General features: G+C 47.5%; 42 protein-coding genes (1 of these 42 running past the window's edge). 33 read left to right on the top strand and 9 right to left on the bottom strand.

Annotation, left to right across the window (positions count from 1 at the left end; genetic code table 11):
* The 4 genes from AB1I67_RS00210 to AB1I67_RS00195 form a co-directional block, all read right to left on the bottom strand.
* Positions 1–1596 carry the 5' portion of an ABC transporter ATP-binding protein gene (locus AB1I67_RS00210; RefSeq protein WP_367027806.1) on the bottom strand. Its footprint begins 192 nt before the window's first position, so the window shows 1596 of its 1788 coding nt (coding positions 1–1596); it begins with the start codon at positions 1594–1596; its stop codon lies off the left edge, out of view.
* Positions 1589–3409 carry an ABC transporter ATP-binding protein gene (locus AB1I67_RS00205; protein WP_367027805.1) on the bottom strand — a complete coding sequence of 607 codons (1821 nt, stop codon included), beginning with the start codon at positions 3407–3409 and terminating at the stop codon, positions 1589–1591. Before AB1I67_RS00205 ends, AB1I67_RS00210 begins: the two co-directional genes overlap by 8 nt.
* A 251-nt stretch (positions 3410–3660) precedes the next feature.
* The gene (locus AB1I67_RS00200) at positions 3661–4518 is read right to left on the bottom strand and encodes a hypothetical protein (RefSeq protein WP_367027804.1); all 858 of its coding nucleotides are present in this window, start codon (positions 4516–4518) and stop codon (positions 3661–3663) included.
* A 252-nt stretch (positions 4519–4770) separates the two neighbouring features.
* Positions 4771–5235 carry a hypothetical protein gene (locus AB1I67_RS00195; RefSeq protein WP_367027803.1) on the bottom strand — a complete coding sequence of 155 codons (465 nt, stop codon included), beginning with the start codon at positions 5233–5235 and terminating at the stop codon, positions 4771–4773.
* Between the two features lie 205 nt (positions 5236–5440).
* Between AB1I67_RS00195 and AB1I67_RS00190 the strand changes: the two genes are divergently transcribed.
* The 24 genes from AB1I67_RS00190 to AB1I67_RS00075 all read left to right on the top strand — a co-directional run bounded on the left by AB1I67_RS00190 (position 5441) and on the right by AB1I67_RS00075 (position 38819).
* A complete protein-coding gene (locus AB1I67_RS00190; protein WP_367027802.1) occupies positions 5441–9298 on the top strand; it encodes a DNA-directed RNA polymerase subunit beta in 3858 nt (1285 codons plus the stop codon).
* An 18-nt stretch (positions 9299–9316) separates the two neighbouring features.
* The gene (rpoC, locus tag AB1I67_RS00185) at positions 9317–12982 is read left to right on the top strand and encodes a DNA-directed RNA polymerase subunit beta' (protein WP_367027801.1); all 3666 of its coding nucleotides are present in this window, start codon (positions 9317–9319) and stop codon (positions 12980–12982) included.
* Positions 12983–13129: 147 nt separating this feature from the next.
* Positions 13130–15883, top strand: a complete 2754-nt coding sequence (locus tag AB1I67_RS00180; protein ID WP_367027800.1) for a response regulator — start codon at positions 13130–13132, stop codon at positions 15881–15883.
* Between the two features lie 158 nt (positions 15884–16041).
* Complete coding sequence (locus AB1I67_RS00175; RefSeq protein WP_367027799.1) at positions 16042–17433, top strand: polysaccharide deacetylase family protein; 1392 nt, start codon at positions 16042–16044, stop codon at positions 17431–17433.
* Between the two features lie 490 nt (positions 17434–17923).
* Entirely contained in the window at positions 17924–18652 is a 729-nt protein-coding gene (locus AB1I67_RS00170; RefSeq protein WP_367027798.1) for a CpsB/CapC family capsule biosynthesis tyrosine phosphatase, read from the top strand.
* A gap of 34 nt (positions 18653–18686) precedes the next feature.
* Complete coding sequence (locus tag AB1I67_RS00165) at positions 18687–19505, top strand: Wzz/FepE/Etk N-terminal domain-containing protein (RefSeq protein WP_367027797.1); 819 nt, start codon at positions 18687–18689, stop codon at positions 19503–19505.
* 3 nt (positions 19506–19508) lie between these two features.
* Positions 19509–20297 (top strand): CpsD/CapB family tyrosine-protein kinase, encoded by a 789-nt coding sequence (locus tag AB1I67_RS00160; RefSeq protein WP_367027796.1) that lies wholly within the window; start codon positions 19509–19511, stop codon positions 20295–20297.
* An 8-nt stretch (positions 20298–20305) separates the two neighbouring features.
* On the top strand, positions 20306–20833 hold the full coding sequence (locus tag AB1I67_RS00155; RefSeq protein WP_367027795.1) for a hypothetical protein: 528 nt from the start codon (positions 20306–20308) through the stop codon (positions 20831–20833).
* Positions 20830–21375: an LCP family protein gene (locus AB1I67_RS00150; RefSeq protein WP_367027794.1), complete on the top strand. Its 546-nt coding sequence runs from the start codon at positions 20830–20832 to the stop codon at positions 21373–21375. The genes AB1I67_RS00155 and AB1I67_RS00150 overlap by 4 nt, the downstream gene beginning before the upstream one ends.
* Positions 21376–21461: 86 nt before the next feature.
* Positions 21462–22070: a hypothetical protein gene (locus AB1I67_RS00145; RefSeq protein WP_367027793.1), complete on the top strand. Its 609-nt coding sequence runs from the start codon at positions 21462–21464 to the stop codon at positions 22068–22070.
* A 140-nt stretch (positions 22071–22210) separates the two neighbouring features.
* Positions 22211–23650: a sugar transferase gene (locus AB1I67_RS00140; protein WP_367027792.1), complete on the top strand. Its 1440-nt coding sequence runs from the start codon at positions 22211–22213 to the stop codon at positions 23648–23650.
* Between the two features lie 27 nt (positions 23651–23677).
* A complete protein-coding gene (gene cps2T / locus AB1I67_RS00135) occupies positions 23678–24841 on the top strand; it encodes a beta 1-4 rhamnosyltransferase Cps2T (protein WP_367027791.1) in 1164 nt (387 codons plus the stop codon).
* 121 nt (positions 24842–24962) lie between these two features.
* Positions 24963–25799 carry a LicD family protein gene (locus AB1I67_RS00130; RefSeq protein WP_367027790.1) on the top strand — a complete coding sequence of 279 codons (837 nt, stop codon included), beginning with the start codon at positions 24963–24965 and terminating at the stop codon, positions 25797–25799.
* A 73-nt stretch (positions 25800–25872) separates the two neighbouring features.
* Positions 25873–26301 (top strand): adenylyltransferase/cytidyltransferase family protein, encoded by a 429-nt coding sequence (locus AB1I67_RS00125; RefSeq protein ID WP_367027789.1) that lies wholly within the window; start codon positions 25873–25875, stop codon positions 26299–26301.
* Between the two features lie 44 nt (positions 26302–26345).
* Entirely contained in the window at positions 26346–27332 is a 987-nt protein-coding gene (locus tag AB1I67_RS00120; RefSeq protein ID WP_367027788.1) for a hypothetical protein, read from the top strand.
* 43 nt (positions 27333–27375) lie between these two features.
* The gene (locus tag AB1I67_RS00115; protein ID WP_367027787.1) at positions 27376–28722 is read left to right on the top strand and encodes an O-antigen polymerase; all 1347 of its coding nucleotides are present in this window, start codon (positions 27376–27378) and stop codon (positions 28720–28722) included.
* 33 nt (positions 28723–28755) lie between these two features.
* Positions 28756–30753, top strand: coding sequence for an HAD family hydrolase (locus AB1I67_RS00110; protein WP_367027786.1), 1998 nt, complete (start codon positions 28756–28758; stop codon positions 30751–30753).
* Positions 30750–32162 (top strand): flippase, encoded by a 1413-nt coding sequence (locus tag AB1I67_RS00105; protein ID WP_367027785.1) that lies wholly within the window; start codon positions 30750–30752, stop codon positions 32160–32162. The genes AB1I67_RS00110 and AB1I67_RS00105 overlap by 4 nt, the downstream gene beginning before the upstream one ends.
* Positions 32163–32207: 45 nt before the next feature.
* Positions 32208–32765, top strand: coding sequence for a VanZ family protein (locus tag AB1I67_RS00100; RefSeq protein WP_367027784.1), 558 nt, complete (start codon positions 32208–32210; stop codon positions 32763–32765).
* Between the two features lie 228 nt (positions 32766–32993).
* Positions 32994–33995, top strand: coding sequence for a hypothetical protein (locus tag AB1I67_RS00095; protein ID WP_367027783.1), 1002 nt, complete (start codon positions 32994–32996; stop codon positions 33993–33995).
* A 700-nt stretch (positions 33996–34695) separates the two neighbouring features.
* Positions 34696–36576, top strand: a complete 1881-nt coding sequence (locus AB1I67_RS00090; RefSeq protein ID WP_367027782.1) for a LuxR C-terminal-related transcriptional regulator — start codon at positions 34696–34698, stop codon at positions 36574–36576.
* A 112-nt stretch (positions 36577–36688) separates the two neighbouring features.
* Positions 36689–36916: a Nif11-like leader peptide family natural product precursor gene (locus AB1I67_RS00085; protein WP_367027781.1), complete on the top strand. Its 228-nt coding sequence runs from the start codon at positions 36689–36691 to the stop codon at positions 36914–36916.
* Positions 36917–36969: 53 nt separating this feature from the next.
* The gene (locus tag AB1I67_RS00080) at positions 36970–37578 is read left to right on the top strand and encodes a GNAT family protein (protein ID WP_367027780.1); all 609 of its coding nucleotides are present in this window, start codon (positions 36970–36972) and stop codon (positions 37576–37578) included.
* The gene (locus tag AB1I67_RS00075) at positions 37575–38819 is read left to right on the top strand and encodes a radical SAM protein (protein ID WP_367027779.1); all 1245 of its coding nucleotides are present in this window, start codon (positions 37575–37577) and stop codon (positions 38817–38819) included. The genes AB1I67_RS00080 and AB1I67_RS00075 overlap by 4 nt, the downstream gene beginning before the upstream one ends.
* Before the next feature lie 136 nt (positions 38820–38955).
* Here the strand turns inward: AB1I67_RS00075 and AB1I67_RS00070 are convergent, their stop codons facing one another.
* Positions 38956–40644, bottom strand: coding sequence for an AAA family ATPase (locus AB1I67_RS00070; RefSeq protein ID WP_367027778.1), 1689 nt, complete (start codon positions 40642–40644; stop codon positions 38956–38958).
* Between the two features lie 239 nt (positions 40645–40883).
* Here AB1I67_RS00070 and AB1I67_RS00065 point away from each other — a divergent pair, with 239 nt between their 5' ends.
* The 9 genes from AB1I67_RS00065 (at position 40884) to AB1I67_RS00025 (ending at position 54979) form a co-directional block, all read left to right on the top strand.
* Positions 40884–42917: a glycoside hydrolase family 2 TIM barrel-domain containing protein gene (locus AB1I67_RS00065; protein WP_367027777.1), complete on the top strand. Its 2034-nt coding sequence runs from the start codon at positions 40884–40886 to the stop codon at positions 42915–42917.
* A gap of 28 nt (positions 42918–42945) precedes the next feature.
* Positions 42946–45963: a glycoside hydrolase family 3 C-terminal domain-containing protein gene (locus AB1I67_RS00060; protein ID WP_367027776.1), complete on the top strand. Its 3018-nt coding sequence runs from the start codon at positions 42946–42948 to the stop codon at positions 45961–45963.
* A gap of 125 nt (positions 45964–46088) precedes the next feature.
* On the top strand, positions 46089–47711 hold the full coding sequence (locus tag AB1I67_RS00055; protein ID WP_367027775.1) for an MFS transporter: 1623 nt from the start codon (positions 46089–46091) through the stop codon (positions 47709–47711).
* Between the two features lie 266 nt (positions 47712–47977).
* Positions 47978–49075, top strand: a complete 1098-nt coding sequence (locus tag AB1I67_RS00050) for an ROK family transcriptional regulator (protein WP_367027774.1) — start codon at positions 47978–47980, stop codon at positions 49073–49075.
* A 19-nt stretch (positions 49076–49094) separates the two neighbouring features.
* Complete coding sequence (locus AB1I67_RS00045) at positions 49095–50033, top strand: BadF/BadG/BcrA/BcrD ATPase family protein (protein ID WP_367027773.1); 939 nt, start codon at positions 49095–49097, stop codon at positions 50031–50033.
* A 28-nt stretch (positions 50034–50061) separates the two neighbouring features.
* On the top strand, positions 50062–51276 hold the full coding sequence (locus tag AB1I67_RS00040) for a substrate-binding domain-containing protein (RefSeq protein WP_367027772.1): 1215 nt from the start codon (positions 50062–50064) through the stop codon (positions 51274–51276).
* Positions 51277–51318: 42 nt separating this feature from the next.
* A complete protein-coding gene (locus AB1I67_RS00035; RefSeq protein WP_367027771.1) occupies positions 51319–52257 on the top strand; it encodes an ABC transporter permease in 939 nt (312 codons plus the stop codon).
* A 23-nt stretch (positions 52258–52280) separates the two neighbouring features.
* A complete protein-coding gene (locus tag AB1I67_RS00030; RefSeq protein WP_367027770.1) occupies positions 52281–53477 on the top strand; it encodes an alanine racemase in 1197 nt (398 codons plus the stop codon).
* The gene (locus AB1I67_RS00025; protein WP_367027769.1) at positions 53471–54979 is read left to right on the top strand and encodes a sugar ABC transporter ATP-binding protein; all 1509 of its coding nucleotides are present in this window, start codon (positions 53471–53473) and stop codon (positions 54977–54979) included. Before AB1I67_RS00030 ends, AB1I67_RS00025 begins: the two co-directional genes overlap by 7 nt.
* Positions 54980–55012: 33 nt before the next feature.
* Here AB1I67_RS00025 and AB1I67_RS00020 read toward each other — a convergent pair whose 3' ends face one another.
* From AB1I67_RS00020 to AB1I67_RS00005, 4 genes are all read right to left on the bottom strand, one after another.
* The gene (locus AB1I67_RS00020; protein WP_367027768.1) at positions 55013–55609 is read right to left on the bottom strand and encodes an accessory gene regulator B family protein; all 597 of its coding nucleotides are present in this window, start codon (positions 55607–55609) and stop codon (positions 55013–55015) included.
* A gap of 1 nt (position 55610) precedes the next feature.
* The gene (locus AB1I67_RS00015; protein WP_367027767.1) at positions 55611–55778 is read right to left on the bottom strand and encodes a cyclic lactone autoinducer peptide; all 168 of its coding nucleotides are present in this window, start codon (positions 55776–55778) and stop codon (positions 55611–55613) included.
* Positions 55779–55884: 106 nt separating this feature from the next.
* The gene (locus tag AB1I67_RS00010) at positions 55885–57186 is read right to left on the bottom strand and encodes a GHKL domain-containing protein (protein WP_367027766.1); all 1302 of its coding nucleotides are present in this window, start codon (positions 57184–57186) and stop codon (positions 55885–55887) included.
* Positions 57183–57524 (bottom strand): helix-turn-helix transcriptional regulator, encoded by a 342-nt coding sequence (locus AB1I67_RS00005; RefSeq protein ID WP_367027765.1) that lies wholly within the window; start codon positions 57522–57524, stop codon positions 57183–57185. Before AB1I67_RS00005 ends, AB1I67_RS00010 begins: the two co-directional genes overlap by 4 nt.
* Between the last annotated feature and the right edge of the window lie 147 nt (positions 57525–57671).

Genomic DNA, 57671 nt, shown 5'->3' with positions numbered 1-57671 from the left:
GGCGTTCTGGAGCATTTTTTCCAGGCGGGTGTCCACAGAAGAGGTAGCCTCGTCCAGGATCATGATACGCGGGTTTTTGAGGATTGCCCTGGCGATGGTTAAAAGCTGTTTCTCACCCTGGGAAATATTGCTGCCTTCCTCGTTGATCTCCATATTATAACCCTGGGGGAGCGTGCGGATAAAGTGGTGGACGCCGGCCATTCTGGCAGCGTCGATCACCTCATCCTTTCTGGCGGACAGATTCCCGTACCGGATGTTATCGAAGATCGTGCCTGAGAACAGCCAGGTGTCCTGCAGCACCATGCCGAACATGGACCGCAGCTCCTCCCGGTTTAAGTCCCGGATGTCCACTCCGTCGATGAGGATACGGCCGCCGCTCACGTCATAGAACCGTAAAAGCAGGTTGATGAGAGTGGTTTTCCCTGCGCCGGTAGCTCCTACGATCGCAACCATCTGCCCGCTTTTTACTGTGATGTTGAAATCCCGGATGACGGGGGCGCTGTCATAAGCAAAGCTGACGTGCTCAAAGGTGACCTCGCCCCTGGCTGGTCCGGGAAGCCGTTTGTGTGCAGGAACCTCTATTTCTTCCGGTTCATCTAAAAACTCCACGATGCGTTTCATGCCTGCAAATGCTGCCTGGATCTGGGAGGAGAGCTGGGAGACCTGGGTCAGCGGATCATTGACCTGCCAGATATATCGGATAAAGGCCTGTAAGTTGCCCACAGTCAGGGAACCGGCAAGGATCAGAAAACAGCCGGTCACTGCAGCAACGCCGATACTTAAGTATGCAGTCAGTGAGATCAGCGGGCTCATCATGGAAGACAGGAACTGGGCCTTAAATGCATGTTTCTGAAGTTTTCCGTTGATCTCCTCGAACCGGGCCTCCGCCTGCTCCTGCTGTCCAAACAGCAGGATCTCATTGTAACCGGTGTAAAGCTCCGTGATGGTACCGTTCATATCACCAAGGGCGTCCTGCTGCGCCTTGAACTGTCCCTGGCTGATGCGCACCACGCCCCGGCTGATCAGGATACTGAACGGGATGATCAGGAATGCCACCAGCGCCATCCATGGATTGATGGAGACCATCATGGACATGGCAAGGATCAGTGTCAATACTCCGGTCACCACCTGGGTAAAGCTCTGCTGCAGGGCATTGGACACAGCCTCCACATCATTGGTCACCCGGCTCAGCACATCACCGAAGGTCTCGTTGTCAAAATACCGGACTGGAAGGCGGCGTATCTTGTCCTGTACTGCGCCCCGGAGATCATGCATGGAGCTTTGGATTGAGTTGGTCAGGCAGAAAGACCCTATAATCTGGGTAAAGGTTTTTGCCAGGTAGATCGCAAGCAGTACAAGCAGGATATTGCGGATCACATCGAAGTGGATGTGTGCCCCTGCCACCCCGGAAGCCATATCCGCAAGATCGGCTGCCAGCCGGCTGGTGATCATGCCCTCGATCCTGGGAGCGGTGGTGATGGCTGCCACACTTGCCACAGACATCAGGATGGCGGTTACGAACGGAACCTGGTAGGGGGATAGAAAAGGTCTCAGCCTGCCGAGAAGCTTTATGATATCTTTTATATTTTTACGCATGAGCCAATTCCTCCTCGCTGAGCTGTGAAAGAGCGATCTCGTGGTAGATCTGACAACGGTCGAGCAGCTCTTTATGTGTCCCGCTCCCCACAATGCTCCCTTCATTTAATACAATGATCTGATCTGCATCCATAATGCTGGAAATGCGCTGCGCCACGATCATGACAATGGCGTTTGCGGTCTCTTTTTTCAGCATTTTTCTGAGCCGGGCATCCGTCTTAAAGTCCAGAGCGGAAAAGGAATCGTCAAACACATAGACGTCTGGCCTTCGGACCAGCGCCCGGGCGATCGAAAGACGCTGTCTTTGACCGCCGGAAACATTGGTGGCATTTTCCGTGATGCGCTCGTCAAAGCCTCCTTTTTCCATGATGAAATCATAGGCCTGGGCAGTTTTTGCCGCCTGGACCAGCTCTTCGTCTGTGGCGTCCGGTTTCCCGTAGCGCAGGTTTTCTGCAATGGTGCCGGAAAACAGCATGGCTTTCTGTGGAATGAAACCGATGGCATTCCGCAGGCTTTTTAAGTCATATTCCCGGATATCCCTGCCATTGATCAGCACCTGTCCGCTGCTGACGTCATAAGACCTGGGGATCAGGTTGATGAGCGTGCTCTTCCCGGAACCGGTGCTGCCGATGAATGCAATGGTTTCCCCGCGTTTTACGGAGAAGGATACATTCTTAAGCACGGCCTCCTCGCCGTCCGGATAGGCAAAGTCCACGTGGTCGAAAGCAATCTCTTCAATGTGATCCATAGAACTGTAATCCGCAGAATGGTGATCCGCAGGGCTGTGATCCGCAGAATTGTGGTCTGCAGGACAGTGTTTTGCAGCAGTATATCCTGTGAGCCGGATTCCACGCTCAGGGTTTTTTACATCCGGGTCGGCGTCAAAGATCTTCTGGATGCGCCCGGCGCTGACGGCGGCTTTCGGGTACATCATGAAGACCAGGCAGAACAGCATGATGGAGAACATCATATGGAACATATAATCCATAAATGCCACCAGTTCCCCGATCTGGAGGGTTCCCCGGCTCAACATAATGCTGGCGATCCAGTAGATGCCCATCCCGGCAAAGTTCATCACAAGAAAGAAGATGGGCTGAGTCACGCTCATGAGCTTAAACAGCTTTTTTGAGTATCCCATATAGCTTACGTTGGCACCGTCAAACCGCATTTTCTCATAGTTGTCGTTGGTGAAAGCACGGATCACCCGGATCCCGGTCAGATTCTCCTTGGAGATCCGGTTGATGTCCTCCAAGGACGCCTGCTGCTTCTCGCTTAAAGGTTCTGAGATCCTGGTCACCACGATCACACCGATCACGATCAGGGGCACTGTGGACAGAATGACTGCGGACAGGCTCAAGGAGGCGCGCAGCACTAAAAAAATACTTCCAGCCATCATCACAGGCGTCATAAGCGCAGTCCGGAGCAGAACGTTCATGAACATCTGGATCTGAAATGCGTCGTTGCCCGTCCGGGTGATCAGGGACGAAATACCAAAATCATGGAATTCGCTGTGGGAGAATTCCTGGGTCTTCCGGAAGATATCGTTGCGGATATCCCGGGTCACGGAGGTGGAAAGATAGGCGCAGCAGTAGCCAAGGAGGATAGTGCCCGCCACCCCTGTAAGGGAGATCACGACAATCAGGATTCCCATTTTCCAGATATAGTCTGTGTTCCCACGGTTCACTCCGTTGTCGATCATCAGCGCCACGATGGTCGGAATCCCCAGCTCCACGAGAGCGAAGCCCAGCACCGAGAAGGCGTTGAGCAAAAACATCTTTTTATAGTTTTTCAGATAATGAATGATCAATTTCATAAGTAAATAAATTCCTCCGATCAAACGCATTTTAAATCCATTGCGTTCATATTATAAACGTGTTTCACCAGCATACCTGTAATATAACCATATAGTCAAGTGAAATTTCGGAAATTAGCGATATTTTTATGATATAAAGTGTCAGTTCAGGTGGCGATTTTTACATCGAATGAACAATTTTGATATGAAAAACGACCGGAGCAATATTGCAGCTCCGGCCATTCGCCTGATTTACGTAAGTACACCAGGTATCATACGTCATTTATATGATATAGGGTAAACATTTCTTTTCGAAACTCCAGATCCTGCTGCAGCCGTGCAATTTCCTCTGAACGTCCATCTGCTATCATGGCGTTGACCAGCTTCAGCATGGACTCCTGGCCTTCTCCAAACCGCACTTCCAGTGCGTCCTCCACATTAAATTCCGTAAACAGCATATTCACCGCCTCCGTTCCATGCTCTCTCAGGAATTCTGCCATGATCCCTTCCTGTTCGCAGTCCTTCATTGCCTGGATGATCGCCTCGTCGCGGCTCTTTCCGCTGTCTATGTAATCCCTGATCTTCTGGATAAAGAAGGAATACTCATAAAGCGGCCTGCACCGTTCCAAAATCGGGTGATTCACCGGCAGATTGATGTTTATGATTCTTACTTTTAATTCTAACATAGGCGAGTCTGTTTTTTCAAGGTATGCATCAGAAAGTTTCAGGATTTTTTCAGCAGGGAAATTATCAGTCCCGTTATAGAAAACAAAGAATTCCGGAGTCGGTATGGGGATCTGCCCGGTCCGGTACAGCGCTCTTGGCTCGATCAGCTTTTCCATGGTCCGCCCATAGTAGATGGCATCCCGGAGCGGCATATTTGCATTAAGGGTTGACTGATGCTCGCTGATCACCAGTACCTTGTTATTTACCGTGAACGCCATGTCATTCTTGCGGGCCATGAAGAGCACGCCGTTTAAGGTTTGGAAAATAATATCTTCCGCTGAAACCGCCTTCTGGTCATCCAGGGCGGCGTAGAGCTTTGCCGCATTCGCCGGGTCGCTGAAAAATGCAGTAAACGCGCTGGATTTTACCTCCCGGTTTGTTGCTGGTGTGGTTGCATTGGTCATAAAGATACCTCCTCAGTATAGAATGGATCGATTGAGAAATGTTTTGCAGAACCTGCAAGAAATTGGATTAACCGGATCTCACTCGAAATGTTCTTTTATACTAGCAGATATTTTTTGCAATGTCCATTGGTTTCTAAAATTTCTCGCAATAAATTTCCGGCAATAAAAAGACGGATTGCAGACCTTTAAAATCCAAAGTCCGGCAATCCGTCTACTGTCCGCATGCATGGCATCGGGAACAGAGTTTACTTTCTATTTCTCTTTTTTCTCTTTCTTGTCCTTCTTAAATCTTGCAAAGAACCCCTTTTTCTTCGGAGCCTGCGGTACTGCGCCGCCGCGGATACTCTTGATCTCGCTGATATAGATGCCGCTGACCACAACCTTTGCCTCGGTCTTCACCGGAAGAGCTGCGAAAACGCGCTCATCTGCCATCAGGGTCATCACCTTGGGGCCGACTTTCGCCTTTACTACGGGGACCTTTGCCCAACGCATGTACTTGGGGGTCTGCTCATATACGATCTTCGGCAGGCCGGCCTCCTTGATCTTCATCTTTTTCTTGTCGATCACCAGCATGGAAACGGTCTGCTTGGATGCTTCCAGGAGCTGCTGCTGCTCTACCTGACGCTTCTCAAGCTTTCTTCCCAGGAAATAGAGAACCGCCAACCCTGCCGCTACAATAACCAAAATCACCAGCAATACGTTTAAAAAAGTCTGCATGGGGAATACCTCCATTAAGTTCTTTTATGTAACAGGACAAACCTGCGCAAATAGTATAGCATTTTTTGTGCAAAATTGCAAGATAAAAAAACTTGACACCTTGACAGCGCTATGATATTATGGAGTGTGCACTATTGTGGCATCATGGGGTTTTTGCGCCCTAAAAATGCCAGAAAATCGATTAGAAAACAGGGGTGAAACGTCAATGGAGAAAAGCAGAATGCGCCCGGTATCAGCTGGGAAAAGCGTTAGAATGAGCTACTCGAGACAGAAAGAAGTTCTTGAGATGCCAAACCTGATTGAGATTCAAAAAGACTCCTATCAGTGGTTCCTCGATGAGGGATTGAAAGAAGTATTTGAAGATATCTCCCCAATCTCTGACTTTGCAGGTCATTTAAGCCTGGAGTTCGTGGATTTTACATTATGTAAGGATGAAGTCAAATATACCATCGAAGAATGCAAAGAACGTGACGCTACTTACGCAGCACCTTTAAAGGTAAAGGTAAGGCTTTACAATAAGGATAAAGAAGAGATCAACGAGCATGAGATCTTCATGGGAGATCTTCCGCTTATGACCGATACAGGTTCCTTCGTGATCAACGGAGCGGAGCGTGTCATCGTCAGCCAGCTGGTGCGTTCCCCGGGCATCTATTATGGCATCAGCCATGATAAGATCGGTAAAGAGCTTTACAGCTGTACCGTGATCCCGAACCGCGGCGCGTGGCTGGAGTATGAGACTGACTCCAACGATATCTTCTATGTGCGCGTGGACCGTACCCGTAAGGTGCCGGTGACTGTGCTGGTGCGTGCGCTGGGATATGGAACTAACGCTGAGATCATTGACCTGTTTGGTGAGGAGCCAAAGCTTCTGGCGAGCATTGGCAAGGACACCTCCGACAATTACCAGGATGGTCTTTTAGAGCTGTACAGAAAGATCCGTCCGGGCGAGCCTTTATCCGTTGATAGTGCAGAAAGCCTGTTGAACAGCATGTTCTTTGACCCGCGTCGTTATGACCTGGCCAAAGTCGGCAGATATAAATTTAATAAGAAGCTTCACTTCAAAAACCGCATCAAGGGCCATGTCCTTGCTGAGGATGTAGTAGATACGAATACGGGTGAGGTCCTGGCTGAGGCTGGGACAACTGTCTCGAAAGAGCTGGCAACCACCCTGCAGGATGCAGCTGTGCCGTATGTGATGATCCAGGGGCCGGAGCACAACTACAAGGTCCTGTCCAACATGATGGTGGATCTGGCTTCCTATGTGGATTTCGATCCGAAGGAAGCGGGGATTACGGAGTTAGTATATTACCCGGTACTCAAAACTATTCTGGAAGAAGCTGGCGACGATAAGGATGCGCTGAAGGATAAGATCCACAGGAATGTGAGTGAGCTGGTTCCGAAGCACATCACGAAGGAAGACATCATCGCTTCCATCAATTACAACATGCACTTGGAGGGTGAGATCGGCAATGCAGACGATATCGACCATCTGGGTAACCGCCGGATCCGTGCGGTGGGCGAGCTTTTACAGAACCAGTACCGCATCGGTCTGTCCCGTATGGAGCGTGTGGTAAGAGAGCGTATGACAACACAGGATATGGACGGTATCACGCCCCAGTCCCTGATCAATATTAAACCTGTGACCGCGGCGGTGAAGGAGTTCTTCGGAAGCTCCCAGCTGTCCCAGTTCATGGACCAGAACAACCCCCTTGCGGAGCTGACCCACAAGAGACGTCTGTCTGCGCTGGGGCCTGGCGGTCTGTCCAGAGACCGTGCCGGATTTGAGGTCCGAGACGTACATTACACCCACTATGGACGTATGTGCCCGATCGAGACCCCTGAGGGACCGAACATCGGTCTGATCAACTCCCTGGCGACCTATGCAAGGGTGAACCAGTATGGATTTATCGAGGCGCCGTACCGTATTGTGGACAAGACGGACCCGATGAACCCGATCGTAACCGACGAGGTGGTCTATCTGACTGCTGACGAGGAGGATAATTTCGTCGTCGCTCAGGCGAATGAGCCGTTGGACGACGAAGGCCATTTCGTTCACAATAACGTATCCGGACGTTTCCGCGAGGAGACTTCCGAGTTCCAGAAAAAAGCGATCGATCTGATGGACGTATCCCCGAAGATGGTATTCTCCGTGGCGACCTCCATGATCCCGTTCCTGGAGAACGACGATGCGAACCGTGCGCTGATGGGTTCCAACATGCAGCGTCAGGCCGTTCCGCTTTTAAATACCGAAGCACCTGTGGTGGGTACCGGTATCGAGGCGAAGGCGGCGGTAGACTCCGGTGTCTGCATGGTAGCAAGGCATGCCGGTGTCGTGGAGCGTTCCGCGTCCAATGAGATCATCATCAAGCGGGATGACAACGGCGCGAAGGATGTTTACCATCTGACCAAGTTTAAGAGAAGCAACCAGTCCAACTGCTACAACCAGAAGCCTATTGTTTACAAGAACGACCATGTAGAGGCAGGAGAGGTGATCGCGGACGGTCCGTCCACCCAGAACGGTGAGATCGCCCTCGGCAAGAACCCGCTCATCGGCTTTATGACCTGGGAGGGTTATAACTACGAGGATGCGGTTCTGCTCTCTGAGCGTCTGGTGCAGGAGGATGTCTATACCTCGGTCCATATTGAGGAGTACGAGGCAGAGGCCCGTGACACCAAGCTGGGGCCGGAAGAGATCACCCGCGATGTTCCGGGCGTCGGCGACGATGCTTTAAAGGATCTGGATGAGAGAGGAATCATCCGTATCGGCGCTGAAGTGCGTGCCGGAGATATCCTGGTCGGCAAGGTAACCCCGAAGGGCGAGACCGAGCTGACTGCCGAGGAGCGCCTGCTGCGCGCTATCTTCGGTGAGAAGGCGAGAGAGGTGAGAGACACCTCCTTAAAAGTGCCTCACGGCGCTTACGGCATCATTGTGGATGCCAAGGTGTTTACCAGAGAGAACGGCGATGAGCTGGCTCCCGGTGTGAACCAGACTGTCCGCATCTATATCGCTCAGAAGCGTAAGATCTCCGTAGGCGATAAGATGGCAGGCCGTCATGGTAACAAGGGTGTTGTTTCCCGCGTGCTTCCGGTGGAGGATATGCCGTTTTTGCCGAACGGACGTCCGCTCGACATCGTTTTGAACCCGCTGGGTGTACCTTCCCGTATGAATATCGGACAGGTGCTGGAGATCCATTTAAGCCTGGCAGCAAAGGCCCTCGGCTTCAACATTGCAACTCCGGTATTTGACGGCGCCAATGAGATCGACATCATGGATACGCTGGAGGTTGCCAATGATTACGTGAACTTCTCCTGGGAGGAGTTTGTGGATAAATACAAAGACATTTTAAAACCAGACGTGATAGAGTATCTGGAGGAGCATTTGGATCACCGCGAGCTGTGGAAGGGCGTGCCCTTAAGCCGTGACGGTAAGGTAAGGCTCCGCGATGGGCGTACCGGCGAGTATTTTGACAGCCCGGTTACCATTGGCCACATGCATTATCTGAAGCTCCATCACCTGGTTGACGATAAGATCCATGCCCGTTCTACAGGCCCATACTCCCTGGTTACCCAGCAGCCGCTGGGCGGCAAGGCGCAGTTCGGCGGACAGCGTTTTGGTGAGATGGAGGTTTGGGCGCTGGAAGCATACGGCGCATCCTACACCCTGCAGGAGATCCTGACAGTCAAGTCCGATGACGTGGTGGGCCGTGTGAAAACTTATGAGGCGATCATCAAGGGCGAGAATATCCCTGAGCCGGGTATTCCGGAGTCCTTCAAGGTGCTGCTCAAAGAGCTGCAGTCCTTAGGCCTGGATGTGCGCGTGCTGCGTGATGATAATACTGAGGTGGAGATCGGCGAGAACATCGATTACGGTGAGACCGACCTGCGTTCCATCATTGAGGGAGACCGCCGCTTTAACCAGGAAGAATCCTTTGGGGAATTCGGCTATCAGCAGCAGGAGCTTCAGGGAGAAGAACTGGTTGACGTGGAAGAAGACAGCAGCGAGGATTTCGATGAGGATGTGGATTTTATCGACCTGGATACCGAAGCCTCTGAGGAAGAATAATAGAAGGGAGTATCGCTCATGCCTGAGACAAATGAAACTTATCAGCCATTGACATTTGATGCCATCAAGATTGGCCTGGCATCCCCGGAGAAGATCCTGGAGTGGTCCCACGGTGAAGTAAAGAAACCGGAGACCATCAACTACAGGACCTTAAAGCCGGAGCGCGACGGCCTGTTCTGTGAGCGGATCTTCGGACCGAGCAAGGACTGGGAATGTCATTGTGGTAAATACAAGAAAATCAGATACAAAGGCGTTATCTGTGACCGGTGCGGTGTTGAAGTGACCAAGGCAAGCGTCCGGAGAGAACGGATCGGACATATCCAGCTGGCGGCTCCTGTATCTCATATCTGGTACTTTAAGGGGATTCCGAGCCGGATGGGCCTGATCCTGGATATCTCTCCGAGGATCCTGGAGAAGGTGCTGTACTTCGCCTCCTACATTGTTCTGGATCAGGGGCAGACCAGCCTGCAGTACAAGCAGGTCCTGTCTGAGAAGGAATACCGCGAGGAAGTGGAGAAATGGGGCTACGGCGCATTCCGTGTTGGAATGGGCGCTGAGGCAGTATTAGAGCTTCTGCAGTCGATCAATCTGGAGAAAGAGTCTGAGCAGCTCAAAAAAGAGCTGAAGGATTCCAGCGGACAGAAGCGTGCCCGCATCATCAAGAGACTGGAAGTGGTGGAAGCATTCCGCAATTCCGGCAACAAGCCGGAGTGGATGATCATGACCGTGATCCCGGTGATCCCGCCGGATATCCGTCCGATGGTACAGTTGGACGGCGGCCGTTTTGCAACTTCCGATCTGAATGATCTGTATAGAAGGATCATCAACAGAAACAACCGTCTGGCCCGCCTTTTGGAGCTGGGCGCGCCGGATATCATTGTCCGCAACGAGAAGCGTATGCTGCAGGAGGCTGTGGACGCGCTGATCGACAACGGCAGACGCGGAAGACCGGTTACCGGTCCTGGCAACCGTGCTCTTAAGTCCCTTTCTGATATGCTGAAAGGTAAACAGGGCCGTTTCCGTCAGAACCTGCTTGGTAAGCGTGTTGACTATTCCGGACGTTCCGTTATCGTCGTTGGACCGGAGCTTAAGATCTATCAGTGCGGTCTGCCCAAGGAGATGGCGATCGAGCTGTTCAAGCCTTTCGTTATGAAAGAACTGGTACAGAATGGTACCGCCCACAATATCAAGAGTGCAAAGAAGATGGTAGAGCGTCTTCAGCCGGAGGTGTGGGATGTGCTGGAGGATGTGATCAAAGAGCATCCTGTTATGCTGAACCGTGCACCTACCCTGCACAGACTGGGTATTCAGGCATTTGAGCCGATCCTGGTAGAGGGTAAAGCGATCAAGCTGCATCCGCTCGTATGTACCGCATTTAACGCGGACTTCGACGGTGACCAGATGGCAGTGCATCTGCCCCTTTCCGTGGAGGCTCAGGCAGAGTGCCGTTTCCTGCTGCTGTCTCCGAACAACCTGTTAAAGCCTTCCGATGGTGGACCGGTAGCCGTTCCTTCTCAGGATATGGTGCTTGGTATCTACTATCTGACCCAGGAGCGCCCGGGCGCAATGGGTGAGGGGAAGGTATTCAGAAGTATCAATGAAGCAATCCTGGCTTATGAGAACGGAGCAGTGACTTTGCACTCCCGGATCAAGGCAAGGGTGAGCAGGAATATGCCGGACGGTACAGTGAAGACAGGCGTTGTAGAGTCTACTGTAGGCCGTTTCATTTTCAATGAGATCATTCCGCAGGATCTGGGATTTGTGGACAGAAGCGTGGAAGGCAATGAGCTTTTGATGGAGGTTGACTTCCATGTGGGTAAGAAACAGCTGAAACAGATTCTGGAGAAGGTCATCAATGTGCATGGCGCGACTCAGACTGCAGTGACCTTAGACGATATCAAGGCCATCGGTTATAAGTATTCCACAAGAGCTGCCATGACCGTATCGATCTCCGATATGACCGTGCCGGAATCCAAACCGAAGCTGATCGCTGACGCACAGGCGACGGTTGACCGGATCGCCAAGAACTACCGCCGTGGTCTGATCACGGAGGAAGAGCGTTATAAAGAGGTTATTGAGACCTGGAAGAATACGGATGACCAGCTGACCCATGATCTGCTGACCGGACTGGATAAATACAACAACATTTACATGATGGCGGACTCTGGTGCGCGTGGTTCTGACAAGCAGATCAAGCAGCTTGCAGGTATGCGTGGCCTGATGGCGGATACTACCGGCCATACCATCGAGTTGCCGATCAAGTCCAATTTCCGTGAGGGTCTGGACGTACTGGAGTACTTTATCTCCGCGCACGGTGCTCGTAAAGGTCTGTCCGATACGGCGCTGCGTACCGCAGACTCCGGTTATCTGACCCGCCGTCTGGTAGACGTTTCCCAGGATTTGATCGTCCGTGAGGTGGACTGCTGTGAGGGCAGAGATATTCCGTTTATGGAGATCAAGGCATTTACCGATGGAAAAGAGACCATCGAGGGCCTGCAGGAGCGTATTACAGGACGTTATATTGCGGAGACTATCACCGACCCGGATACGGGAGAAGTGATTGTCAAGGCAAACCATATGTGTACCCCGAAGCGTGCGGCTGCGGTCATGAAGGTACTTGAGAAGCAGGGACGTGATTCCGTGAAGATCCGTACCGTTCTGACCTGTAAGTCCCATATCGGAGTATGTTCCAAGTGCTACGGCGCCAACATGGCAACCGGGCAGCCGGTTCAGGTGGGCGAGGCTGTCGGTATTATCGCGGCACAGTCTATCGGTGAGCCGGGTACCCAGCTGACGATGCGTACCTTCCATACCGGCGGCGTTGCAGGCGGCGATATCACACAGGGTCTTCCCCGTGTCGAGGAGCTGTTTGAGGCACGTAAGCCGAAGGGTCTTGCGATCATCTCTGAGTTTGGAGGCGTGGTTGCACTTAAGGATACCAAAAAGAAGCGTGAGATCGTGGTGACCGATACGGAAACCGGCAATTCCAAGACTTATCTGATCCCATATGGTTCCAGGATCAAGGTACAGGATGAGCAGGTGATCGAGGCCGGCGATGAGCTGACCGAGGGAAGTGTCAATCCGCATGATATCTTAAAGATCAAAGGCGTCCGCGCAGTGCAGGACTATATGATCCAGGAGGTTCAGCGTGTATATCGTCTGCAGGGCGTAGAGATCAACGATAAGCACGTTGAGATGATCGTGCGCCAGATGCTTAAGAAGATCAAGATCGAGGAGAGCGGCGACAGCGATGTGCTTCCGGGCGTATCCATGGATGTACTGGACTACAATGAGATGAACGAGAAACTGATCGCAGAGGGCAAAGAGCCGGCGGACGGCAAACAGGTTATGCTTGGTATCACCAAGGCATCCTTAGCGACAGACTCCTTCCTGTCAGCGGCATCCTTCCAGGAGACCACCAAGGTCCTGACAGAGGCTGCTATCAACGGTAAGGTGGATCATCTGATCGGTCTGAAAGAGAATGTTATCATTGGTAAACTGATACCGGCAGGTACCGGTATGAAGCGTTACCGTTCCGTAAAACTGGATACCGAGATCGCCATGGAGGATGAGATCCTGCTGGCAGATGAAGATGAGCTTCTGTTGATGGAGGAAGAGGATGCGATGGAGGAAGCTCCGGAGGTATTCGACATCGATGAGAGTGAAGAAGGTATTGAAGATTAATTGAACCAGGGCTCCGGAGTACAACACCGGAGCCTTGATTTTCGTTTTGTTATATAGATTTGTATGGGCGCTTTTGTGGTGATGAGATTAAGAGAGTGAGGCAGTTGGAATATGAGGAGCTTGAGTCAAGGGCAGGAGAAGGAAAACGTGTGCCGAAAGGTATCCATGGAATGTCCCGTGGCGTTGGATGCGCTGAGGGTAGGCGTGATCTGCTGCCTTCCTGATGAGAACCTGACCTTTTTGTGGGGGAACCGGTGCTTTTATGACAGCATTGGCTGCAGCAGAGAGGAATACCAAAGCAGCTTCTGTGACCTTTATCAATATTATGCGGACTATCCGGAGGATTTTGCTGCGATCCGCTGCGGGATCTCTGAGGCGAGGGCAGATGGCAGGACCGATGTGGATCTGACGGTCAGGCTGCCGCTGCGGGCAGGCGGAGCTTCCTGGGTGCGGCTTTTAGGGAGTTTTATGGAGAGTCAGGAGACGGGGGAGACCGTGCTTATGCTGAATCTTGCCGACGTGAGCGCACTGGTCGCGGAAAAAGAGGAGCAGGCCCGGCTTCATCAGCAGAAAATGCAGTATTTCCACTGGATGTTAGATTCTTATGAGGGAAACGTTTATGTTTCTGATATGGATACCTATGAGCTTCTGTATTTAAACCAGGCTTCCTGTAATGTGCTCGGAGCTCATGCAGAAAATTTGGTTGGGCGGAAATGCTATGAAGTGATCCAGGGCCTTGATTCGCCATGCTCATTTTGTACCAACAGCAAGCTGTGCGAGGAGTCGTTTTATGAGTGGGAGTTCGATAATTCCAATCTGGGCCGCACCTTTATGATCAAAAACCGGATCATAGACTGGGATGGGCGCCGGGCAAGGCTTGAGCTGTCTCATGATATGTACAGCACGGAATATAAGCTGGCAAAGAAGGACAGGGAGAGGAATGCGCTTACCCAATCCATTCCGGGAGGATTTGCGCGTCTGGATGCCAGGGATTTGAGTACGATCCTCTGGTACGGCGCAGGTTTCCTGGATATGATCGAATATACGGCGGAGCAGTTTGAACAGGAACTGCATTCTCAGTGTACCTATGTCCCTCAGGAGGATCTTGAATATATTCTGCCTGCTTTAAAAAAAGTGATAGAGACTGGGGAAGATACGGTTATAGAGACCCATATCCAGACCCGGACAGGCAGAAAGAAAATCGTTACCATGACCTTTCATTACGCCAGTGCGGAGGAGAGCTGGGATGGCATTCCATCTTTCTACAGCATTGGCATCGACGTGACGAAGGACAGGGAGGAACAGGTCCGCCAGCGCAGGATGCTGGAGGATGCCTATGAGGTGGCTCGTGTATCCAGTGATGCAAAGACCAACTTTTTATCTTCCATGTCTCATGATATCAGGACTCCAATGAATGCGATAATTGGAATGACTGCGATCGCACAGGTGAATTTGAACACACCTGAGAAGGTTCAGGAATGTCTTGGGAAGATCGCAACCTCCAGCCGCCATCTGCTCAGTCTGATCAATGAGGTCCTGGATATGTCCAAGATTGAGAGTGGAAAGATTGACCTGGTATCTGAAGAGGTATCGCTCCCTGCGTTGTTCCAGGATGTGATGGATATGTGCCGTCCCCTGGCAGCGGAAAGAGGTCAGGAGCTTCAGATGTCGGCGGACCATGTGAGACATGAGAATATTGTGACTGACAAAGACCGGCTGCAGCAGGTGCTTGTGAATCTCCTGTCCAACGCGGTCAAATATACCGGTCCGGGCGGGAATATCAGCCTGCGTGTCAGAGAATTGCCGTCCACAATGAAAACCCGGGGGCAATATGAGTTTATTGTCTCCGATAACGGGATTGGTATGTCCGAGGAATACATACCTCACATTTTTGAACCATTTTCCAGAGCGGAAGATTCCCGGATCAGCAAGATACAGGGGACGGGACTCGGCATGGCGATCACGGAGAATATTGTCCGCATGATGAACGGCACCATAGACGTGAAGAGCAGGCTGGGAGAGGGCAGCCAGTTTACTGTTTCAGTTTCCTTTGAGCTGTGTGAGGGAGAGGAGCTGAGCGACGAAGAGCTGACTGGACTTTCTGTGCTGGTTGTAGATGATGATCCCATCGTATGTGAAAGTGCCGCCAGCCTGCTGACCGAACTCAAGATGCGGGGCTGCTGGGTCCTGTCCGGCGCTGATGCGGTGAGGTCTCTGGTAGAAGCCCATGAGCGGGCAGACGACTTTTTTGCAGTGGTGCTGGACTGGAAGATGCCGGATATGGATGGGCTGGAAACCGTGAAGGTTATCCGGGAAAAGCTGGGTATGGATGTACCGATCATCATTATTTCGGCATATGATTATTCTGAAATTGAAGAAGAATTCAAGCATGCAGGAGCGGATGCTTTTATCACAAAGCCGCTTTTCAGATCGAAGATGGTACATACGCTACGCCAGTTCCGCCAGAGTATGCATATAGAAGCAGCTTCGACTGGGGAAACGAATGTATATTCTGATATGACAGGCAAGCGCATCCTTTTGGTCGAAGATAATGATCTGAACCGGGAGATCGCAGTTGAACTGCTTTCCATGCAGGGCTTCGTGATCGATGAAGCAGAGAACGGAATGTATGCAGTTGAGAAGTTCCGGGCATCAGCACAGGGAACCTATGACTGCATTTTGATGGATATACAGATGCCGGTCATGAATGGTTATGAGGCAACAAGGGCGATCCGGGACATGGAACGGGAGGACGCCAAAAAGATACCGATCCTTGCGCTGACAGCCAATGTCTTTGCATCGGATCTTGGAAAAGCCTACCATGCAGGTATGAATGAGCACATTGCAAAACCCCTTGATATTGCAAAGCTTTTAGAGGCGATACAGCGTTGGATCCGATAAGCTTGATACCCCGGTGTTTTTTGCGCAAACCGCCGCCTTTCCAGTGATTGCTATTGACAGGGGATATGGGCTGTTATACTATATATAGTAGACGGTTCAAGTGATGAACAATATTTATAGTAGCTCAAAGCAGAGAAACAAAAGGGGAATGGTTACATATGGGAGAAGGAATGAAGGAACAGGAGATGTCGGAGAGGAGAGAACGCCGCCGTATCCGGATGGAGCAGAGGAGACGGAAGGTCCGCATTATGCGGGCCACCATCTGCTTTTTTATTCTGGCAGTCTGTGTAACGGCAGGGATCCTGGCGGCAAAGCTTGGCAGAAAGAAGGACTCTTCAGCGGGAGCTGCGGCAAAAGCATCCATGGAGGATGTACTGGTCCAGGCAAATGCAGCACATCCGGAGGAGACCGGGCAGACGGTCCAGACAGAACCGGAGACAGAGCCAGAGCCTCCCAAGAGCTGGGAGGGGAATCTCCCTGATATTGGTGCGATTTATGGTATCAGTGTGAACGGTGTGGGCTGGAGCCATTTTTTTGCGGATGATTCCTACTGTATGGCGCCTGCGGGGAGTTATGTAACTGCGTTCCGTGCCACAATACATAACCAACCCAAAGACATGACTGGTACGATCGCATACCGGGTGAATCTAAGCGGAAGCGGCTGGCTGGACTGGAAGGAAGACGCTGCAGAAGCAGGAAAGTCTGATGGTGAGATGCCCCTGGAAGCAGTCAGCATGCAGCTGACCGGAGAACTGGGGGAGAACTATGATATTCTGTACAGTGTACTTCAGAACCAGGCATGGACTTCCTGGGCACAGAACGGGGAAGAAGCCGGTGTATCAGGCGCAGGCCTGCGTGTGGATGGGATCCGGGTCTCTGTAGTGAAAAAGCGCGAGGGACAGCCATCCTACGCCGGCAATATCGATCCTAATAAACCCATGGTGGCGCTGACCTATGATGATGGTCCATCAGCCAGTGCGACGCCGCGGATCCTTGCCCGGCTGCAGGAATATGGAGCCAGGGCAACCTTCTTTATGGTCGGAAAGCAGGCAGAACGCAATATGGGCATCGTGAAACAGATGGTAGAGCAGGGCTGTGAGGTGGCGAACCACACCTATGACCATACCCTGATGACCAAGGTGCCGCCGGAAGAGCTTGCCAGCCAGCTGGCCCGTACCAATCAGGTAGTATCCGACGCCAGCGGCGTTTCACCGGTTTTGATGCGTCCCTGTGGGGGTGCGCGCAGCGACGCTGGCATGAATGTGGTGGGAGCGATCTCCATGCCTGCAGTCCTTTGGTCGATCGATACGCTGGACTGGAAGACCAGGGATGCCCAGAGCACGATCAATACGGTGCTTGAGAATGTGAAGGACGGGGACATTATCTTGATGCATGACCTGTATGACGCGACTGCAGAGGCCAGCCAGACCATCATACCGGAGCTGATCAACCGTGGGTTCCAGCTTGTAACAGTCAGCGAGCTGTCCGCTTACCGGGGCGGGATGCTTCCGGGAAAGACATATTCGAGATTCAGGCCGATTTCACAGTAATACTGGAGAAAATCTTGAAATGAAATACAATTTGCTATTGTCATAAAAGAAATAGAATAGAAGTATTCTCAGTCATATAAAAAAGTTATATAGAAAAGGGCAGCCGCCCGGACACATCACAAAGGTGTGTCCGGGCGGCTTTTTGCGCTGAAAGTGCTGTCTGATTTGTATAAACTTCAGCTTTATAATGTATAAGCACTTGAAATTAGGGGGGGGGGTAAAATTCTGATAATATTAATTATGAACCGAAATTATGCAAAAAATTGTCTTGCTGTTCCTTAGGTTATCACTTATCTCAAAAGATGTCAATGTTTTTCCTGTAAACATAATCCAGTAAATGTTTAAAATTTGGTATAAGAAAACAGAAAAATCACTCTTTTGTAAGGGGTCAGAAAACTCCTTTTTTTGCATTGGATTTTCTGTTTTTTCGACATATCATTCCAGTAATTAATATTATCGGAAGCAACAAAGACAGACAGGGGAAATGAGCATGGTAAAGAAAACGGCAGCGATCATTGATATGCACACGCATATCCTGCCGGGAGTTGACGATGGTTCCCGGTCATTGGAAGAATCCTGCCGGATGCTTGAGCACGCGGCAGAGCAGGGCGTCCAGGCCGTTATAGCTACACCACACTATTCCAGGAGACAGGGTACGGATGGTTTGCAGGAGCTTGCAGAGCTGCTGCAGGAAAAAATCCGAAAAACCCTGCCCCATTTTTGTGTCTATCTGGGACAGGAAACCTACTATCATGATGATCTCACAGAGCGTTTGAGATCAGGACAGGCCCTGAGCCTGGCGGGCAGCCGCTATGTGCTGGTGGAGTTCGATCCGATGGTCTCTTATGCAAAGCTGTTCCAGGGAGTGCGCAGACTGCTCCAGGCCGGCTATGTGCCTGTGCTCGCGCATATGGAACGATACCTTTGCCTTCGCCAGGGGGAGAATTTAGAGGACCTGGCTGGGAGCGGATGCCTTTTTCAGATGAATTATGAGAGCCTGAAGGGCAGCCGGTTCAACCGGGAAACCGGATGGTGCCGGAAGCAGGTAGGTCAGGGAAGAATCCAGTTTTTGGGAACCGATATGCACCGTCTGGATCACAGGCCGCCGGATATCGACGGGGCATGGCGGTGGCTGGAGAGGCATGTGGCGCCGGAAGTTTTAGAGGCGATCGCACATGGAAATCCTATGCGCTTGATCCGGGATGAAAAGATTGGTTGAATGTAATTAAAAATTTACTTAGGGAAATGGGAAGATGAAAAACACAACGATGGCAAACACGAATATCAAAGATGACAACATCCGCAATGCGGCATATGAAAACGATGAGATAGAGATTGATCTGCTGGAGCTGCTGTCAGCATTCCGGCGGCGGTTCTGGATGATACTTTTGGCACTGGTGATCGGAGGCGGACTGGCAGGGGCATTTTCATACTTTGTCCTGACGCCCCAATATACATCTACTGCAATGGTATACATACTTTCCAAGGAGACAACGCTGACATCTCTTGCGGATCTTCAGATCGGAAGCCAGCTGACCAAAGACTACAAGATCATTGTGACCAGCCGTCCGGTCCTGGAGGATGTAGCCCAGGATTTGGGCCTTGGCCTGACTTATAAAGAATTGAAAGAAAAAATAAAGATTGATAATCCGTCAGACACCCGTATCCTTTCCATCACGGCAGAGGACCCGGATCCGTTTCTGGCAAAACAGATCGCGGATAATGTAGCGCGCACTTCCTCAGAGTATATCGGGGATATCATGGAGATGGTCCCGCCAAAACTTATCGAGGACGGTCAGATACCAGTTGAAAAAACAAGCCCCAGCAATACCAGGAACGCACTGTTAGGAGCGCTTGCCGCGGTGGTTCTGGTGTGCGGCGTGATCACCATAGAAGTGATCATGAATGATACGGTGCGTTCTGAGGAAGATGTGACGAAATATTTAGGCCTCACAGTGCTGGCATCTGTGCCTGCGCGGGAGGGCGAGGTAGCAGAAGACAAGGAAGCCATGGCAAAAAATAAGCCTGTAAAACCAGCGGCGCGTTCACGGAAAAAGAGGAAGGGGAATTAGAAGATGAGTCATTCGGTAATAGATCTGAAGCGGGAGATGAAGGATGATTACAATTACAACGAATCCATCAAGACCCTGCGCACTAACATCCAGTTCTGCGGGAGCAGCATCCGGACGATCATGTTCACCAGCGCCCTGCCGGATGAAGGCAAAAGCGATGTGTCGTTTGCCCTGGCGGAATCCCTGGCGCAGATTGGGAAAAAGACGATCGTGATCGATGCGGATATCCGCAAGTCGATCTTAATCTCCCGTTATCAGCTCCGTCAGGAGGTGTTCGGACTGTCACAGTATTTAAGCGGTCAGAAGGTTTTAGATGATGTGATCTACGACACCAATGTGGAGAACTTGAGCGTTGTTTTTGCAGGGCCGTACTCTCCCAATCCGGCAGAGCTGCTGGAAGAGGACCTCTTTGGGAAGCTGATCGAGAACCTGCGCAGTTATTATGATTATATCATCATAGATACGCCGCCAATGGCAAATCTGATCGATGGAGCCATTATAGCCACTCACTGCGACGGCGCGGTGATGGTGGTTGAGAGCGGTGCCATCAGCTACCGCTTGGAACAGAAGGTAAAGGGGCAGATTGAGAAGTCAGGCTGCCGCATACTGGGAGTGGTGCTCAATAAGGTGGATATTTACAGCGAAGGATATTATAACCGCTATGGAAAATATGGCAAATACAGCCGTTACGGCAAGTATGGTAAATATAAAAAATACAGCCGGTATGCGAAGTATGGCGGGGACGGCGAGAGCAGGATGGATAGCAGGGCAGAACACCAGAAAGGCAGTTGAGATCATACATGGACTGGGTCAAGGCACACCGGGCAGCGCTCCGGAAGTTCTTTATCGGGGCAGCGCTCATAGGACTGACATTTTTCATATGGATGAGTGTCGGGCTGTACCGCCAGAGAAAAGCGACAGAAGCTATGATCGCGGCGCGGGAACATGCGGATACCGCTGGGAACAGCCAGGAGGCAGGCGAAGCAGGAACTGAGGAGTCCTCTTTCATCCTGGGGGAAGAAACTGTATATCAGGGGAAAACCTACCGGAGGAACAACTATGTAAAGGCGATCCTCTGCATCGGAGTGGACCGCAGTGGGACCATGGTGGAAACCACCACAGCCGGCTGGGGCGGACAGGCAGACGGAGTATTCCTTGTAGCGCAGGATACGGCCCGCAACACCCTGAAGATCCTGATGATCCCACGAGATACGATGACAGAGATCACATTAACGGACTTAAGCGGCAATGTGCTGGGAACAGACACACAGCACCTTCTCCTTGCCTATGCCTATGGGGATGGGCGGGAGAAAGCTGCGGATACATGACAGAAGCGGTTTCTAATCTGCTCGGTGGACTGAAGATCGATCATTACATGGCAGCCGATATGGATGTGATCTCTATACTGAATGATGCGGTAGGCGGTGTCACAGTGACGGTGCCGACGGAAGGAATGGAAGAAAGAGATCCGTCTTTTGTAAAGGGCAGTACAGTTACACTGCACGGAAAGCAGGCAGAGATGTTTGTCCGTTTCCGTGATACAAAAAGGGACAACTCAGCCCTGTACCGGATGGACCAGCAGCAGGAATACATCCTGCAGTTCTTTGGGGCGGTCCAGAAAAAGTCCACAGAGGACAGCCAGATCGTGCCTCATCTGTTTGATCAGATGCAGGAACATATGGTGACGGACATGGGAAAAGAGCAGTATTTGAAGATGGCCATGGATGGCCTTGGCAGTGGTCTGGCATCGGGGGATTTCTATACGGTGCCGGGAGTGGGCATGGCCACGGACTGGTATGACGAGTTCCATGTAGATGAAGCGGCTTTAGAGCCTCTCCTCCTGGAGCTGTTTTACCGGGAGGCCGGATAAGTCCCAACAAATGAAGCTGCAATAACCAGTGTGGAAACATGCTGTTTATTGAATAAAAATCCCAAGAGGGAAGGAAGGTGAAAGAAATGAAAAAGAAATGCGTAACAGCACTGGTACTGGCAGCCGCACTGGCGTGCGTACCGGCAACCGCATTCGGCGCGAACTCCCTGAGACCCAGCGGCGGTGGCGGCGGCGGTTCAAGCCATGGCTCCAGCACGTCTTCGGGCGTGACGATCGTAGCTGGAAGTGGTCAGAAAGCTGAGAGCGGTCCGACAGTGACCGTGGGCGGCGGAAGCAGCACAGTGGTAGGGAATACCGCAGTGTCCTATGCAACTGGCGTAGCAGCAACGGCAGGTCTTCCGGAGGCAGCAGTAGCAGCCATCAACGGCATCAATGAAGGCAAGTCCTTGAGCGATGTTGTGAAGGATGTGGACGTGACCGGTTATAAGGCACTGACCGCAACCAACGCGATCGTTACTAAGGATGTAACGACCGGTGAGGTGAAGACAGGCGCAGTAGAGGTAACTCTGTATGTGCCGAACCTGGTAGACGGTCTGCAGAACGTATCCGTACTGTTCTACGACAACGTGACCGGCAAGTGGACTCTGCTCCCGGTTACTAAGGTAGACCCGGCAACCAAGACGGTTGTAACAACCATCACTGGTTCCGGTACTTATACCGTAGTTTACAAATAGGTTGTGGAATTGGAGAGTCAAGGGGGCGGAGGGGGACTCCCCTCCCTTGATTTTTAGAGAAGCAGGGAAGGATACAGGCGAATAAAACGGTCTGTATTCAGGTGGGAAACTAAGGATAAGTTCCAGGGAGTGGTGAGAGTATGTATCGGAAAGCAAATAAAGGCTGGGCAAAGCATTTGGATTTTATGCTGCTGGACGTACTGTGCCTGTTTGTGGCGTTTGTGGCGGCATATGGGATTCGCCACGGGAATGTGGGACATATGATAGAAAATCCACTGTACCGGAGAATGTTTCTGGTACTGGAATGTTCCTGGCTTTTAGTAACTTTTTTCAGCAACAGTTTTAAAAATATCTTAAAAAGAGGATTTTACCAGGAATTTGCAGCCACAGTAAAACATGTGGGACTGATTGTGTTAATATCTTCTTTTTATCTTTTTATTGTACAGGAAGGCGATGCATATTCCAGGCTTACCATGGTGTTCATGGGAGCCATTTACATCTTGTTCAGTTATGTGGGCAGGATTATCTGGAAGAAATGTTTAAAGAAATGGGGTATTGACGGGAAAAATGGCAGGTCGCTGCTGATCCTGACGTCTGACGCGATGGTAGACACCGTGGTTGAGAATATCCGCAGCAGCCAGTATAGAAGCTTCCGGGTGACCGGGATCGCTCTGATCGATGGGGATGGCAGCCGGACAGGAACTGAAGTGAGTGGAGTAAAGATCGTTGCTGACCGCAGCACGGTATTAGAATATGTTTGCCGGGAATGGGTGGACGAGGTGTTTGTCAATCTGCCGAAGGAAATCGAATTGCCGGAAGAACTGATGAATGAATTTATACAGATGGGTGTCACAGTCCATCTGAAGCTATTATTGATGTCGGAACTGAGTGGGCAAAAACAAGCGGTGGAGCGGTTAGGACCCTATACGGTGTTGACCAGCTGCGTAAATATGGCTTCTTTAAAGGAAGTGTTTTACAAGCGGACATTGGACATCCTGGGTGGAATCGTTGGATGCCTGATCACGGCAGGGCTGTTTCTTTTTGTAGCGCCAATGATATACATACAGTCACCAGGACCGATTTTTTTCTCACAGATACGAGTTGGAAAAAATGGGAGAAAATTTAAGCTTTATAAGTTCCGAAGCATGTATCTGGATGCAGAAGAACGAAAAAAAGAACTGATGGAACAGAACCGGGTGAGCGACGGCATGATGTTTAAACTGGATCATGACCCGCGTATCATCGGCGGAGACCATGGGATCGGAGCATTGATCCGCAAGACTTCCATTGACGAGTTTCCGCAGTTCTGGAATGTGTTAAAAGGCGATATGAGTCTGGTAGGCACCAGACCGCCGACAGTAGATGAATGGGAAAAATATGATCTGCACCACAGGGTGCGGCTTGCCATCAAACCCGGTATCACCGGAATGTGGCAGGTGAGCGGACGTAGCCAGATCACGGACTTTGAGGAAGTGGTGCGGCTGGATAAGGAGTATATTACCAGTTGGAGCTTCGGGCTGGATCTGAAGATACTTTGTAAGACGGTGTTAGTTGTGGCGGGGAGAGATGGGGCAGTGTGAAAAAGTATAGAGGGGGAGAGAAAAGATATGCAGCATGTATTTTGCATCGGAAGTAAGGGATGCGGAAATTATGGTGGTTATGAAACTTTTTTGGATAAATTAACTGAATACCATCAGAATAATAAAAATATTAAATACCATATAGCCTGGAAAGGATCTGTTTCAAAAGAGTTTGAATATCATAAAGCTCATTGTTTTCAGATTAAGGTGCCAGAGATTGGTCCAGCGCAAGCTATTTTTTATGACATAGAAGCAATAAACTATTGTGTGAAATATATAAAAAGAAATAATATAGAAAACCCAATAGTTTATATTTTAGCGTGTCGTATTGGACCATTTATAGGCTGTTTTCAGAAAAAGATACATGAATTGGGTGGGAAAATATATGTGAATCCAGATGGTCATGAATGGATGAGAACAAAGTGGAGTTTGCCAGTGAGAAGATACTGGAAATTTTCAGAACGACTTATGGTAAAGCATGCAGATTTAATTATTTGCGACAGTAAAAATATTGAAAAATATATTCAACAAACATACAAAGATCTTAAACCAAGAACAATTTTCATTGCATATGGAGCAGAAATAGAGCAGAGTGCTTTAGCAGATGATGATAAAAAGATAGTAGATTGGTATGTAGAAAAAGAAATTAAACCCAAGACATATTATTTGGTTGTTGGTAGATTTGTTCCAGAGAATAATTTTGAAACTATGATTCGCGAATTTATGCAAAGCAGAAGCGCAAAAGATTTTGTTATTATTACTACAGCCAATAATAAGTTTTTGGAGAAATTGGAGCAGAATTTGCATTTTAAAAAAGATAAACGTATCAAATTTGTGGGCGCGGTTTATGATCAAGAGTTGTTGAAAAAAATCAGAGAAAATGCTTATGGATATTTTCATGGACATGAAGTGGGAGGAACCAATCCTTCATTGCTTGAGGCTTTAGGGAGTACGAATTTGAATTTATTACTTGATGTTGGGTTTAACCGAGAAGTTGCAGGCGATGCAGCATTGTATTGGAATAAGAATAATGGAAATCTTGCTAGACTGATTGATAATGTAGAAGCAATGGGAGCAAATGATATATTAATGTTAGGGAAAAAAGCACGAAAAAGAATTGAAGATAAATATACGTGGGAGTATATTGCAGATTTGTATGAGAAAGTATTCCGAATTGTAGAAGGAGAGTAGTAAAAAGAAAAGTATGTTGAGTTGTTGTTAGGCATGTTGCATTATCCATTGTAATGTTTTTTGTTAGAGATTAATGGTTGATATATCCAGGAAAGTTTAAAAATTATACAGGTGATAGGTTATGGAAAATATAGAATTATTACATAAAGTGGATTTAAATATTGTAAAAGAAGTTATAAAAGTATGTGATGATAATAATTTAATTTATTATATGTCAGGCGGAACTTTACTTGGTGCAGTCAGGCATCAAGGATTTATCCCCTGGGATGATGATATTGATTTAGCAATGCCAAGAGATGATTATGAAAAATTTTTGGAAATTGCACCTGACTTGTTACCAGAATATTTGCAAATCATCAACTATAGAACAGACAAGTCATACCATTATTACATTACTAGAATAAGAAATATTAATACAAAAGTAGTAGAAATTCGAATAGATGATGAGAGCAAATATACTAATGCGTCTATTGATATATTCCCTTTAGATGGAACACCTAATTATGTATGGCTGCGTAACTTGTATTTTTTAAGAATTATGTATCATCGTGCGATAATGTCGCTGTGTTATAAAAACTCTATAGATCGTTCTAGAAAAAGAGAAATTTGTGAGAAAATATTTCTGAACTTTATGGAAAAGTTACCTATAGAAAAAATATTTGATCCATATAAGCAAAAATGTAAAATTGACAAATTAATGAGAAAGTATAAAGTAGAAAACTCAAATAATATTGGTTGCCTAATGGGGGCATATAGAACGAAGCAGATTGTTCCTAAAAGTTATTTTGGGCATGGTGCAATGTATGCCTTTGAAGATATCCAGTTACGTGGACCTGAAAAATATGATGATTATCTTAGACAAATGTATGGAGACTATTTAGAGCTTCCACCAGAAAAATCAAGAAAAATCCATTTTAGGATTATTGAATTAAATGGGCATAAAGTAATTAATAACTAATGGAAAGATTATGTGAGGAATATTAAAGATTCGGCATATAGTTTTATTTGCGGCTATGTGTGAAGGGGAGAAGATGAAAAAGTATAAAGTCGGATATACACAAGGTGTTTATGACATGTTTCATGTTGGTCATTTAAATTTAATAAATAATGCAAAAAAGTATTGTGAGTACCTAATTGTGGGAATTAATTCTGACAGGCTTGTCAGAGAATATAAAAATAAAACTCCTGTTATAAGTGAGAACAATCGTTGCAAAATTGTGGAAAATATACGTTCTGTAGATCAAGCTATTATTGTGGATACACTCGACAAGACTGTGGTTTATAAAGAATTAGGGTTTGATGTAATATTTATTGGAAGTGATTGGAAAGGAAATCTCAGATGGGAAAGAACAAGAATTGAGTTAGAAAAATTAGGAGTAGATTTAATTTTTCTTCCCCATACAGACGGTATAACTTCAACAGATTTACGTGGAAAAGAAAAATTAAAAGTGAAAGAATAGATGATTATGAATGTAATGAAATTGGAAAGGTGAGAGACTATTATATGAACTACGTAATTATTTATTCAGAAGCACATGAGCATATGGGGCTTTTTAATGATTTAAAAGGTAATCAGAATGTTGAATTGATAGTAGCAAAAAAAAAATCTTTAAAAAATAAGCTGGTTAAAGGCTTTTCTCGTCTATATCAAAGTTGGACCCTTAATCGGTTTTTGCATATTCCTGGACAAAGCAAATGGTTTATGCCCATATGTATGTCAATAGATAAAAATAAAGAATATTGCATTATAATAATTGATTCGGCACTAAAAGCTATTAATATAAATACTATGAATGACCTTTTTTCAAAACCTAATGTTAGAGGAGTACTGGTACTTATAAATTCAATGAATGCCCAGTCGATTTCGATGATGGAAGCTAAACCTCTTATAAAAAAATTACATTGGGATGACATTTATACATTTGATCCATTGGATGCAGAAAAATTTAATTTTAAATATTTAGGATGCTGCTATTACTCAAAATTTAAAATGCGATCAAAAGAAAATAGAAACATTTCAGATGTTTATTTTGTTGGAAGCATAAAAGGAAATAGAGGGGAACTGATTATATCTGTTTTTAATAAATTACTTTATGCAAGTGTTAATACAGAATTTATAGTGCGTATAACAGGTATCAGGAAATTAATGCGGAAAATCCATAGTGACAAAATTCGTTATATTTCAGGTGAACTTTTACCATACGATAAAATTATAGCTGGTGTTTTAGGAACAAAGGTAATTCTTGAAATTCTTCAAAAAGAGCAGTATGGTCCTAGCCTTAGGTATTATGAGGCTGTATGCTATAATAAGAAATTATTATCAAATAATCCTTATATAAGGAATTTCCCATTTTTTGATGAAAGATATATGCGAGTATTTCAAAATGTTAGAGATATTGACATTGAATGGATTTTAGAAAGTGTGGATGTAGATTATCATTATAATGAAGAATTTAGTCCTGTAAATATGTTGGATGTGGTATTGAAATAAAAATGGATAATTTGTAGGTTTATTTTCAAAGGGAGATTGCCAGATGTTAATGGGATTATTTTTGTGCTTAATATTATTAATATTGTTGGGGATTAATTATATTATATTTAACAGGGATTATATTGCTCCATCATTTATTTTTAATGCAGCCCTTTGTGTAGCTGCTATGGATTGTACTTTTAATCTCTATAAGTGGGATACTGGTTTATCTGGCAATACGGTTTTTGTAATATGCTTAAGTGTATTTTCTTTTTTGCTTTTTTCCGTTTTGGCGCAGTGGCTATATAAAAATTCAAGGACAAAAGTCCGGTTTAATAAATATGCAAAAAAAATGGAAGAAATTAGGCCATCATATTATAAATGTTCAAAAATATTTTGTAGCGTTTTTTTAGTTATACAAATTATAGTTGCACTATTGGTTATAAATCAAATATATTTTTTAACTACAAAATATGTATCTAATGGAAATATTGCGGCATCAATAGCAATGTATCAACATCTAATAAAAAACACAACATTGGAATTGAAATTTCCAAAATTAATTACTTATTTCTTTTTATTTACGACTGCAAGCGGATATATCTGGGGTTATATAATAGTTTATAATTTCTGTTACTTTAAGAAAATTGATAGACTAGTTGTAATGAATTTTGTGGTTAGTTGCGCGTCTGGCATATTAACAGGTTCACGTGGCAATAGTCTGCAAATGTTTGTTTCAATCATAATTATTTATATTATTATACTTAATAAGAATCAATTATCTAAAGCCAAGAAATTTAAAACTTTAGTAAAAATCCTTTTGATTTTAGTAGTGTTACTGCTGTTGTTTGAAACAATAGCAGGTTTAATTGGTAGAGACAATTCTTTGGCTTTAAATGATTATCTGTCTGTTTATATAGGTGCACCTATAAAAAATTTAGATATATTTTTGGAGACTGGATATAAAAGAAACGATTTGTGGGGAGGAGATACTTTTCAAACACAGATCCAATGGGTGTCAGAAAAAGTGGGTTGGATAATAGAAAAGAAAACGATCAATGTTGAATACACGTATTTGAATGGATATAATTTAGGAAATGTTTATACAGCTTTTAAAGACTATTATAATGATTTTGGTTATGTAGGAATCATTTTTTGTAATGGGTTTATAGCTTTTTTCCTCCAATACTTATATGAAAAAATAAAAATGAAAAAGTTTATATATAGAAATACAATGAGTGTTTCTTTTGAATTATTAATATATGCCTATTTGTTTTTTGCAATGGCATTTACTTTTTTTTCAAATAAATTTTATGAAGCTATTACAATCACTTTTGTTGAACGAATTTTCTTTTGGTGGGTCTTGGTAAAAGCAATGAGTATACTTAAGAAGATACATTTTAGACTGTAGAGCAAGTATTAGAAAGATTGAGGTAATGTGTATATGGCAAAAAATAAATTTATCACTGACTTCATTAGAATTCTGGATAATGGGAGTATTAAGATAGTAGCTTTTGATTATTTTGATACAATAGTTCATCGAGATTGTAATCCTGAACTTATTTTATGTGAGTGGGCAAAATATTGCGCATGTTATTTGAAATATCAAATTTCACCTTCTGAGCTTTATATAGCAAGAAAGCAAGTTGAGAGGGATGAAAAACAGAAATCTGGAAAGGAGGAATTACCATATGGTTTACTAATAAAAAAAACACTAGAGAAATTGTGTTTAAATGTGGATTTTTTAAGCTTTTTAGATATTTCAATACAAGCTGAAATTAGTATAGAGTGTTCACATATATCTTTGGATGAGAATATAATGTCCGTTTTTAAAGAAGTTCTTAAACATAATAAAAGGATTATTATAATTTCAGATTTTTACTCAGATAAAATTATAGTTGAGAAATTATGCGCTTTTCTTGATATCGAACAGTATATTTCAGATATATTTATATCAAGTGAAATAGGCTTAAGAAAATCAACGGGGAATCTATATGAGTATATTTGTAGTAATTTGAAAATTAGCCCGGATGAGCTTTTAATGGTAGGAGATAATAAGAAATCAGACTTTGAAATTCCTAAAAAGATGGGAATATATTCTGTTTGGAAGCAATGTGATAGGTATATTCCACAAATGCTGGACACCAAAGAATTGAAAAAAAAATATTTTAAACTTGCCTTTTCAAATCCTGTGTGGTCTCCTCTGAGTGGATATGTACCAGAAATTCTGTATTTTATTAGTAAGCTTTACTTAGAGTTAATTGCTTTGGATATACCTAAAGTTTTTTTCTTTTCACGAGAAGGGCAGTTAATAAAAATGCTATTTGATATTTATCAAAGTTCACTAAATGGTAAAAAAATTGAAACAGAATATTTGTATATTTCACGTAAATCTATTTTATTACCATCTCTTAATGATATTGAGATAGAAACATTTCAAAGTATCTTCCGTCAGTTTCAGCATCTTACTGTAAGCGATTTTTTAAATAATTTATCATTTAGTAATGATGAGGCTGCAGAAATTTACTCTGAATGTGGAATTGGAACAAATGAAATTCTTTCAGAGAAAACACGGAATGTTATATTAGGAAAATTAAAAAAATGTGAGCGGTTTATCACATTATATGATACAAAACGTAATGAACAGAAAAAAATTTTTCTTGATTATTTGAGAAGCTTTGGGACAGTTGCAGATTCACAAAATACAATTACCATTGTTGATATTGGTTGGAAAGGAACTATTCAAGATTGTCTCCAAAAAGTTGTGAATGGTAAATACCAGATTAGAGGATATTATTTGGGGATTGTTGGGAAGAGATTTGGTATTGATAATATACATGAAAAGTGCGGAATACTTTTTACGGATACTCCTAAAAAAAGTTTGAATTATGATTTGTTTAGTCGTTCATATATGTTCTATGAACGTATTTTTGTGGCGGATCATGGGCCGGTTTTACGTTATGAATATAACCATGAAAATATAGCTGAGGCAGTTATTGATAATATAGAAGAAGAGTTGAATTTGTATAATTATATGCGTGAATATCAACAGAGATTAATTGATTGCTTTAAAAAAATGTTGAAATTATATGATAATACAATGTGGCTGCCATATGAGCAGTATGGTATTTTGGTTGATTGTTTATTGAGAAAGCAGTGTATACACTTTCCAAAAGTATGGAAGGTTGAAAAAATAGCTAGAGAGAAAACCAGAGAAAATTTTGGAGAAGTATCACGAAATGAAAAAAAAGAACGGGAGCGTATAGGGGCTGAGCAATTAAAAAAGGTAGACTTCTATTTTGTTGATTATGCATATAGGCTGCCAGAAATCTATAATTTGCAATTTTTAAAACCGTTATCTGCTATGTATTGCAGAATAGTATATTGGATAAAAAAAATCCAATATACTATAAATAGTTTATATAAGGATGATATGCAATGAAAGTTAAATCTATAAAAGTAAATGCTATTTTAAATATTATTTATACTATAACTAATATGATATTTCCCTTAGTGACTTTTCCGTATGTGTCTAGAATCCTTTTGGCAGAAGGAATGGGAAAAGTATCATTTTTTACGTCTGTATCAAATTATGCAATTATGGTAGGGGCATTAGGAATATCGACTTATGGAATCAGAACTGTTGCCAAAGCTCGAGCAGATGAGGATGAGTTGAATCGAGTTACAATGGAATTACTTATTATAAATACTTTGGCTACGTTAAGTGTTGTGATTGCATTATTACTTCTCATACCTGTGGTTGAAAAATTTAGAATAGATTTTATATTGTATATAATCAATATTATAATAATTATTACAGCGCCTATAGGCTTAAACTGGTTATATTCTGGTTTGGAGCAATATGAATATATTACAAAACGGACCATTGTTTTTAAGACTATTTCTATAATGTTAGTGTTTATTCTTGTCAAAGAAAAAAAAGACTATCCCATGTATGCAGCTATTACTGCATTTTCAACAATAGGTGCATATGTATGTAATTTTTTGTATGCGCGGAAATTTGTCACTTTTCATTTTTATAAAGGGCTTAGGTACAAAAGACATTACAAACCAATGCTATTACTATTTGCTTCCATTTTAGCTGTGCATGTTTATACCAATTTAGACACAATCATGTTAGGTTTTTTATGTGGTGATATAGAAGTCGGATTGTATACTATTGCAGTAAAAATTAAGTGGTTGTTATTATCAGTAGTAAATGCTATTAGTGCAGTATTGTTGCCGAGGCTATCTTTTTATCTAAGTGAAAAGAATACGGATGAATATAAAAGAATTTTAAAAAAATCTGTATCAATAATTTTTTTTATTTCAATTCCACTTACAATATTTTTTATTATAGAAGCAAGGGATAGTATATTGCTTTTAGGTGGAGCAGATTACATAGATGCGGTAATGTGCATGAAAATAATAATGCCTATTTTAGTGATATCAGGATTTTCAAATATAACAGGGAATCAAATCCTTGTTCCACATGGGAAAGATTCGGCTTTTATGACAGCTGTGGTTATAGGAGCTATAGTTGATATTTTTTTAAATGCATTTTTAATGCCTGTTTGGGGATGTACAGGAGCAGCAGTTGCAACTTTACTGGCAGAAATGACTCAAATGAGTATTCAACTATATTATGCAAAGGCAATGATAGTCAAAAGTATTAATTTTAAGACTATTTATAAATTTATTTTATCAGCGCTTGTTGCTTGTTTTATAGTTATTGTAGTTCGTAAAATAATTGATATTAATGCTTTTGTGAATTTGGCTATAACATTTACAATATATTTTGGAGTTTATGTGGGGATTATTGCATTGTTTAATTTGCAAGCAAAATCTTAGAGGTGAGATTAGGTTTGTTTAATCATTCATAAAATAGAAGGAAGAATGGAACACAACAATATGATTTTACAGCTAGGCTATCCAATCATGTGGAAATATATAATACAAGATATTGGAGATACACTGCAGCATTTACCTTTGGCTGCAGGCATAGGTTTGGTTTTATATTTAATCTGGTCATGGCTATTTTGCAGCAATATTTTAACGCGAAAGCATCAATTCGAAAAAATACTGTTTTTGACATATTTACTGGTTTTGATTCAGATCACATTATTAACCCGGGAACCCGGCTCCAGGACCACCATGAATTTACATCTTTTCGGAACCGTTGGCAGTCCACGAGCCAATGCCTATGTAGTGGAAAACCTGTTCTTGTTTATGCCATACGGTGTATTACTTCCTCTTATTTGGAAAAGAGCACGCCAGGGTCTGGTTTGTATTCTGGCTGGAGCTATGACCAGTGTGGTGATTGAGTTTACTCAGCTGCTGACACAGCGAGGGTACTTTCAGATAGATGATATGGTTATGAACACATTGGGAATGGCTTGTGGTTATCTGTTTTACCAAATAATAAACTGGATTAGACAACAAATTCATAGATAGCGTTGTTTACGCACTCAGAGGCAGACTTCAGAGATCAATCCTGAATTGTATGCCTCTTTTTTGTGTTGCAAATCCTTCGCAAAGCGACAAAGCTGTTGTATAATAAACGTAAAAGAAGAAAAAGCATGGCAAAAAAATATAAATACACTTGTCAAATATCCCCCAATTAGTTTAGAAGGTGAAAAAATGAACACTCCCCCATCCTACTGTTACAAGAAGAAATATATAATGATTGGCCCGTCTGCAGTTTTACAAAATGATGTTCCGGCAAAAGCCTATGTAGAAGAGAAAATCAACAAACTTCTTTCAGCAGAGTCAAGCACAGAAACAGAAAAGAAGCAGGTTAAAAGGCAGATCCTGCGAGAGTTTCGAGAAATTTATGAATACGACTGCCAGAATGCAGAATACCCCGAACCTTTTGGAGAATTTAGCAGTGATCGGGAAAAGGAATCATTTATACTTCGTAAAAAATTGATCGCAGATTTTAACTTATATCTGGGAAATATATTCTGTAATTTTCATTACAATTTATATCTGCAGAAAAAACCGATACCTATTTTAACGTCCCCAAGACTGGTGGTAGATTACGATGAATTGTATCTTAGGGCAGCGCGGGAATACTTTGGGATTTTGATGGATGTGGAGTATCCGCTCCAATTACGGCCGGTTGGAGAACCTGCTAAAGAGAAAAGTATGCATGCCTGTGGAACTACGTTTATTTTACCTGCGCTGATCGATCATTTTCTGATTATGTATCTACAGAACCGGCTTTTGTTTTCAGGGCTGTCCAAGATTGGTTCAGGCGGGAAAGTAGATGTTTCCGAACTTAGCCAGGAGGAAGTGTGGCTGTATCAGGCATTTACGTTTGGAAAGTTAAACGGTTCAGCGGTATTTGGAGGAACTCAGCATCAAACCATGAATAAGGTTTATCAGATGTTCGTGAGCCATGCTCTTATAGATGATACGAAAGATAAGCGGGCAATTTTAACAGGAATGGACAGAAATAAGCCTATTACGATCGGGACTATACTGCACTCGGATTATGCGGAAAAAGAAATCGTACCGGAATATTTTGAACTTTTGAAGGATCTGTTTGATGTAAAACGGATGAATATCCGTAATTGCATTATGCATGGGAATAGCACCACATTCGATTATCTCTCTATAAATATTGCCGCGGTAATGCTGCAGCTTTTATGGGATATTGCCAGTGGGGATATTTTTGAGTGAAGATGTATAAATTTTATTTTGTATCGGATTATGCAGGCAATAGTCGCCATACTACCATAAACGCTTCCTTCCCAACCCCCCATGCCTATGGTACAATTACCATAACACATGTCAGTGAAGGGGGCAAAACCAATTGAAAACAATCCCAACCAATATTTTTTTCTTCCCTCCCCGCTTAAAAAACGCGTTGAAATCGATCTTATCTCTTCCGTTAACGCTGATTACGGCTGGATCGGGATTTGGCAAAACGACCGCAGTATCCTGCTTTCTGGACAAACACCGGCAGGATAAGGTTTGCCGCTGGTATACCTGTTTCGGGGAGCCGCCGGAACGTGCATGGTCCGGGATTTGCACGCTTTTGTCTTCTGCCGATGCGCATACAGGTGATTTTCTGTCTAAGATCACTTCCCCTACGTTGGACAATATTGGAAGTATTGCACTCCTGATGGATGGTTTATCCTGTGACACGGAAACGATTTTAGTCATTGATAACTATCAGTTGGCAGGGTTTCCGGCACCCTACCGTTTGTTGGATGCGCTGGCGGCACACCATTGCAGGAGGCTTCATCTGGTTGTCCTGACTCAACCCATATGCACAGAAACGGTAAGCTCTATTTCTAACCCGCATATTGGTCAGATTTTTCAGGATGTATTTTGTTTTCAAACAGAAGACATTCGGAAGTTATTTGGAAAAAATGGCGTGGAGATCCGAGCGGAGGAAGCGGAGCGGCTGTATGAACTGACAGGAGGATGGGCAGCAGCCCTGCGGCTTCATCTCACACAATATCTGGCAAGCGGCAGAATGAGTGAACAGGTGGGAATTGATGAACTGATGGAACGGTCCTTTTGGGGAGCGCTGGATGCCGGCCAGCGCTCGTTTTTCCTGGGCCTGTCTCTGCTGGATACGTTTACAGAGGCGCAGGCGGCGCGCATTTCAGGACACAAAACAGTTCCGGATGCATTGTGGAACATTGTGCGGCGCAATCCGCTTGTTCACCGGGAGGGAGCGGAGTATATTTTACACGGGCTTCTGAAAGAATACCTGTCTGCAAAGATGTCGGCGCGGGATGACGATTTCCGTAAAATGATGTGGGGCCGGGCGGGGGAGGCTTGTTTGACCCAGAGGAAAAACGTGGAAGCTATCCTGTTTTTTGTTCAGTCCGGAAATGATGAGGCGGCTCTTGCCGTGACACTGAACAGCCTGCAGCTTGCCGAGCTGGTGCGGACGAAAACGGATCAGCTGAATGCTCTGTTTTTCCGGTGTTCCAAGGAGTTGTTGGTGGATAAATGGCAGCTTTTGCTTGGTTCAGCTATCAAGGCCAGTCTCAACGGCAAAATCACATTGGCCCGGACTGCAATCACCCGGTTGATGCAGCTTCGGGAGATGCCGGAGGTCCGGCAGCAGAAGTTCGTGGAAGCGGCGCTTGAGCTGATTGCATCTTTTCAGGCGTTTAATGATGTGGCTGGCATGTGCCGCCATCACGATGCGGTATATGAATTGCTGGATGATCCGAGGGATTTCTATCTGACTAATGATTCCTGGACCTTTGAGATTCCCAGCGTGGTGTATATGTTCTGGCGGGAGCCGGGAAAGCTTGCGGAAACGATTCAACTGGTGCGGGAGGGAGTACCGCGCTATGCGGTTATTGGCGGAGGAAAAGGACTTGGTGCGCCGGAGGTAATGTATGCGGAGGCGCGCCTTCTCTCAGGAGATGAAAATGAGTGTAAGATGTTTACCAGTCAGGCAAAATTTATTGCTGCCGAACATGGTCAGGACAGCATCTATTTTTGTACTCTGACCTTAACGGCCCGGCGGGCATTGCTGCAAGGCGATGCAGAGTGTTTTTCAGCGGCAGTAAGCGCTATTGAGCGGCATGCGTTTAAGGGGAAAGAGTTTCGCTGTGTGACAGCTGCGGAGGTCTGTCTGGCTTATCTTTATTTTTTACTGGACATAGAAGAGCAGATTCCCCAGTGGTTATTCCGTAAGGAAGCGGTCAGGCAGCAGCTTTACCCGATCAGCATTCCCTTTGCCCATATTATCACTCTACGGGGGCTGCGTCGGCATAAACGGGAAGAATTTACCGGGGCGGCGGCAGCTTTTATTCAGGAAAGTAAAGAATTTCACCATTTGCTTCCCATACTTTATATCTGGTTGGAGCAGGCAGCCTACTATGAGGAAGCAGGCGATCGGACTATGGCGCGGGAGTGCGTTGAGCGTGCGCTGGCCCTGGCGATTCCCGATAAGGTTTATCTGCCAATTGCAGAATATTATGCCAATCTGTCTGGAATTCTGGGGGATTGTGCGCTTTCCTGCCAGGATGAGACCGCTCTGGAGCAGGTACGTCTCCTGGGAAGGCGGTTTGCTTTTGGCGCTGCAGCGGTGCGGGCTGAACTTTTGGGGTATTCTCCTTTGACGTCGAGGGAGCGGGAAATTGCCTTGCTTGCGAAAGAACGGCTTACTACACAGGAAATTGCCCTCAGGCTGGTCATTTCTCCGGCTACCGTTAAAAATACGCTGAACAAGATCTACAGCAAGCTGAATATCCGTGGGAAATCAGATCTCCAGAGTATCCATTTTTAGAAATAGGCTGTTTTGGCCCATGCACATAGTGGAAATCTGTTATATGATAAAAGTGTTACTAGTAACGCCCACACAATGATGCTCAATCCGGACAGACAAAGGAGATTATTATATGAGTAAAATTAATACAGCGATTGACCAGATCCTTAGCGATGACGAACTTATGAAAAAACTGCAGGCAACAAAAACAGTTGAAGATGTTGTTACATTGGCAAAGCAGGAGCATATCGATGTGTCCGAAGAGGAAATCAGAGAATATTTTGCTAAGGGGGACATTGATCCCCGCCTGCTTCCGGTTACCGGCTCTTGCGGCAAAAACACCTGTACGACACATATGTAACTAATTAAAATCAACCTGTCCGGATTGACATTTTTAGGAAAGAGTGAAAACAGATGATAGATCTGACTGCGCACCTGTATGACTGCGGCAATCTTCGCCATGTGGACTTTTTGCTGGAATGCCTGAGTGACAAAGCATGGCGTAATTTATGTACGATTCCAACCCGGACGGGCATTCCTTCCGTCTTTACAGATCTGCATTATGCATATACCCGGAAACAGTCAGGTAACACCATACATCTGGTGGTGGAGCAGGGAAACGATGTCTGGGTAACATACGCCTGTGTCTGCGTACAGGGCAGTACTGCCGAGGTGATGGGAGGCGCAGCTCCTGCATTTTCCAACCGTGGATTGGGGCTGGCCTGTTATGCGTGTCTGCTGGATAAGATTTTCTCAGTCAAACCCAATATCCAGACTATTGTGTCAAAGACAGCGGAGCGCCACCGCACCATCCAAAGAATTAACGATGCCTGCGGATTTCGCATGGTGGGCTCAGTGCCGGATGGATTTTATGACCAGGAGACGGGGAAACGGGAGAGTCTGCTGCGATATGAGCTGTCAAGAGGGCAGCACCCCACCGACTTTGTCACCCGTTTATGCACCCGGTTCAATGTACGGATCGACTGCGATGCCCTTACACAACTGAAGGAGATAAATGGATGAATCATATTGAGGTTTTTTTTATTTCAACCCAGGACCAGTCACACCAATTGGCATATATCCCGGCTGCTCAGCGTGTGGTTTTGCTGTCCGAAGAGATGTCGGCGAACCTGCAGGCAGATCCAGATGCAATGGATGAGTGGATTTCCGGGATAGTCCCCGCCGAAAGCGGGGAACTGCTGACGTTTTGTCCGGAACCCGGCGATTTCCCCGCTTACTGCATTAATTTAACGGATGGTTGTAACCTGGGATGTTTATACTGTTATCTCTCTGACAGCCGGGCGCCCATGCCGCTTATGCGCAAAGCTCAGGTGCGCTCTATTGTACATGCCATTGTTAAGAAAAAGGTTCAGTCTGAAACATTCCCAATATTGCCAGTGGCATTTTATGGCGGAGGGGAACCTACTCTTCATGAGGCACTGTTTCGCTACGCTGTAGACTATTTGAGAGACTATGCCAGCCAGCATCACATTGTGGCGCGTATGTCTATGACTACAAATGCCAACTATTCGAATCCGGAATTGACTGAGTTTATCATACAAAATTTTGCAAATGTGACCATATCCATAGACGGACCGGAAGACATCCAAAATGAGCAGCGGCCAGGGCCAAATGGGCAAGCATCGTTTGAGAGGGTAATGTATCATGCACGGCAATTACATAAATCTGATTGCACGGTCTGTTTTCGAGTCACGGTCACAGCCCAATCCCTCGTACATATAGACCGTATTGTTGATTTTTTTGCAGAGGAATTCCCGGGATGCACTGTAATCGTTTCTCCCATGTTGACAGTCGGGCATGGCAGTCATACCACTCTGGCGCCACCAGATCCCGAGATGTATACGCATGGCATTTATGCGGCCTATTGCAGGGCGAAGGAACGGGGCATCCGTCTGCTTACGCCGGAGACCAGCCGTTTATCTCCGCGGTTATTTTTTTGTGGTGCGGCACAGGGCAATCTGCTGATCATCTCGCCAGGCGGCGTGATTACCAGTTGTTCACAGGTAGAAGAAAAAAGTTGGTTCAGTACAGGGCAATTCCTGTTTGAGCAGGAGGAGATTTGCTATGAAGACAGCCATAGCAGGTCAATGAGCGTACATTGTTATGCTGAATGTGCTGACTGCTTTTGCAAGTACACCTGCTGCGGAGGGTGTCCGGAAATCAGAATGAGTAAAAGCGGGGACCTGCATTGTGAGCTGACCAGGAATATAACAGCGGATCTTTTGTATAGTCGTTTGAAATGAAAGAGATTGGACGGATAAGGCCTTACTGCTGAAAAGTAGCTGAATAAAATATGAGCCGGAAGCGATGCGTAAGCTTCCGGCTTTTTCGCTGTCTTAAAAGCATCAATTCTTCCATGCACCCACATGTAGCCGATGATCAGGTTTTCCCAGCCTCACATACCACTCTGCATCTTTTCTTACAAAACGAAATTCCGTACATCATGATATTATCTCTGCCGTCATTGCGCAGCCTCTCGTCATACCGGAGCGCACTGATCTGCTCTAAGGCTTTTGCCGCACATCCATCAAGCTTCGCCATATCGGCTGCGTATTTCACCTCGATGACAATCCCCATATCCGGGTCCTCCGGCTCGATCAGGATATCGCAGAAGCCTTCGCCGGATTCTGCATTGGACAGGATCAGCCAGTCCGGCTGGCTGCGCAAAAGCCCCAGCAGCAGACCGTGGTAAAAGTTTTCCTTTTGCTCGTCCCGTGCTTTTGTATCAAGGATGCTGATCATCTTACTCAGGATCACGTTTAAGCGTTTCTGGATCTCTACAGCATCGCCGTCCAGAAATGCCTGGCACAGCGCCTGCATGGGCCGTTCATCCTGTGCGATAGTTTTCCGGAACCATTCTTGGATCTGGAGGATAAAGACCTCCCGCACCTCGCGGTTGGGAATGACGAGCCGGTATCCGGTGTCTGTCTCCCCGGCCTGGGTCAGATAGCCGGTGGTGAACAGTACGCTCCATAGATTATCAATGCTGTTATCGATCTCATCATAGGTCAATTCCAGGCGCACGGCTTTTTCAATCGCTTCTCCGGCGACCAGACGCTCGATCTCATTCTGCGTCGTTTTATCTGCTTTATCGACAAAGCGTTTCACCAGATCATTTCCGCTGGTGTTGATCCAGTAAGCCTGTGGCCTGGCGTCCGGCTGGCTGCACAGCAGGTCAACATGGTTGATCACATCCCATGGGCAGTAAACATCCACATTGCCAAAGCGATACCCGTCGTACCACTGTTTCGTCTCGTCGAAATGTTCGTCCAATTGATAATCCGCTAAAAGCCGCTTTACCTCGTCATCCGTGAATCCGAAATGCTCATCGAACCGCGGATCTGTAATGGACAATACTTTAAAATTGTTTAGTCCTGTAAAAATACTCTCTTTCGATACCTGCAAACAGCCGGTTAGGACTGCGAAGTGCAGAAAATCATTGGTCTTAAGGGCCTGGCCGAACAGGCCGCGGATCAGAGATACCATTTCCCTGTAGTAACCGTGCTGAAAAGCCTTGTCCAGCGGCACGTCATATTCATCGATCAGCAAAATGACTTTCTGGCCATAATGCTGATAGAGTAGACGGGAAAGCATCTTCAAGCTTTCCAAAATATCATCCGGAGTTTCCTGTTCATCCCAAAAGCGCCGAAAAGATCTTTTTTCGTTTTCAGAGATCTTTTCACTATCCCCCAAAAACTTCAGCCGGAACATCTCTGTGCGTAATATCTGTCGCAGCATATTATACGCATCCTCAAATGTCAGCCCATCTACGTTTTTCAGTGACAGGAAGACCACAGGAAACTTACCCATGTACTTTTCACACAGAACAGTTTCTTTTTCTATCGCCAAGCCATCAAACAGTGTTTTATCTGTGCCAATCTCAAAAAAGCTTTTAAGCATACTCATGTTGAGCGTCTTGCCAAACCGGCGCGGCCGGGTAAACAGATTCACCTTTCCCCAATTGTTCAGCAAATCCCGGACCAGACCTGTCTTATCTATATAGTAAAAATTTTCTCTGCGAATCTCCTCAAAATTTTCGATGCCTATTGGCAATTTTGTTCTTCCCATTTACCTGCACCGTCCTTTCGCCAACCAGTTTTTTCTCTGGCAGACTATAATCTATCACCATTTTACCTTAAATCTATTACCATAGCAAGCTAATCCACAAAGGTGGTATTATATTTTCCCAGCTTTCCCAAACTGCAACCACTTAGACCACCAAACCGACCACTTAAGTAAAACTGCTTACATATCACAAAAATTCCTGCTATAGTATGTACGAATAGCACAAAGAAAAGGAAAAAGCCATGAGAAAAACAAGAAATCTGAATGACAGGTGGCGATTCACCGGACCGGACGGGACGGTATCCATGGTGGATCTGCCGCATACCTGGAACAGCGTGGATGGACAGGATGGCGGTAACGATTACTGGCGCGGTACGTGCACGTATGAGCGGGAACTGGACATGCCCGAATTTCAAAAAGGCGAGGAGCGGGTATATCTGGAGTTCTGCGGCGTCAATGCCAGCGCCAGAATCAGCCTAAACGGCAGGGAAGTGTGCACCCATGACGGCGGATACTCCACATTCCGCGTGGATATCACGGACTTTTTGGACCGGACCGGAAATCTTCTGCTGTCCGTCCAGGCAGACAACAGCATAAGCGGCCGCGTATACCCCCAGAAAGCAGACTTCACCTTCTACGGCGGGATTTACCGGGATGTGAACCTGATCGTAGTGAACCGCCTGCATTTCGACATGGAATATTACGGCGGCAACGGAATCTGGATCACGCCGGAGGTAAAAGGAAAAGACGGCTGCGTGCGGGTGCAGACCTTTACAAACTGTGGGGCGAATGCCCTTGACTTCGCAGGCGTTTCCACCTCCGCAGATGGTTCAACTTCCGTAGGCGCCGCCACCTCCGCAGGCGGCACCTCTTCCGCAGGCGGCACCACCTCCGCCAGGATCCGCATCGACATCCTTGACGCCGAAGGCGTCACAGTCGCCTCCGGTATCGGCCCGGACTGCACCATAGTCATCCCCGATGTACACCTCTGGAACGGTATAGACGACCCGTACCTCTACACCGCAGCAGCGTATCTTGAGATCCACGGAGAGGTCGTTGACGAGGTGAGCAGCAGGTTCGGTGTGCGCAGCTTCCATGTGGATCCGGAAAAGGGATTTTTCTTAAACGGCCGCAGCTACCCCCTTCAGGGCGTGTCGAGGCACCAGGACTGGAAGGGGCTGGGCAATGCCATCACAAAAGAGCATCACAGAAAAGACATGGAGCTGATCCGGGAGATCGGCGCCAACACGGTGCGGCTGGCCCATTACCAGCACGACCAGTATTTCTATGATCTGTGTGACGAGTACGGCATGGTGGTGTGGGCGGAGATTCCCTACATCTCCGAGCATATGCCGGGAGGCCGGGAGAATACGGTCAGCCAGATGAAGGAGCTGATCATCCAGAACTACAATCACCCGTCCATTGTCTGCTGGGGCGTGTCCAATGAGATCACCATTTCCACAAAGGACAAAAAGGACATGCTGGACAATCACCGGTTGTTAAATGACCTTTGCCATGAGATGGACCCGACCCGTCTGACGACCCTGGCCTGCTACGCCATGTGCGGACCGTTCAATCCGTCGGCCCATATCACGGATCTGGTGTCATGGAATCTGTACCTGGGCTGGTATGTGCCGGGGCTGTTCCTAAATGACCTGTGGATGCGGTTCTTCCATTTCCGCTATCCCAAGCGGTGCCTGGGGTACTCGGAGTACGGCTGTGAGGGGATGCCCAACCTGCATTCTTCCAAGCCCCACAGGGGAGACCATACGGAGGAATATCAGGCGGTTTACCACGAATATATGCTGGAATGTTTCGAGAGGAACCCATATCTGTGGGCAACACACGTGTGGAACATGTTTGATTTTGCGGCGGACGCCAGGGACCAGGGCGGGGAGCCGGGCATGAACCATAAGGGTCTTGTGACCTTTGACCGGAAGGTGAAGAAGGACAGTTTCTACCTGTACAAGGCATACTGGAGCAGCGAGCCGTTTGTGCATCTATGCGGCAGCCGCTACGTGGACAGACCAGAACAGGAAACGATCATAAAAGTCTATTCCAATCAGCCGGAAGTGGCGCTCTGGTGCGACGGACGTCTGGTTGAAAAGAAAACGGGGAGCAGGGTATTTACATTCCGGCTTCCTATCTCAGGAGAGCACCGCTTAGAAGCAGTCGCCGGGGAATGCAGGGATACATCTGCCGTCCGCAGGGTGGAAACGCCCAATCCATCCTACCGGCTCGCTAAAAAGAAAGGCAAGAGTGCCAACTGGGTATAAGCAACATGAAAATAGGAGGAAAAGCAGTATGAGTAAGAAACCGAGAGTAAAAACATGGTCGGCCCTGACCGTCCTGACGGCGGCCCTGACCATCGGATCCTTTGTGGGCGGATCCATCGCAAACCGCTATACCACCACCATCAACGTGGCGTTGGGGACGGACACTTACAAGATCATCAAGGGAGATTCCACTGAGGATACCGAGTATTTTAAGAGTGATTTTGCATCCGATGAGGAGCGGGAAACATACGAGGAAGCCCTTTGTGCCACAGTCGAGGCGGAGGGCGCTACGCTTTTGAAAAATGACAACAAAGCCCTGCCCCTTGCAAAAGGAGCAAAGGTCAGCCTGTTTGCCCATGGCTCCGTGGATTTAATGTACGGCGGAACCGGCTCCGGCGCTGTGGATACAGCCAGCGCGCCGTCCTTAAAGGATGCGCTGAATGCAAATGGAGTTGAGATCAACCAGAAGCTCTGGGATTTCTATTCTTCCAAGGATATGATGGATAAGTACAGCCGCAAGACGCCGGAGTCCATCTCAGACGACCTTGGCGCTCCGGCCCAATATGGGGTCAATGAGGTGCCGTGGGATCTGGTGGAAAAAGGCGCGGCGGACTCCTTTGCCCAGTATGGCGACGCTGCCATCGTAGTTCTGGCCCGTTCCGGCGGGGAGGGAGCAGACCTGCCCAGCGGTGACAACGGCAGCGGCCTTGATTACATATACGGCTCCGAGGGGGACGGCAACTATCTGGCGCTCTCCCAGGAGGAGAAGGATTTGTTTGCGGGCCTGAAAAAGCAGAAGGATGCAGGCGTGTTTAAAAACATCGTGGTGCTGTTAAACTCCTCCAATGCCCTGGAGCTGGATTTCTTAAATCCTGAGCTGTGCGGCGTGGATTATGGCATCGACGCGTGTATGTGGATCGGCGATGTGGGACAGACCGGAATCAATGGCGTGGGACAGCTTCTTGCAGGCGCGGTCACTCCGTCCGGCAGTCTGGCGGACACCTTCTGCTACGACAACCTGACAAGCCCGGCCATCCGCAATTTCTATGCCCAGGCTTATCCGAACGCGGCGGAATTCGGCATCGAGGACGGACATTCCGATATCAAAGCGCGTTATGGCGTATACCAGGAAGGCATTTACATGGGGTACCGTTACTATGAAACCCGCTATGAAGATGTGGTAATGGGGACGGAAAATGCAGGTGATTACGATTACACTACCACCGTTGCTTACCCGTTTGGTTACGGAGAGAGCTACACCACCTTTGCATTTGACGACTACAAGGTGACAGAGACAGACAATGGATTTGATATTTCCGTGAAAGTTACCAACACCGGAAATACATATTCCGGCAAGAAGACGGTCCAGATCTATATGCAGTCCCCGTACACCGATTATGACCGGGCAAACGGTATCGAGAAGGCAAACGCGGAGCTTTGCGGTTTTGCAAAGACCCAGGTGCTGGCTCCGGGCGCAAGCGAGACCCTGACTATCACCGTGGATAAAGATGAGCTGCGCGCTTACGATTCCAACAATGCGAAGACCTATATTTTAGATGCAGGCGACTATTATTTCACCGCAGCCGCCAGCGCTCATGACGCATCCAACAATATCCTGGCAGCCAAGGGCTACACGGTTGAGAATACCGAAGGCCGCATGGATGCAGATGGAAATGCAGAGCTGACCTGGAAATGGAGCAATCCTGAACTGGATACCACTGTTTTTGCAACCTCCAAAGCAACGGGAACCCCGATCACCAACCTGTTTGACGAGGCTGACCCGAACAAGAGCTCCTTAGAGCCTGGAAATGTGACCTGGCTGAGCCGTTCTGACTGGGAAGGGACCTATCCGGAGGAGCCGATCATCCTGAGCGCCAATGAAAAACTGGCAAAAGCCCTGGAATTCACCCAGTATAAAGCGGAGGATTATGAGATGCCGCAGATGCCGACTCTGGGCGCGGACAACGGCCTGGCCCTGGCTTCCCTGATCGGCAAAGATTATGACGATCCTATGTGGAACACTTTGCTCGACCAGCTTACCTTTGAGGAGATGACGCAGACCATCACCCTGGGCTTCCACAATACAGCGGCGATCCCGTCCATCGGCAAGAAAGCCACCAAGGATGAAAATGGCCCGCAGGGTCTGACCGCAGCTCTTACGGGCGGCGCGTCCGCTATGTGCTATACCTCTGAGGATGTGATGGCAGCTACCTTTAATATTGACTTGATCAACGATGTGGGCCGCTGCATCGGCGAGGACTGCCTGGCTATGGGCTATTCCGGACTGTACGGACCTGGCATCAATATGCACCGCACGCCTTACAGCGGACGTAACTTTGAGTATTATTCCGAAGATCCGTTCCTGGCTGGGACAATCTGCGCCAATGAAGTGCAGGGCATCCAGGACAAGGGCGTATATGTTTACATGAAGCATGTTGCACTGAATGATTCCGAGACCTGCCGTATGGGCATCAACACCTGGATCAATGAGCAGGCCGCAAGAGAGGTTTACCTGGAGGTTGCAGACAAGGCGATCGTAGATGGCGGAGCATGGTGTATCATGAGCGGCTTCAACCGCTGGGGCGCTACCTGGTCAGGCGCGTACCGCGAGCTGCAGACCGATTATCTGCGCGGCGAGCTGGGAATGAGGGGCATGTCCATTTCCGACTACTCCGGCAGCAGCAAGTACATGGATCTGTGCGACGGCCTGATCGCAGGCACCGATATCTGGGACAGCCCGGACCCGACCATCCATAAGACCAACGCGGCAAACTACGAGAACGATCCGTTTATCGTTGCCGAGATGAAAGATGCAATGCACAAGATCCTGTATACAGTTGCAAATTCAAATGCCATGAACAATCTATCCGCATCTGACCGGTTAGAGACCGTTACCCCGTGGTGGCAGACCGCGATCGTGGCGCTTAAGACCGTATGTGTGCTTCTGACACTGCTGTGCGTATGGCAGCTTGTGACCGCTGTTAAGAGGAAAAAAGCTCTTGCCGTGGCGGGAATTGAAGCAGAACAGAATGGCGGAGCAGAGTAAACTGGAGCAGCAGAATAACTGATGCAGATAATATCTGGAACAGCAGAATAACTGACGCAGATAATATCTGAAGCAGCAGAATGATTCTGAAAGCAGAGCAATCTGACAGAATGAGAGGTATGAATATGAGCAAGAAAACAGGCGCGGCGTCCGGCGGGACGCCCGGGGCCGGGAAAACCACCGGCAGCGCACAGGCGGCAGCCCCGGCGGCCCCGGCCTCCGGGCTGAACAGGGCGAAGCCCTACCAGCTGGTGCTGTTTCCATTTAACAACGGCGCGACCAATGTCTATTATATTCTGACCATCACCTACATTGCTTATTATGGCAATGGGGTGCTTGGCCTGGCGCTGATATTCGCCACCACCATGGTGACGGTGATGCGTCTGTTTGACGCGGTGACGGACCCGATCATCGGTGCGATGATCGATAAGACCAACGGGCGTTTTGGCAAATTCCGCCCCTACATGGTTCTTGGCAACCTGATCATGGCAGTGAGCGCGTTCCTTTTGTATTTTGCGACGCGCGCGATCCCGGAAACGATGATGTGGCTGCGTTACACCATGTATGTGATCATTTATGCAGTGTATGTGATCGGATATACGTTCCAGACATCCGTTACCCGTTCTGGACAGACCGTGCTGACCAACGACCCGAACCAGCGGCCGATGTTTACGATCTTTAACCTGGTGGCAAGTATGCTGGGCATGGGAGCGATCCAGTTTCTGGCCCCGATCTTCCGGGCAAAGTTCGGCGACTACACGACAGCGGCATTTTTCGATGCGCTGATCCCTGTGGCGGTCATCATCTCGGCGCTTTTAACTGTGCTGGCGGTGATCGGTATCTGGGAGAAGGACCAGCCGAAATACTTTGGGCTGGGCGAAGAGAAGCAGCAGAAGATTAAGGTTTCCGAGTATATTGCGATCATGAAAGAAAACAAGCCGCTCAGACGGCTCATGGTGGCGGGCGGCGGCTGCAAGCTGGCTCTTGCCATTGCCACCAACGGGACAGTCCTGTGTATGCTGTACGGCGCGATGATGGGCAACTACAATGGCCTGTACCTGCCGATGATGATCGCGGGCTATGTATTTTCCGCCCCGTTCTTCGCACTGACGGTGCGCACCTCCCAGAAACATGGGCAGAAGGCGTCCCTGATGCGGTATGTAGGGCTGGCGCTGGTGATGTATGTGGGCGTGTTCGTGCTGCTTCTGTTCTGGCGGTCGGGCAACCCGGCGGTAAACCTGTCCCTGTCCCACATCAATATCTATACGGTGCTGTTTATCCTGTTCTTTGGGATCGGATATGGAGCCTACTATGCCACCGCGGACATGCCGATCCCCATGGTTGCAGACTGCTCCGATTATGAGACCTACCGCTCCGGGAAATATATCCCCGGCGTGATGGGAACCCTGTTCTCTTTAGTGGACAAGCTGGTGTCTTCTTTAAGCTCCACGGTGGTGGGATTTGCGATCGCCTCGATCGGCCTTTCCACCCTGCCGGGCGGAGATACGCCTTACTCCCAGGGGATGAAGACCGTAGTCCTGGTCCTGTTCTGCGTGGTGCCGATGGTCGCATGGGCGCTGACCCTCTGGGCCATGAAGGGCTACTCCCTGACCGGCGAGCGGATGAAGGAGATCCAGGCAGTCAACGCAGTGAGAAAAGATGCGATCGCCAAGGGCATGACCATGGAAGAAGCCATGAAGACGTGGCAGACGATGGATCAGGTGCCGGTAGAGTACAAAACAAATTAATAGAGGAAATACTTTAAAAGGGGAGCGATCATCTTAGGCGCTCCTCTTTTTTTGCTGCCGATCCGGCTGTCAACGCGGCTAAGAACAAGGTTATCAATCTGGCTATCAGTCCTGCCCTTTCGTCAAATAGTACCAAAAAATACAGCGAAAATATACAATATAAACAAAACCATCGGATCTATAAAACAAAATATTGACATATCATTGAAAAGTACTATAATGTAATTAATAAATAAAGTTTATTAATTATAAGCGAGGCAAAACACATGCTGGTAGGACAACCAAAACTGTTAAAAGAAGTAAACAGGGACATTATCAAGGATTTGATTTTTCAGCAGGGGCCCATAACGAAACCGGAGCTGACCAGGAAGACAAACTTGAGCCTGCCCACCGTGAACAAGATTGTGGATGGCCTGGAGGAAGACGGGATCATCAGGCAGGATGGAATGACGGGGAGCAGCTCAGGGAAAAAGGCCAGGGTATACGTGGCTAACGAAAACTTTGGAAATATCATTGTTCTTTATTATCTGGACGGGTATTTCCGCGGATATCTGGTCAACGCGGTGGGCAGTGTGACCCGGGAGCTGGCAGAGGCTGTTGACGCGTCCACTGGTGACGCGGCGCTGGAATGCCTCTGGTCGCTCATCGAACAGCTGAAGGGGGGATCAGAGGCCAATGTGAGGGCGATCGGCATTGGCGTCCCGGGCGCAGTGAAAAGCGATAAGAGGGTCACGAATATCACCGCAGTGCCGGGTTGGAACAACTTAAAGCTGGAGGAGCTGGTTGCAGCGCGTTATGGCCTCCCTGTATTTGTAGAGAACGATGTAAAGCTGACCACAGTGGGATATTATCACGCACATTTGGAAAAGACCTGCAGGGATATGATCTATCTGTACATCGGGAAGGGGATCGGTTCCGGCGTCATCATAGACGGAGGCCTTCATAAAGGGTTCAGCAGCTTTGCGGGTGAGTTTGGTTATCTGGCGCCTTTTGAGGCTCCGGGGAACGGGGACTATGCCCGGGGCGGAGGCTGGTTTGAGGACGAGCTTCAGGGACTTCTCTACCAGAAGGACCGGGCAGACAGCGCCGGCATGGTCTCATCAAAATATATCCAGTATATTGTGTCCGGTATGATCAGCTACATTGTCACGATCAATCCCGAGGTTATGGTTTTACAGGGCAAATGGTTCTGTGAGGAGACCGTACACAGGATCAGGGAAGAGCTTAAGCGCTTTATCCCGGAGGAGAGCCTTCCGCAGATCTTTGTGAACAGTGATGAGACCTGCGGCGTCAACGGCCTGATCAATTTCTGTCTGTCGGGCCTGTCTACCTCCAGAGAGCTGGTACGGAAGCGAAGCATCTAAGGAAAGGGGGGAGAAAACAGTGCGGGAGGGAAATTATTTATTTTCCATTGACGGCGGAGGAACGAAAACAGAGTTCTGTATCTGTGACACGAGGTCGGGGCGGATCACAAGCGAGACTTTTGGGAGCACCAACTATAAAGTCGTAGGGCTGGAAGCGGCCACTGCCAACTTAAAGGATTCTTTTAACAAAATCTGTTTTCAGCAGGACATCAGAGCGCAGGATATCCTGGGGATCGTCATAGGGGTTTCCGGCTGTGATACGAAGCAGGATTACGAGGTTTACGACCTGATCGCCCGGCATATGCGGGTTGACATGGACAAGGTGTTTATCTGCAACGATTCAGAGCTGGTATTCCGTTCTGTGGCAGAACAACCCGGCGTATGCGCCATATCCGGCACAGGCTCCATCGCCGTGGGATTTGACAAAAAGGGAAAGGTCCACCGCTGCGGGGGCTGGGGAAGTCCCCTCAGCGATCAGGGCTCCGGCTACTGGATCGGAGAACAGGTCTTAAAAGAGTGGGTCCGGTATTGCGACGGGCAGCTTCAGGAAGACAGTATTTTTCACAAGCTTAAAGCATTTTACCATCTTGAAAGAGAGACGGAGATTCCTTATTTTATTGCAGCCTTTGACCACGCGGAGATCACTTCCTCTGCCCGGATGATCAGCGACGAGGCGGAGCGTGGGAATCCTGTCTGCGAAAGGGTGGTGAAGGCAGCCGCATTTGAGGTGGCGGATATGGCGGCGGCTGTCTATCAGAAGCTGGGGCTTGAGCCGGATGAGAAGATCGATATGGTCACGTCCGGCAGTATTTTCAACGGATGGCTTTATCTTAAAACGTTCCGGGAACGGTTTAAAGAACAGGTGCATAACGAAAATATCAACTATGTGGTGTTTGATAAAAGCCCTGCCCAGGCGGGGATACAGCTGGCAAGAAATATGTTTTACATAAAAAAATAAAGGAGAAAAGAAGGAGGATTTCGTTATTATGAGGAAAAAAATGAGTGTGTTTTTGGCAGTAGTGCTGGCAAGCGCGGGGATCTGGGGATGTGCGCCGGATAACGGACCATCTGAGACCACTGTATCCGGGGGGAATGCAGCAGGTACAGAAAGTCAGGCCCAGACGCCGGAGACCCCGGCAAAAGAGGGCGGCGCGGAGGAAAGCAAATGGCTTTCTGTGATCCCTGGATATGGAAATGAGGAAGGCGAGTACGCCAAAGGCCCCAACGGAGAGGAAGCGACTCCCACAACGGATGTGGAGCTGACAGAGGAACAGTACAAAGCGATCCAGGAAAAAGGGCTGAAGGCAGCCATGCTGTGGGCGGGAGCCAGCGAGTGGTACAATGCCATGACGGACGGGGCCAAAGCGGAATTTGAAAAAATGGGGATCGAGGTGGTGGCAACATCGGACGCCCAGTTTGACCCGTCAAAGCAGGCGACGGATATCGAGACGACCATGGCGCTGAAACCGGATATCCTTCTCTCGCTTCCGGTGGACCCGGTGTCTGGGACAAGGGCATTTAAGCCGGCAGTCGACGCGGGATGCAGGATCATTTTCGCAGACAACGGTGTGGATGAATATAAAGCTGGACAGGAGTATGTGGGAATCGTGACCGGTGACCAGTACGGGATGGGCCGTGCAGCCGCAAAGCTGATGGCGGAAGCGATTGGCAGTAAAGGGAAGATCGGAGTGATCTATTACGACGTGGATTATTTGGTGACCAACAACCGGGACAATGAATTTGTCAGGACGATCCTGAGCGATTACCCGGATATTGAGATCGTGGCCATGTCGGGATTTTCCGCTGAAAATGCCACTGGGGAAGTAGCGACGGCGATGATGACCCAGAATCCGGATCTGAACGGGATCTATGTGTCCTGGGACGTGGCGGCGGAGCCGGTGGTCTCGGAGCTGAGGGCCGGTGGTTATAAGGACTGTAAAGTGGTTACAATGGATTTAGGCGGCAATAACGATCTGGACATGGCCCAGGGCGGCAATGTGTACGGCAAGGTGGCGGATATGCCGTTCCAGATCGGTCAGACCATGGCGAAGATGGCGGCTCTCAGCATTCTGGAAGAGGAAGTCCCTTCTTATGTGGTCAGCGGTACGGTATCTATGAAAAAGGATAATATGGTGGAAGCCTGGAATGAGTCACTGAACAAAGACCCGGATTCCAGCGTGATGGAAGTGCTTGGAAAGTAGACTGGGAAAGCAGACTGGAATGGAAATGAGGGGTGCAGAATCGTGGCGAGGAAATTCGAGTACAAGAAGTATATTGTTTACATTAGTTTTATAACGGTTTTGGTTGCATTTTCTATCATACTCCGGGATAAAGGGTTTCTGTCCTATGCCAATATGATGAATATCTTAAGGCAGACAACCATGATCTCCGTAGCAGCTGTTGGGATGACCTTTGCCATATCAGCGGGCCTGATCGATCTGTCCACCGGCGCAGTGGTAGCCATGTCTGCGCTCACGACAGCTCTGGTCCTCCGGGTTGCGGGCTGGTTCCCGGCAGTTCTGGCGGGGATGGCAGTGGGCGCGGTAAGCGGCCTGTTCAACGGCCTGATCGTTGCCAAGGTAAGGATCCCGGCGTTCCTTGTGACACTGGGCACCAGCAGCGTATTTGCAGGCATCGCCAGGACCATGACCAACCTGGAGGCGGTACCCATTACCAACAGGAAGTTCAACTTTATATTTGGGGCGGGGGATATTGGCCCGATCTCCACACTGTTTCTTTGGACGATCGTTGTCATGATCTTAGGCCATCTGCTGTACCGGAAGACTCCTTTCGGGAGAGCCGTGCTGGCAGTCGGAGGGAATGAATCTGCGGCCAAATATTCCGGTATCAAGGTGGACCGGGTGAAGATCCAGGCCATGACGATCTGTGCACTGACGGCGGCATTCGCGGGAATCCTGTACGCGGGGCGGTTAAATGGGGCCAGATATACCCTGGGGGAAAATGACAACATGTCCGTGATCGCTGCGGTCGTGATCGGCGGGACCAGCTTTTCCGGCGGCAAGGGGACGATCATCGGAACGATCATCGGCTCCATCGTGATCGGTATGCTGAACAACGGGCTGCTGCTGATGGGATTGTCTGTCTCCGAACAGATGATGGCGCGGGGCCTGATCATCATCCTGGCTGTATCCTTGAGCCTGCGGGAAGCGAAAAATGACTGATTCATGATGAGGGAGGAAAATCTATGTTTTTAAACCAGTTGATCAATAGAAACCCGGAGCTGATCAAGGCGGGTATCCTGCTTCATCAGAAAGGGCTGATCCCGGCAAACTGCTATGTTCTGGATATTGACACGATCTATCAGAACGCAAAGCTTATGGCAGAGGAAGCCGGGAAATGGAACTTAAAAGCATTTGCCATGACAAAGCAGATCGGGCGGAATCCGGTCGCCATCCAGGCGGTCATGAGAGCTGGGATCGAGGCCGGGGTCTGTGTGGATATGAATGACGCCAGGCCCATGGCAGCAGCCGGCATGAAGATCGGGCATCTGGGCCATCTTGTCCAGGTCCCCTTTGCAGAGACCAGGGCGGCGGTGGACCTAAACCCTGCCTACTGGATGGTATACAATGATGAGAAGGCGGCGGCCATATCAAAAGCTTTAAAGCCCTCTGAGCATCAAAATATTATGGTACGGATATATGGGAACGGGGATTCTTTTTATCATGGGCATGAGGCGGGGTATCTGGATGAGGATATTTTGGAGACTGCCCACCGGATTGATTCCATGAAGGGCTTAAGCTTTTCAGGGATTGCCACGTTTCCGGCGCAGCTCTATGACCCGGAGACATTATCTGTCAATCCGACCCATAACTATGAAACCCTGTTAAAGACCGCTGAGCTTCTCCGGCATAACGGATATCCGAAGCTGGAGGTCAATGCGCCCGGCACCACTTCCAGCCATATTTTCAGGCGCCTTGCGGAGGATGGAGTGACCCAGGTGGAGCCGGGGCATGGGCTTACGGGCACCACGCCCATCCATGCGTACAGGGAGATGCCGGAACGTCCCGCCTATATCTATGTGTCTGAGATTTCGCATTACTATGGCGGGAAGCCTTATTGCTTCGGTGGCGGTATGTATGTAGATCCGGTGTTTGAACCCTATGAGGTGAAGGCGTGTGTAGGTTCGGACCCGGACGAAGCTTTAAGGCAGCGCATCGGCTGTGAGCTGCCGGAGCCAAAGGCCATTGACTACTATGGTATCCTGCAGCCGGAGAAGGGGCAGCAGACAAGGGTTGGAGACACCGTGGTGTTTGGATTCCGCGCCCAGATGTTTGTGACCAGGGCATATGTGGCTCCGGTGAGCGGTATTTCAAAGAATGAGCCGAAGGTAGAGGGGATCTTTACAACAGACGGCAGAGAAGTGGGGTGGCCGGAATGGTAGAAGAGAAGGAGTATGCGCTCCGGCTGACAGATATCCACAAATCCTTCTTTGAGAACGAGGTTTTAAAGGGGATTTCCTTCAGCCTGGAAAAGGGCGAGGTGTTGGGACTATTAGGGGCTAACGGAGCCGGAAAATCCACGCTCATGAAGATTGTGACGGGTGTCTATCATCTTGACAAGGGCCAGATCCAGGTGGATGGCAGGGAGGTTACGATCCGCGGTGCATCGGAAGCGGCAAAATGCGGGATTGCCATGGTTTATCAGGAATTTTCCCTGATTCCGACCATGACTGTGACAGAAAACCTGTTTTTGAACCGGGAGCTGAAACGCACGGGCCTGATCGATGACAATAGCTGTATAAAAAAGGCGGAGGAAGCCTTTGCGGAATTTGGGATCGAGATCGATCCGCGGGAGACGGTGGAGAATCTGTCGATCGGAAACCAGCAGCTGGTGGAGATCGTGAAGGCGCTGCTGCACAACCCGTCGGTCCTGATCCTGGATGAGCCTACGGCATCCTTGACCCACAAGGAGATCCAGCTGCTCTTTACTTTTGTGAGAAGGCTGAAAGAGCAGAAGATCGCGGTCATTTTTATCTCCCATCACATGCAGGAGATCATGCAGATATGCGACAGAGCCATCGTACTGCGCAACGGCCTGGTGGAGATGGACCGGAAGACAGATGGGCTTACGATCACCGAGATGGTGGAAGCGATGGTGGGAAAGAAGCTGAATCAGGCGTATTTAGCGCCGGAGAAACCTGTTGATTACACAAAACCGGCGCTCCGGGCGGAGGATATTTCCTGGGGAGACAAGGTGAAGAAGGTCAGCCTGGAGCTGTATCCGGGCGAGATCCTGGGGATCGCAGGGCTTTTGGGGAGTGGAAGGACGGAGCTGATGAAATGCCTCTACGGCCTTCTCAAACCGGATAAAGGCCGGATCCTTTTGGACGGGGAGGAGATCCCGGTAGGAAAGCCCTGGCTGTCCATTAAACGGGGCGTGGCTTTTGTCCCGGAGAACCGGCGCAAAAGCGGGATTGTGGGAATCCACTCCATCAAATACAATATGCTGCTCCCGATCTGGGACCGGCTCAAAAAGGGAGTATTTATCAGTGAGGAGGAGAGCAGGCGCAGGGCTGAGGAGATGAAGGAAAAGCTGGATCTGAAATGTACCAGCATTGAACAGGAGGTGGAATATCTCTCCGGCGGCAACCAACAGAAGGTTGTTTTCGCAAAAAATCTGCTTATACAGCCAAGGATCCTTTTGCTGGATGATCCTACGGTAGGGATCGACGTGGAGGCGAAGGCATCCATCGCAAGGCTGATCCGCAGTATTGCAGACGCCGGAAATGCCGTGCTTTTGGTATCTTCCGAGATGGATGAGCTGGAACGGCTCTGCGACCGCATTCTCATCATGTCGAACGGACAGATTAATAAAGAGCTTAGCAGGAAAAACGGGGATGCTGTCACGGAGGCGGCGCTGACGGAGGCGGTGCAGACGGCATAAAGGGGTAGAAACAGAGAAAAGGACCAGGGAACATCAGCTTCCCTGGTCCTGTCTCTGTCTGTGCGTCTGGAACAAAGCCACACCCATGGCGCCTCCAATGACGATAAAGTCCAGCATCATAATAAAAGCCCACAGATAAAGGCGGAGTGCGAAAAGGAGGACTGCCAGTACAGCGGCTGCAATGAGACGCCTGCGGGCCGTGCGGCGAAAACGCAGGGTTTCGTCCCCGGTAAGGGGTTTGGCTGCTGCGGCTACCGGGCTGAAGCTCCAGATGACCGCGCACCCGCATATGGCAGCCAGAGCCGCCGGAAGGAACAATGGCTGCCAGAGACCTGTGCGCAGGAGGGACACCACAGCCAGTTCCAGGACGGCGGACACTGCCGCGCACCGCACATAGCTGGATGCGTGGATCCCTCCCGCATATTTGCGGAGCAGGATCAGGCATACAGTAAAAAACAGGAGAGGCAGGAAGCATCGGAAAAGGATGCCGATGAACGCCATGACGGAGATATTCAGTATCTCCAGCGCAATCAGGAAATATCCATATTCGTATGCTTCCCGCTCCTCCTGTTTTAAGATGCCCTGCTCGATCTGCCGGTTGATAAAACGGCTGATGAGTCGGTTCAGCATCTTACTTCTCTGCCAGTCTGCGGGCGGATTCCGGTACCTCCGGCTGGTAGAAATCCCAGAAGCAGGTGGAGCTTACGGAGTTAATGACTGCTATGACCGCAAGACAGTTCAGTGCGGACATAAAACCATGACTGTTTAAAGTATTCCAGATCTTTTTTAAGTTTTTCATGAAAAAACCTCCTTATCCTATGTTTTATAATATTCTACCATATTTGCTCAGACAAGATTTGAAAATAGAAAAATTGGTACGTTTTTTAGAAAAATTGGTAATGACTTTATTGCTGAGCTGTTTTTACAGGAAGCAGTACCACGGCAGTAAACAGAGACTCTTCCATAGAAATTTTCAGTGTACCATGATGTTTTTCTGCAATAGCTTCCACTCGCCGGATACCAAAACCATGGTTTTGAGTGTCTGGCTTTGATGTGAAAAAACGATTCTGGTCATGCTTGGGATGATCTTTGTAGGGATTTTGTATTTTTATGATCTGATACGCCCCATTGACAAAAAATTTAACATCAACAAATCCGTCAGTACATTGGATAGCGGCTTCCATAGCATTATCAAGCAGATTGCAGAGCAGACTGATCAAGTCGTTGTCAGGAATATCAGGGGTGGGGAAACATGGCTCCACGAAGACACGAAAATCAAGCTGTTTCTGCAGGGATGACTGTTGTTTTTCATGCAGGATTGCATTAATAACAGGCGAGCTGCAAAAGGTTTGACTGCTGATATCAGATATTTCATTCATCAGGGAATTGGAAATACTCTTTATTTTTAGAGAATCATTCTGAAGCTGCAGGGTCTGTATGGTTTGGATGTAGTTATTCACATCATGTAAAAGAGATGCGTATTTGGTGTTGGTCTCCTGAAGAATGGCAAAGTGCTGCTGGGTTAATGAATCCTTAGTCTGACTGAGTTCATGTTTCCGTACCTGTTCCGTTATAGAAATAATATAGTCGTATAAAAAGAACAGCAGCATATTAGAAAAAAGCAGGAGAAACAGTCCGACAATCAGGATCTTTTCTCCAAAGGAATGCAGTGTCACATTAATATGAGAGTAGCGCAGCCCTATAAGCAGAATAAAACAGGTCAGCGGATAAAGAAAAAAACACCAGGTGGTTATTCTGGATCCAGTGAATTGGATCTTTTTATTTTTGGCATAATGACAGATCACCTGAAGGATAAAAAATGAGGTGAGCTTAATCATGATAGTTGCAAGGATAGTTGAAAGAAAGCCATAGCGGGATAACTCTCCTCCAAGCAGACGAAAACCAACATGTTCGGTGGAAAAGATCACCATACAGGCAAGGCTGCAGCAGTACAGCTGTTCTCGGATGAGACCGGTAAAGAGCAGCAATGCGATCGTCAGAGACGTCATAAGTGCAACGGCAACATTTAAAAGAGGATGATGAAGCTGATTGGCAAGAAACAGGATGGAGGATAGAAATGCAATTATGACAAAGTCCTGGTATTTAAAACAAAAACGTCTCTCTAAAAAGGTATCACATACGGAATAGATCATTAGCTCCTCAAAGATACATATGAAAAATCCCAGAATCATCAAAAAGCATGTCATATACGAGCATCCTCCTCCGTATCCCTATGTTTTTTCAATTTTGACACAAGCTCCGATATCAGATCCAGGGAGGAGGAATCCAAATCCTTCAGATCCCGTGTGATTTTCCGTATGGTCTGTATATCATTGACATTCTGGCTGCTAAAAAATTCCTCCGGCGTGATCTGAAAATAATCACAGATGTCAAGAAATCCCTTCATAGAGGGCATCGCCTTGCCGGACGTGATTTTATTGATATAACTCCGGCACCGTCCGAGCTGCATGCTGAGTTCGTATTCTGTTACATTGTGTTTTTCCAATAATGTAAGAATTCTTCCTGATATAAAAGTATAGTCCATATGCGCCCTCCTTGTATAAGTATAAGAGATAATCATGAAACAAGAGGCGAATTGTAGTCGCTTATTATTATAATTTATATAAAAAATAGAATATGATTCTTTTTATAATTTTGCAGGTAGAAAATAATGAGAACAACCTTTAGTATG

This window comes from Clostridium sp. AN503 (assembly GCF_040719375.1).
GTDB lineage: Bacteria > Bacillota > Clostridia > Lachnospirales > Lachnospiraceae > Brotaphodocola.
The sequence above is the reverse complement of the archived record's forward strand: the minus strand, read 5'-3'. Positions and strand labels throughout refer to the sequence as shown.

Bases quoted from the DNA above. Each gene is read 5' to 3' on its own strand.
- AB1I67_RS00205 (WP_367027805.1), bottom strand. From the start codon at position 3,409: ATGAAATTGATCATTCATTATCTGAAAAACTATAAAAAGATGTTTTTG.
- AB1I67_RS00200 (WP_367027804.1), bottom strand. From the start codon at position 4,518: ATGACCAATGCAACCACACCAGCAACAAACCGGGAGGTAAAATCCAGC.
- AB1I67_RS00195 (WP_367027803.1), bottom strand. From the start codon at position 5,235: ATGCAGACTTTTTTAAACGTATTGCTGGTGATTTTGGTTATTGTAGCG.
- AB1I67_RS00190 (WP_367027802.1), top strand. From the start codon at position 5,441: ATGGAGAAAAGCAGAATGCGCCCGGTATCAGCTGGGAAAAGCGTTAGA.
- rpoC (WP_367027801.1), top strand. From the start codon at position 9,317: ATGCCTGAGACAAATGAAACTTATCAGCCATTGACATTTGATGCCATC.
- AB1I67_RS00175 (WP_367027799.1), top strand. From the start codon at position 16,042: ATGGGAGAAGGAATGAAGGAACAGGAGATGTCGGAGAGGAGAGAACGC.
- AB1I67_RS00170 (WP_367027798.1), top strand. From the start codon at position 17,924: ATGGTAAAGAAAACGGCAGCGATCATTGATATGCACACGCATATCCTG.
- AB1I67_RS00165 (WP_367027797.1), top strand. From the start codon at position 18,687: ATGAAAAACACAACGATGGCAAACACGAATATCAAAGATGACAACATC.
- AB1I67_RS00160 (WP_367027796.1), top strand. From the start codon at position 19,509: ATGAGTCATTCGGTAATAGATCTGAAGCGGGAGATGAAGGATGATTAC.
- AB1I67_RS00155 (WP_367027795.1), top strand. From the start codon at position 20,306: ATGGACTGGGTCAAGGCACACCGGGCAGCGCTCCGGAAGTTCTTTATC.
- AB1I67_RS00150 (WP_367027794.1), top strand. From the start codon at position 20,830: ATGACAGAAGCGGTTTCTAATCTGCTCGGTGGACTGAAGATCGATCAT.
- AB1I67_RS00145 (WP_367027793.1), top strand. From the start codon at position 21,462: ATGAAAAAGAAATGCGTAACAGCACTGGTACTGGCAGCCGCACTGGCG.
- AB1I67_RS00140 (WP_367027792.1), top strand. From the start codon at position 22,211: ATGTATCGGAAAGCAAATAAAGGCTGGGCAAAGCATTTGGATTTTATG.
- cps2T (WP_367027791.1), top strand. From the start codon at position 23,678: ATGCAGCATGTATTTTGCATCGGAAGTAAGGGATGCGGAAATTATGGT.
- AB1I67_RS00130 (WP_367027790.1), top strand. From the start codon at position 24,963: ATGGAAAATATAGAATTATTACATAAAGTGGATTTAAATATTGTAAAA.
- AB1I67_RS00125 (WP_367027789.1), top strand. From the start codon at position 25,873: ATGAAAAAGTATAAAGTCGGATATACACAAGGTGTTTATGACATGTTT.
- AB1I67_RS00120 (WP_367027788.1), top strand. From the start codon at position 26,346: ATGAACTACGTAATTATTTATTCAGAAGCACATGAGCATATGGGGCTT.
- AB1I67_RS00115 (WP_367027787.1), top strand. From the start codon at position 27,376: ATGTTAATGGGATTATTTTTGTGCTTAATATTATTAATATTGTTGGGG.
- AB1I67_RS00110 (WP_367027786.1), top strand. From the start codon at position 28,756: ATGGCAAAAAATAAATTTATCACTGACTTCATTAGAATTCTGGATAAT.
- AB1I67_RS00105 (WP_367027785.1), top strand. From the start codon at position 30,750: ATGAAAGTTAAATCTATAAAAGTAAATGCTATTTTAAATATTATTTAT.
- AB1I67_RS00100 (WP_367027784.1), top strand. From the start codon at position 32,208: ATGGAACACAACAATATGATTTTACAGCTAGGCTATCCAATCATGTGG.
- AB1I67_RS00095 (WP_367027783.1), top strand. From the start codon at position 32,994: ATGATTGGCCCGTCTGCAGTTTTACAAAATGATGTTCCGGCAAAAGCC.
- AB1I67_RS00085 (WP_367027781.1), top strand. From the start codon at position 36,689: ATGAGTAAAATTAATACAGCGATTGACCAGATCCTTAGCGATGACGAA.
- AB1I67_RS00080 (WP_367027780.1), top strand. From the start codon at position 36,970: ATGATAGATCTGACTGCGCACCTGTATGACTGCGGCAATCTTCGCCAT.
- AB1I67_RS00075 (WP_367027779.1), top strand. From the start codon at position 37,575: ATGAATCATATTGAGGTTTTTTTTATTTCAACCCAGGACCAGTCACAC.
- AB1I67_RS00070 (WP_367027778.1), bottom strand. From the start codon at position 40,644: ATGGGAAGAACAAAATTGCCAATAGGCATCGAAAATTTTGAGGAGATT.
- AB1I67_RS00065 (WP_367027777.1), top strand. From the start codon at position 40,884: ATGAGAAAAACAAGAAATCTGAATGACAGGTGGCGATTCACCGGACCG.
- AB1I67_RS00060 (WP_367027776.1), top strand. From the start codon at position 42,946: ATGAGTAAGAAACCGAGAGTAAAAACATGGTCGGCCCTGACCGTCCTG.
- AB1I67_RS00055 (WP_367027775.1), top strand. From the start codon at position 46,089: ATGAGCAAGAAAACAGGCGCGGCGTCCGGCGGGACGCCCGGGGCCGGG.
- AB1I67_RS00050 (WP_367027774.1), top strand. From the start codon at position 47,978: ATGCTGGTAGGACAACCAAAACTGTTAAAAGAAGTAAACAGGGACATT.
- AB1I67_RS00040 (WP_367027772.1), top strand. From the start codon at position 50,062: ATGAGGAAAAAAATGAGTGTGTTTTTGGCAGTAGTGCTGGCAAGCGCG.
- AB1I67_RS00030 (WP_367027770.1), top strand. From the start codon at position 52,281: ATGTTTTTAAACCAGTTGATCAATAGAAACCCGGAGCTGATCAAGGCG.
- AB1I67_RS00025 (WP_367027769.1), top strand. From the start codon at position 53,471: ATGGTAGAAGAGAAGGAGTATGCGCTCCGGCTGACAGATATCCACAAA.
- AB1I67_RS00020 (WP_367027768.1), bottom strand. From the start codon at position 55,609: ATGCTGAACCGACTCATCAGCCGTTTTATCAACCGGCAGATCGAGCAG.
- AB1I67_RS00015 (WP_367027767.1), bottom strand. From the start codon at position 55,778: ATGAAAAACTTAAAAAAGATCTGGAATACTTTAAACAGTCATGGTTTT.
- AB1I67_RS00010 (WP_367027766.1), bottom strand. From the start codon at position 57,186: ATGACATGCTTTTTGATGATTCTGGGATTTTTCATATGTATCTTTGAG.
- AB1I67_RS00005 (WP_367027765.1), bottom strand. From the start codon at position 57,524: ATGGACTATACTTTTATATCAGGAAGAATTCTTACATTATTGGAAAAA.